We start from the raw sequence: 55,965 nt of genomic DNA, 5'->3' as shown, positions 1-55,965 counted from the left end.
CGGTCGAGCAGGTCCCGCGCCGCCGCGAGCCGTACCGGGTACGGCACGTCTGGCGACTCCATGAAGTTGATGAGTTGCGCCGCCGCCCGATCGGCCGCTGCGAGGATGCGAGCCTTGGCCGCCGCCCGCGTCTGCGGAGCCGCGCCGCCGTGGATGCGACAGACCGTCCCGCCGAGGATCGGCGCGTTCCGACAAGGCCCTCCCGAACGCTTACTCCGTGCCCTGCACTTGCGAGAGGTATCCACCTCCGAGAGGTCACTCATGTGCCCCCTCCAATCCTTTTAGATCTTGAAAGCTTTTTCCTGGTCGGGGAGTCCCCCCGAGTGCCCCCTTCAACTAGGGGGCGGGGCACTCGCGGGACCGGACCCCGGAGTGCCCCCGGGGGCACTGAGGGGGCACTGGGGGCAACTGGGGGTACTCACCCGTTCCATCGGTACCGCTTCCCGTTCCTGGGTGCGCTCTCGACCGTCACGGATCGATCGTCGATAAGCGCTTCCAAGACCGGCTTGAGCGCTCCGGACTTCTGGCGCGGGACCTTGACGACGTCCGCCAGTTCGCCCGTCAATAGCCCATCCGGCGCGCCCTTCAGCGCCATCGAGACGCCCAGCCGCAGCGTCTCATTGACCGCCGTGCGGCGGTTTCCCTCGCCCAGCGTCAGCCGGTACGTCGCGGGGTTGAACTCCAGCTTGGTTTCCTCCAGGCCAACCCCTCGCCCGGTCACGGCCAGAAACCGGTCGCCGTCCCGGTTCTTGGTGAGGACCCAGCGGGCGTCCACCCAGTCGTCCAGCGCTGCCGCGCCGCGTGCCCGTTCCTCGCCTTCCTCCATCGCAGCTCGCGGGGTGTGGGCGATCGCAGCGAATACGTCGCAGCCGCTGCGTTCCTTGATCTCGTCTACGCGGGTGGTGAGGCGTTCGACCGCTTCGTTGTCGTTCTCGTTGACCCCGTTCCAGGCGCAGAACCGCCGCCAGGAGTCCACGCCCCAGAAGCCGATTTCGTTGTCGCGCAGGTGCTTCACGACCATCTCGGCCGAGTGTGGGTCGAGGATCGACACCGGTCGACCGCGCAGGTGCAGCAGCTGGACGCGCTTGGGATTCTTGACCTTCAGCGGCCGTACGTAGTCGTGGAAGTCCTGGTCGTCCATCTCGCCGTTCCACCAGGCCACCCGCCCCTCCCAGGACATCACCTTGTGCCCCAGGAACGGCGCGCCGTCCGCGAGGGACTTGATGAGGTTCACGCCCATGGTGGTCTTGCCGGTCTTGTACTGCGCGGCGAGGACCATGTTGTGGCGGGCACCCAGCAGCCGCTCGATGAGGTACCGCTCGCCCACGACCGGCCGCGCCAACATCTCGTCCAGTGACCCGCCCAGCGTCGAGAACACCGCCGGGTCGAACCGCTCAGCCGCAAGCCGCTCAGCCGCCATCTGGCGCGCCTTGGTCTGGAGGATCTGGCGCTGCACCTCCAGCTCAAGCGTGTCCAGCACCTGCCCAACCTCAGCCGACGGCGGGACGTCAAACGCGCTCACTTCAGCCACCCGGTCAGGTCCGACGCGCACAGATCCTCGCTGCGGAACTTGTGACGGGGCAGCTTCTCGATCGCACCCTTAACCGCATTGGCGAACTCGGTTTCTAGGGTCGCGGGTGACCGGCGACTTTCAGTGCGCGCGTTCATCGCCTCCCGGTACGCCGTCCACAGCCGAGATGCGGCCAGGAACCCACCCCGGTGGCCCTCTGCCGCGTTGCCGACGATGGCTAGGGTTCCGTCCCGCATCGCCGGGTGGCAGCCGCTAGAACGCCCCGCCGCGATGACCTGGGCCGTGTATGAGTCGAGCGTTTCCCGCATGGCCAAGCACGGCTCGCCGTCCGACCGCGCATTCAGCCACTCCATGGGCGGACCTTGCAACTCGGTGTGGTCGCCCGCGTCCGCCCAAGACCCAACGCGGGTCGCCAAGCCCTTGACCCATGCCACTGGCAAGTACGGCAAGTCATCCGGGATTGGCAGTTCCTCGGTGCTGAGGGTGCCGTCCGGGTAGTACCACTGGTATCTGGCGCCCACCCCGCCGTGCCAGGTCGGCCAGACGGTGAGGTACCGGTGGCACCAACGCAGCACGTCCACCGCGGCAATCACGCCGCCGCCCGCGACGGAGAACTTTGGGTTGACCATCCTTTCCGCGAACTCGGCATGCTCCGGGCTCAGCCGGTAGAGCCGACCACCGGACGGCGCGGGACGTGCTGTGGAGATCCACGTTCGGTCGAGCGCACCCCACTTGTTCTGGAGCGCCGCGAGGGTTCGCGCACCTTGCTTATCGCCGTACTGGTCCACGTCGAGAACGATGACGTCCTTGGGTAGTCGCAGAGCCACCCCGGCATCCCGGAACCGAATGCCGGCCCCAGGGTGCACCCACTCGGAACTGATCCACTCCTCGACCTCAGCGCTACCGGCCCAGTACGGCGCGGGGAGTGATCTCTGGTAGCCGGAAACGCCCTTGACCAACAGCACCTTCTCGCCGTTGATCGTCGAAATAGGCACCGGCGACCACTCGGGCAGGTATCGGCGGGCCGCAGCTTCGTATGGCCCTGTCATCGGCTGACCGCCAGACCGAGCGGGCTGCGTTCGTGGGCGCCACCGTTGTGGCCCTTGGGTTTGCGGCACTTCTTGACCGGGCAGCACTCCTCGACCCGCGCGCCGGGCGGGGCAGGCGGAGTCGGCGGGTGCAGCCGAGACTTGCCGCGGTTGGTGTGTTGGACGGCGTTGGGGCGGCTCATCGATCGCTCCACGGGATCCAGCAGTCGTCGCAGACCACCTCATCGGAGTCGTTGAATCCCGCAGCGTCGCCCTTGCGGATGAAGTCCCCGCAGTCGGCGCACCTCCCACCCCAACGCGCCTCGAACTGGCCCGGCTGAAGGTATACGTATGGACCAGCCATTCCTATGGAGCTAGAGGCAACCGGTGTGCCTCGGTACTCTTGACTCAACGGAGGGACCTCTCAAAGGTCTAGGGCAGGGCCAGCGCGCCAACGCTGGCCCTGCGTCGTTTATTCGGCTTGCTGTTCGTGCGCCGCACGCGCCAGGCACACCGGGAGCGGTGGCACGACCCGTTCTGCGAGCGCCGGAATGCTTTCCAGGAACGCTTCGTGAGCCTCTACCGGATCGGTGGCAGTGATCTCGGCGACCGAGGCTCCGGCGGTCTCGACCGTTTCCCAGCCCGCCTGGTAGGACCGGCGCAGTGTGTCGAGTTCGGCGCGAGCCTCCTGGGGGCTGAGGTCGCCAGACACCACCCGGTACTCAAGCCGCTCAGCCAGAGTCCGGACGTTGGCGAGGTCTGCCATGCCAAGTTGGTAATTGTTGTTGGCCTGCTTGAGCCGCCCCTCGCGGTACTTGTCCGCCTTTTTGGCGCGCTGCGATAGGTAGGCGCTGACCTCGCGGGAATCACGCGGCGAGAGGTGGACCGCGTCAAGCATTTGCTGAACCTGCTTGGTCTTGATCATCGCGGCACTCGCGTTCCAAAGGCCGGCACTCGCTCGGCCAGATCGGCGACTGCCTCAGTGCGGATCTGGCCGTCCAGCCCGGCCAGCCGCCGCTCCCTATCGCTCGCGTCCAGGACGGCGTCTTCCAGCTTTCGTAGGGCGTAGCGGGCAGCGCTACTGATTACCCGGGCGTCTTCCATCGGGTCACTCAACTTGCCTTCACTCCTTCGTTTACGTGGTACTTGGTGAGCAGGTCAGACACGCTTTCGCGAATCAGTGAGTCCCGGCTGCGGTCGAGCGAGGTAGCGAGCGCCGTGAGCGCTGCCAAGTCCTCTTCGCGCAGCCCCGGCCGGTTCGGCATCTTCACCAGCTCCCGGACTGGTCCGCGCCTCCGCCCGGTCACCGGCGCACGCTTCGCCCGGTCGCGGGCATGACCACGGCCGTCCGGCCGTCGGCGGTGGTTCTCGTGGACACGGTGAGGCTGCCCGTCGTCGCGGGACGGTCCGGCGGCACTACGGCGGAGGCACCGCCCAGAGGCGCGCCGGTCTTGGTGGACCACGCAGGGGTCACGTCGCGAAGTCCACGCAGTTCTTCTTCATCGAGGCCATTTCGCCGAGCCATAAGCCGCAGCTCTTGACGGTGGTCTTCCAGCCGCTCTGCGCCCACCTCATAAGAACTGGGCCGAGCCTCCATCTTTTCGAATTGGGGCGCCATAATGAGTTACCTCCGCCGCATTAACCTAGGGGTCGCAGTTAGAATAGGCGATTTGCCGGATAGGCGTTTTCGCAGCCATTTGGCACGGCGCATTGCACTAGCTGCCGAATCGCACGAATGCCACAACAGCAATTCCTGCCAGAGTGAACGCAGCGAGACATAGCAGGAAAAGCAACCACGCTCGGGCAGAATCGTGCCGATGAGCCTTGCGTCGAGTGCGAGCGGCATCGGCGTACTTCGCGAGCTGCCGGTCCACGTCAGGCCGTCAAGCTTGCGCCGCCGGAGCACCCGCACCCGCCGGTGGAATGGAGATGCCAATCGCGCATGACGCAGCGGCAGGCTGGGCAGTTATCGCAGGACTCATGCCATCCGTGCGGAACCAGGATCTTGACGGTCAGAATCCGTCGCGGGTCGTCATGGTTGAGGGAGAAACGACGGCTTCTGATGGTGAGCAAGTCCAGGTCAATGCGCCCGGCCATTGCATCGCTAAGGGTCTGCGACAGGTCGTCATTATCCTGCTGGAAATCCCATGCGCCCGTGCGCTTCCGATGACTCATCGAACCGGACTCCCCTCAAGGAGGGCGTTGAGGTCGGAACGCCGAACACGCACATGACCTTGCTGAGAGGGATTCAATTTCGATGCCGGCAGACGCTCGGCGGAGATCAGACGGCGCAGTTCTCGCACCGAGACGCCGCTGTACTGGTGGGCTTCTGGGAGCGTGAACCACTCACGCTGGATTTCGTTCGCCACGTGGGCACTCCTACGTTCGGAGCGCGTTCGACGGAGGGCAGCGCCAAGAAACCAAAAGGCCAGGCGTCATGACACCTCAGCCGACCCGCGCAAGGTCGGTTGACGTGCCACTGCCTGGCCTGCAAGGCACTGGGTTCGCGACTGCTCGCGGTGACCCGCCCCAACCGGCTGCTGTTCGTCCGACGGTGCCCGTCGGAACAGCGACTCCGGGGACGGTACAACACCGGTGCTCGCTGCCGCTAGCGCGAAGTGGGACGGCATGAGTCGACGTGTGAGGCGCAGGCCGAGAAGGTCCGTTTCAGGTCCGGAGACTGCACCGGACCGGTTCGGACGGCATGGGTCGAGACGACGCGAGCGTCGACTGTAAAAATCGGCTCTGACCTGCACTAATTACAAGGTCCGACCAATCGACCAGCGCCGACGCAGGTCCGCCCGACCGCCCGGTTTCAGCCGCCTCGGAGGTTTCCTAAACCGTGTGTCGTAGGTTCGATTCCTACCGGGGGCACCACAAATCCGCAGCGCTCAGCTCGGCAACCCACTCGACCGGGTGGCCGGTGGTCCTGGCGTCACTGGCCAAGCGAATCGACCTCGACATCGAGGCACCACCGACCTAGGCCTCCGGCGGCTAGGAGATGCTGCTCCCGAAGGCGGCGAGGGTATCGTCGCCGTCCTCGCGTAAGAGTCGGCGAACCGCATGCGCCAAGGGGCCATCGCCGCCATCGGTAGAGAGTGGTTCGCCGAACGACTGAGTTGTCAGATCGGGCAGCTCGCTGTTCGGCTCGTTGCCGTCGGGCTGGTCGTCGGCAAGGTCCTTCATCAGGTGCCTCCCTGTCGCGGATGGGCGATCTCGATCTGGTCGCGGCATCTACGAACCACCATGTCACGTGGCTGGCCTTCGAGGTATCGCGTTACAGGGTGTCTCGGCGGCGGGCCAGCTCTGTTCGGTTTCGGACGTCCAGCTTTCGGAAGATGTTTCCCAAGTGGAACTCGACCGTCTTCACCGTTACGAAGAGGCGCTCGGCTGCCTCTTTGTTGCTCAAACCATCCGCCACGGCCACGGCCACCCGGATCTCGGCGCCGGTCAACGCCGCCTCGCCCGCCTTTGCGGCGAGCGGCGGTGGTGGCGTGTATGACGGGCGGCCGCCCGTCACCGCTCGCAGGTCGGACTCGGCCAAGGTCAGCATGCCGCCGGCGCCGATCGTTGCGTAACCCGCGCATGCCGCTTCCAGCAACCGGACCGCGGGGGCCCGCCGGCCCTGCCGGCCGTGGTGGGCGCCCAGCAACCACGACATCCGGGCCCGGGGCAACCGCTCGGCCGGTTGGGTCAGCTCGGGCAGGACTGCCTCGAACTCGTGCATTCGCTGCTCGTCGTCGGGGGCCTCGATCCATGAGCGCCACGCCGCCATCGCCGGGCCGCCCGGAAGGAACACCGGCGCGGGTGGGACACCGGCCAAGAGGTGGGTAGCGGCCGAAAAAGAACCGTGCAGGGCGTGGTGGGTGGCCAGCTCCCAGCGGTATTCGAAGACCAAGCCGGAGTCGACGCCCATGCCGTTCGCGACCATAAGCTCCAGCATCGCCACCCATGCCTCCGTGTCGCCCTGGGCGAAGTGCAGCGCGGCCGAACCCTCGACGGTGTGGCCGGCCACCCACTCCGAGCCGTTGCGGGCGGCCAGGGCTCGGGCCTCGGCCAGGTGAGCGGCCGACGCTGCCAGGTCGCCGCGCAGGGCCTCGCACTTGATCAGCCAGGACGTCACCTCGGCCTGCACATCCGGGCGGCCGGCCTGGATGGCCAGGTCTCTTGCCTCCAGCATCTCGGCCTGGCCGCGGACCAGGTTGCCGGCCCAGGCGTCGGCCAAGCCGATCATGGCGAGCAGGCGGGCCCGAGCGGCCGGGTCGAAGGCCAGGCGGTCCACGTGGGCGGCGTATTTCAGGCGGGCCTCGTGCGGGCGAATCAGGGTGAGGGTCACGAAGATCGCGCTCTCCAGGTAGAGCGGATCGCCGTGCAGGCCCAGCTCATCGAAGAGGACCAGGGCTCGTTCGAGATGCGGGACGGCCGAAGGGGAGCCGAGACGGGACAGCGCTACGCCGGTCACGACCGAGGCCAGGAACGGCTCCTCGTCGGCGAAGGCGGACATCGAAGCGACCAGTGGTTGCAGGTCGGCGGCGCCGGCATTTCGGGTCAGGACCAGGAACGCCTGGAACAGCAGGCGCGGGTCGTTGGCTTGGAGCGCGGATCTCACCAGCGCCTCGGCTTCAAGATCGCTGGACACGAGTGAATGTTAGGGACTAGGGATTTCCCGGGTGTATCGGTCGGACGGTGATCAACAAACTTTGAGCTGTCAAACATCTCGGCCGAACAGACCGAAAGCCGGAGCAATGACTGTCGACAGTGCACTCTCCCTGCCCTACGCCATCACCGGACTCGCCACCCTCATCGGGCGGGTTCTGAGCATCGAGGAGTGGGCGGCCGCCGCCAAGATCCCGGCCCGGACAGGTGGGCTGATGAGCGGTGAGCTCGTCGAGCGGGTGCTCGGCATCCAGGGCAAGAGCTGGGATCCGTGGACCTTTGCCGACCTCGGGCGGATCGCCGAGGTGGGGCGGGAGGCGCTGCTCTCCGCCGACCTCGAGCCGCGCGACGTCGACACGATGATCGTGGTGACCTGCTCGCCGTACGAAATCATGCTTGATCAGGATGCCTTCCGGATGGCGCGGGAATTGCAGCTGCCGGATGACGTGGTGCCGATCCAGATCGGCGCGGGCTGCGCGGGGCTTGCCCGCGCAGCCGCGCTCGCTGCCCGGATGAACTCGCGGCACGCGCTGATCGTCACCTACAACGCGCCGAGCCGGATCACCGGTGACCTCAACGGTGGCGTCAACCCGATCTACCTGCACAACGACGTGCATCCGCTGGGCCGGAGCCTGTGGGCGTCGGCCGGGATCTTCTCGGACGGTGCGGCGGCGTTCGTGCTGAGCCGGCGGGACGACACCGAGGGGCTGGTTCTCTACTCGCGGGACTCGCAGGCGTTCGGCACCGAGCCGGGCTTCACCGATCCGCTGATCCACCACTTCGGCGGTGGATCCCGGCACCCGTACGGCACGCCGGAAGCGGCCGAGCTGGCCTGTTACGGCATGAACGGTCCGGCCGTGAAGCGCTATTACACGCAGGGCATGATGCTCAACCACGCGGCGCTCAACTCGGCGCTGCCGGGCTATGTGGACCGGGTGCGGCGGATCTACACGCATCAGGCGAGCCCGGCGCTGGTCGAGTCGTTCGCCCGGCTCGCCGAGCTGCCGGCCGACAAGGCGCCGACCAACGCCCGCCGCTTCGGCAATCTGGTCAGCGCCAGCACCGCGAAGATGTTGCACGACGATCTGTACGCGGGCGACGTCGCGAACGACGACCTGATCTGCGTCTCGGTCGTCGGCTCGGGGCCGGAGCGCGGTGCCTACGTGCTCCCGTTGCAGGTGGTCAAGGTCGTGCAGCCGGCGGCAGGCTGACCCAGGCGCCCGTTCCAGCCGAGCGGCCGATCGCGTCGAGGGCCTCGGCGCTCCGGAGCGCGTCGTCGAGGCCGGCACCGTGCGAGGTGCCGTCGGCGATCGAGCGCAGGAACCCGTACGCCTCGATGACCTTGAGGTCGTCGTAGCTCATCGGGATGCCCGCGCCCGGCTGGAACGGTCCGAACTCGCCGTCGAGGGGGCCGGCGAAAATGGTGCGCACCGGCACGTCCTGGGGGGACGCGCCGGTGCCCACACCAAGCTCGCCCATCCGGCGGAAGTCCCAGAAGAGGGCGCCGCGGGTGCCGTGGATCTCGAAGCCGTAGCTGTTCTGCTCGGCGACGGCGACCCGGCTGGCTTCCAGCACCACCCGCGCGCCGGAGTCCATCCGCAGCAGCGCCCCGAAGTAGTCCTCGTTCTCCACCGGCCCCGGTTCGCCGCTCCCCAATGTGTGTCCCGAGGTGGCGCCGGAGGGCAGCGGCCGCGTGGGGATGAAGGTGGCGGTATCGGCAACAACTGCCGAGATGTCGCCCAGCAGGTAGCGAATCAGATCGATGCCATGCGACCCGAGATCACCGAGAACCCCGTTGCCACCACGCTCCCGGGTGAAGCGCCAGCTGAGAGCACCATCCGGATGAGCCGCGTAGTCACTGAACAACCGAAACCGCGCATGAGTGACATTTCCGATCTGCCCGGAAGCGACAAGCTCCCGCGCCCGCGCCACGGCCGGCGCATGCCGATAGTTGAAACCGACCGTGACCTGCACCTCCGCCGCCGAACGAGCATCGGAGAGCGCCTGCGCATCCGAAGCCGCCAACCCCACCGGCTTCTCGATCCAGACATGCTTCCCCGCCGCCAGAAACGCCCCACCGACCGCCCGGTGCAAAAAGTTCGGCACGGTGATGCTCACGGCCTGCACCGCCGGATCAGCAACGAGCGCCCGCCAATCAAGCGACCACGACCCGAACCCGAACTGCCCGGCCGCCGCCTCCGCCCGCCCCGGCACATCATCGGCAACCGCCACCAGCCGAGTAGCCGGCGCCGCCGGAAAATGATGCGGCACGCGAGCGTAAGCCTGCGTATGCACCCGCCCCATCCAGCCAAAACCCACGACCGCAACGCCCAGCACCTGATCGGTCACGATCACCATCCTCCACCCCAAAACCCCGGGCAGGAAACCTCTATGAGTACGCGGCAGCAGGTCCCCGCCAACTAGGGCAGCCCCCGCCTCCCAGCGCGAGCACGCAGCGGCGAGAGGCCGCAGCGCGCCTCTCGCGTGCGGAGCGGGTCAAGGAAGGGGCCGCGCACGGATAGGTAAGCAGAGCAGGGCTACGCCTCAGCCAGGTGAGCAGAGCAGGCTATGCCTCAGCTGACGGCGGCCTGCGGCATCCGGCTCGATGTCCAGCGGCCGACTCCCCAGACGGCGAATCCGACCAGGGCGAACCCGGCGGCGAGCACGCAGGCGCCGGTCCAGCCGAAGCGGTGGTGCAGCAGGCCGGTGATCGCCGACGACAGCGCGCCGAGCGAGAAGACCGTGGTCATGAAGACCGTGTTGATCCGGGCCCGGGCGTCGGCCCGCAGCGCGTAGATCTCGTGCTGGCTCATCACCTGGTGCGCCTGCACCGCGAAGTCGAGCAGGAAACCGGCCACCGCCAGCACCACGACCGACGAGTGCCCGACCGCGGCCAGCACCGCCATCAGCCCGGCCAGCAGCAGGGCTCCCCCGCTGCCGATGCCGCCGTACCCCCGGTCGGCAAGCTTGCCCGCCAACGGCGCGGCGGTCGCGCCGCCCGCCCCGACCAGCGCAAAGATCGCGATCTGGGCCTGGCCGAGGCCGTGCTCCCCGATCAACTCGTAGGCGATGGCCGTCCAGAACGCACTGAACGCCCCGAACACCAGCCCCTGGCAGAGGGCGCGGCGGCGCAGCACCGGCTCCGTGCGGACCAGGCCCCACACGGTGCGCAGCAGCGAGCCATAGCCGGCGGCGTGCTCCGGCTGCCGTGATGGGAGCATCCGGCGCAGCACGACCGCGAGCCCGACCATCAGCGCCGCCGACACGAAGTAGATCGCCCGCCAGCCGAACAGGTCGGCCACGAAGCTCGACACCGTCCGGGCCAGCAGGATGCCGAGCAGCAGCCCGCCCATCACCTTGCCGACCAGGGCACCGCGCTGCTCCTCGGGGGCGAGGTGCGCCGCGAACGGCACCAGGATCTGCGCGACGACCGAGGTCACTCCGATCAACACCGAGACGAGCAGGAAGACGGTGTACGCCGGGGAGACCGCGGCCAGGAGCAGGGCGGCCGCGGTCCCGATCAGGAGCCGGGTGGTCAGCTTCCGGTTCTCGATCAGGTCGCCGAGCGGGAGCAGGAAGAGCAGGCCGACCGCGTACCCGATCTGGGTGACCGTGACCACGACGGTGGCCGCGCCCTGGCTGACGTCGAACGCATCCGCGATCAGGTCGAGCAGGGGCTGCGAGTAGTACAGGTTCGCCACCGTGAGGCCGCAGGCCACGGCGAGCACGAAGATCAGGGAACGGCGCATGTCCGCACGATGCCCCGCCGACCAGGTGAAACGCACGGCTCAGTGAGCGAGCTCTCCGGGCGTGTGCGTCGCCACGAACGAGGCCACGTAATCGTCGAGGCGGACCGACGGGCTCCAGCCGAGCTCGGCGGCCCGGGTGATGTCGGCCTGGCCGCGGACCCGCTCGCCGCGCAGCTCAGGGATCATCTCGTAGGCGGTCGTGAAGAGCTTGGCGACCTCGAGGACGGGCCACTCGTGGCCGGCGCCGAGAAGGTAGCCGTCGCCGCTGCCCTTCTGGGCGACCAGGACGATGCCGCGGACGATGTCGTCGACGTGAGTGAAGTCACGGGTCTGGGTGCCGGGCGAGACCACCGGCAGCGGCAGGCCGCGCCGGTAGTGGTCCTCGAAGATGCCGATCACGGTGGCGTAGCGGCCGGCGGTGATCTGGCCGGGCCCGTACACGTTGTAGAAGTAGGTGATCGCGTAGTCCAGGCCGTACCAGTTCGCGTAGTTCTTGATGTATTCGATGTTCTTCGCCTTGGTCCAGGCATACGGGTTCAGGTTCTCGTCCTGGCCGTCGTTGCCGAACTTCGACGAGGAGCCCGCGTAGATCAGCTTGGACCCGTTGGCCGAGGCGAACTTGACCACCTCTTTGGTGCCGTGGAGGTTGAACTCCCAGGTCAGATCGTGGTCGTCGAACGACTGCACGATCCGCGAGTACTCGCCGAGGTGGAAGACGATCTCGGGGCTGGGCAGGCCACGCTCGGCCCAGGTCTTGGCGAGGTCGACGGTCGAGCCCTCGAGGTACGTCACCCCGGGGTCGTTGACGTGATTTTCCGGGACGCCGGTGAAGTAATTGTCGAGCGAGACGATCGCGGCGGTGGGGTAATCGATGAGCAGCGCCTTGATGAGGTTGGCTCCGACAAATCCGGCGCCACCGGTCACCAGCAGTGTTTGGCTCACGCACATCCTCCGAGTCCCGAACTTTCAGCGGCCCAGGCTACCAACAGACAGCGGCCCCGCTCGAATTCAACGAGCGGGGCCGCAGCCGATGACTACCAGGCGGCCGGGGCCGGCGGGGCGACCACCGGCGGACGGTCGTCGCAGGTCAGAGTGTTCGGCAGCTGCCACGGCGCGAGCCAGCCGCCGTAGTTGCCGCCCAGGTCGGTGACGGTGAACTCGGAGCCGGCCGGGGTGAAGTGGAAGGTGCCGCAGTTGTTGACGCCGACCGCGCCGACGTTGCGGGCATCCACGTTCTCGAAGGTGGTGGCCCCGGCGACGCGGGCGCTGAGCACGCTCGTACCCGTACCGTCAATCTTGATGTTCTTGAAGTGGGTGTTGGTGATCGAGTAAAGGTCCTTCACCGGCCAGTCGGCCACCATCATGATCGCGTTGTATGTGTTGTCCAGGAAGTTGTCGCCGACGACCTGGATGTCCGCGTCGATGTTCTTCTCCAGCGCGTAGAGCCAGATCGCCCCGAGCCCGATGTTCCAGTTCAGCTCGTAGGTGCCGGAGCGGACCGTGGTGTTGTCGGTGAACTTGAGGAACCCGGTGAACGGCTCGGCGCCGAAGCGGGAGCCGGCATGCAGCGCGCTGCCCTCGCGGATCGGGTCGGCGATCAGGTTGCCGGAGACCGTGTTGTTCGACCCGCCGTAGATCGCGATGCCGTTGGCCAGCACCGGCGTCTGCACCGTGTTGTGGTCGAACGTGTTGTTCGCGTTGGTGGTGCCCTCGGCCCACATGGCCAGCGCGTCGTCCCCGGTGTTGCGCAGGAAGTTGTTCTTGACGAGCGAGTCGGTGACGCCGGTGTGGAAGTTGAGGCCGTCGGCGATCTGGTCGACGATCACGTTGTCGGTGACCTTGACGTTCGACATCGGACCGTCGAACCACAGCCCGACCTTGGTGTGGTGCAGGTAGAGGCCGTCGATCGTCGAGTCGCTCATCGCGCCGCCGATGCCGTTGACCTGGTCGATGTCGATCCGCTCGCGGACGTCACCCTCGATCGCGAAGCCGGAGAGATGGACGTTCCGGGAGTTCGCGCCGTAGAAACCGACACCCAGATGAGTCGATTTGTCCGGCGCCGGGGTGGAGAGGGCGATCTCGTGGCCCTTGATGATCGTGTACCAGTTGCCGGCGCCCTCGATCGTCACGTCGTCGACGACGATGTGCCGGTTGACCTGGAAGACGCCCGGCGGCACGTAGACCTTGAGCTTGGCCTTGCGGGCGAACGCGATCGCCTTGTCGAAGGCCGGCCCGGAGTCCCGGCGGCCGGTCGGGTCGGCCCCGAAGAGCAGCACGTTCGCCGCCAGCAGGGTGACCTTCGGCGGGCCGACCAGCTCGGAGTCGAGCAGGTCGACGACCGTCCAGGCGGCGCCGGCCGAGGCGGTCAGCCGGACCTTCTCCCCCGCCTGGTAGGTCGCGCCGAGCAGCAGCCGCTGCTCGTCGTAGAAGTGGCTGGGCCGGAACGGGGTGGTGATCGCCGGCGCCGGGGTGGTCGCGGCCGGCACGCAGGCGCACTCGGTGATCCACCAGTCCGGGTGCAGCAGGCCCGCGTTCGGGTCGTTGCTGAACGGATATTGGTTGTAGAGCCAGGAGTACTGCGAGGTCAGCATCAAGGTGCGGGTGGTGTTGCGGACCTTGACGGCCAGCGGCGCGGTGCTCCCGCCGCCGGTCGGCGCGTCCGGGATGCTGTACCGCACGGTGATCGCGTTGGCCGCCTTGGGCAGGGTGAACTCGACCCACTGGCCGGGGGCGAGCTTGACCGCGGTGCGGCCGGAGGCCTCGGCGGGCAGCGTGTAGGCGGTGCGGTCGGGGCCGATGACGGTGCCGTTGGTCGCGGCGTTCTCGGCCTCCTGCTCCTGGAAGGCGACGCTCGCGCCGCGGCCGGCGACCAGCGCCGGGTCGAGGGCGGCGCGGGTCACCTTCACCGGCACCTGCGGCTTACCGGTGGCGTGCGCGGTGCCGGCCGCGCCGACCGCCAGGCTCAGGCCGGCCACCAGCGCGGCGGTCAGCCGGGATCTCTCCAAGAACATGGGACGGCTCTTTCTCGAGGGGAGCGTGTATCCACACGGGACGGGCGTGTGGAGGTGAGGTGACCATAGGGTCGCTGTGACGCAATGCACAAGATGTTGTCGCTGTCTTTCGCGGAATTGACCTGACTTTCCATGGCAACCTCGTTTTCTTGCGACAGTGCACGTTCTGGTCAGATCCCCGGCCCGGCGACCGATAGCAAGCGGTGTGAAACCCTCGGCAGTTTCGGACGGCACCCAGCTGGTGCACGTGGGACGCCAGCCGATCTTCGACGTGCAGGGCGACGTGGTCGCCTACGAGCTGCTGTTCCGCGGCAGCATGGATGCCGTCGCGGCCGGCCGGCAGGACACATACGCGACCAGCACGGTGATGGTGAACGCGTTCACCGAGTTCGGTATCCGCGAAGTGGCCGGGGATCGGCTCTGCTTCATCAACCTGACCCGCGAGTTCCTGGTCGGCGACATCGCCCTGCCGTTCGGGCCGGAGCAGGTCGTCCTCGAGGTCCTCGAGACCGTGCAGATGGACGACCAGGTGGTCGCCGGGATCACCGCGCTGGCCGGCAACGGCTATCGGATCGCGCTCGACGACTTCGTCTGGGGATCCGGGCACGAGGTGCTGTTCGGCCTCGCCTCGTTCGTCAAGCTCGACCTGCTCGACGGCGATCTGTCCCGCCTCGACGAGGTCGTCGCCGCCTGCCGCGAGTACCCGAACATCCAGATCGTGGCCGAGCGCCTCGAAGGCCCGGACCAGGTCGCCATCGCCGAGCGCTACGGCATGGAGCTGCGCCAGGGGTACGCGCTCAGCCACCCCCAGGTGCTCACCGTCGCCAGCCTGTCCCCCTCCCGGCTGCGCCGCCTCGAACTCGTCGGTGCGCTCAGCTCGGAGGAACCCGACCTGCAGAAGATCGTCAGCATCATCGCCAGCGACCCGCCGCTGTCCCTGCGCGTACTGCGGGCCAGCAACTCGGTCGCGGCCGGGCACGCCAACCGGGTCTCCTCGGTGCGCCAGGCCGTGGTGATGGTCGGCCTGCCGAACATCCGGCAGTGGGCGCTGCTGATGGCGCTCGACGACGGCGGCGGCGCCACCGAGGAGCACATGCTGGGCGTGCTCACCCGGGCCCGGCTCTGCGAGAACATCGCCACCTGGTTCGGCGCCTCCGCGGACGGCGCGTTCATGGCCGGGGTGATCAGCGGCGTCGGGCACCTGCTCGACGTCAACCCGGAAGGGATGGCCGAGCAGTTCCCGCTCGCGCCGGCGATAGTGGCCGCGCTGACCGAGGGCACCGGCCGGCTCGGCCGGGTGCTGCGTGCGGTCGACGCCTACGAGAACGGCGAGTTCGGCTCGTTCGACCTGGCCGGGCAGTACATGGACGCGGTCCGCTGGTCGACCCGGGCGATCGCGCACTCCAAGCTGGCCACCGCCTCGGCCTAGACCTCGGCCGCCCGGGCCAGCAGGGCCCGGCGCTCCACCTCCGACGGCGCGGCCGCGGCCGCCGCGCGGAACAGGCCTGCTGCCCGCGGGCGGTCGCCGGCCTTCGCGGTCAGGTCGGCCTCCACGGCGATCGCCGCCGGGTAACCGGCCAACCCCGGGCGGGCGGCGGCCAGCAACGACAGGCCGGCCGCCGGACCGTACGCGTAACCGTGCGCCACCGCCCGGTTCAGCTCGACGATCGGCGACGGCTGGATGCGGGCCAGCTCGTCGTACCAGCCGGCGATCGACGGCCAGTCGGTGCCGTTGGCGTGGCTCGCGGCGATCTGCGCCTGCACGGCGTACGGGCCCTCGACCGGGGTGCGCGCCAGAACCGTCAGGCCCTCGGCGATCTCGGCGTGGTCCCAGCGGGACCGGTCCTGGCGGTCCAGGGTCACCAGGTCGCCGTGCTCGTCGCGGCGTGCGTGCCGCCGGGAGTCCTGCAGCAGGAACAGCGCGAGCAGCGCGGACACCTCCGGCTCGGCCGGCATCAGGGTGGCCAGCAGGCGGGCGAGCCGGATCGCCTCGGCCGCGAACGCGGGTTCGCCGTCCGCGTCGTACCCCCGGGTGAAGAGCAGGTAGAGGACGGCCAGCACGCCCGGCAGGCGCTCGCCGAGCGCCGTACCCCCGGGCACCCGGTACGGGATGCGGGCGTCGGCGATCTTCGACTTGGCCCGGGTGATCCGCCGGGTCATGGTCGGCTCGGCGACCAGGAACGCACGGGCGATGTCGGCGGTCGGCACGCCCGCGACGGTCCGCAGGGTCAGCGCGACCCGGGCCTCGAGCGCGAGCGCCGGATGGCAGCAGGTGAAGATCAGCCGGAGCCGGTCGTCGTCGATCTCGGCCGGCTCCCGCGAGTCGTGCTCCCACAGCATGGCGACCTCCTTCAGCTTGGTCTGCTCGACGGCGGCCCGGCGCAGGACGTCGACCGCCCGGTTCCGGGCGACCGTCATCAGCCAGCCGCCCGGATTGGCGGGCACCCCGTCGCGCGGCCATCGCTCCAGGGCGGCCGCGAGGGCCTCCTGGGCGCAGTCCTCGGCCAGGTTCCAGTCGCCGGTCACCCTGATCAGGGTGGCGACGATCCGGCCGTAGGAATCCCAGCCGTCGGCGACGGCCGCAGCGACAGTGGTCAAGGCTCTACTGCCCCACGTACGGGCGGAGTTCGAGCCGGCCGTTATGGGCCATCGGATGCGCGACCGCCACCGCGATCGCCTCGTCGAGGTCGGCGCACTCGATGATGTCGAAGCCCACGATGACCTCCTTCGTCTCGGCGAACGGGCCGTCGGTGAGCAGCACCTCGCCGCCGCGGACCCGGACCGTGGTGGCGGCGGACGGTTCGGCCAGCTGGTTGCCGAGCACCCGGCGGCCGGAGGCGTCGTTCTCGGCCACCCACGCGTGGATGTCCGGGATGATCGACTCGTCGGTCTCGGGCTCGGTGTCGGTGCAGACGAACATCATGTACTTCATCGCTGTTCACTCCCCTGAGGTTTGACTTCACCAGGGTGACGAACGGCCGGACCGGATCCGGACAGCCCCTGAAGAAAATCTTCCAGAGATTGAACGGCGTGACGATCCGGCCCGCCGAAGTGGGGCCGGTATGGAAGGTCTTTGATGTTTGTTGCCCCGCAAGCGTGACGGCTCAGCGATGGGCCTTGGGCTGCAGGTCGTCCACCAGGGTGACGATCCGGCGGTACTCGGTCTGGATCGCGGCCAGCACGAGATGGCGCTGGGTGGACGACATGTCCGGGTTGTCGAGCAGCTGGTCGAGACCGCCGCCGAGGTCGGCGAGCGGCATCCGCAGCGTGTCGGCCGCCTGCTTGGCGAAGTGCTCGGCCGCCTCCTGGGCGAACTGGTGCCGATCGGGCACGTTCATCCGGTCCAGCGCCTCGTTGAGGGCCACCCCGATATCGGCGACCTCGGGCGGACCGGAGATCTCGGGCAGCCGGACCTCGGGCTCGTCCGGCGTGATTGTCTGGGCGTCCTGGGCGAGCTTGATCAGTGGCCGCATCACGAGACCACCGACGAACCAGGCACCCACTCCCGCGACAATGGCCGCGATAACTACGATGAGATCAATCATTCTGACATTTCCGGCATGCTTGGCCTCCACGTCCTGGAGGTTGAACAGAACCTGCATCTGCGCGCCGGTTTTCAGCGTTTCGACCCAGGACCGCCAATGTGATCCGTCCGCGGCGGTAACGGTGGAAAAACCGTCTTTGACCGGGATGGTGAACTTCGTGGTGGTGCCGACCGTGGCCCGCACGTCGGTGCCGTCCAGGATCCGGACCGCGACGGAGCCGTCGGTGGGTAGTGAGCCGGACTTCGTCGCGACCGCCCGCACCTGTTCCGCTCGCGTCTTGAGCGCCGCGTCCACGGCGTCCCGATCGCGATGATCCGCGTACAGAATTATCGCCAGACCGGCCAGCGCCACCACGAGGGCGACGACCGCCGTGATGGCGAGCGTGAGTTGCACGCGAATGGTCCTGGGCCGAAAAACCCGAGGTAGCGGCTTTGGCACGTCCCTACCTGCCGTCGAATCTCATGGGGGGCGGCTAAGAATCGCAGGCTCGGGTTACCCTGTAAAGGCCCGGCCGAGAGGCGCTGCAACGGATCCCCGCCGTGATGTGGGATCCGCCACGCTCGGCCGCCGGCTTGCTGATGCAAGGGCGCCTCCTGAGAGGGAGGAGCCCTCTTCGTGTCCGAAAAACTGCAGGTTGTCGGCGGTCTTGAGTTCGCCGTGGCCGACCTCACGCTGGCCGAGGCCGGCCGCCATCAGCTCCGCCTCGCCGAGTACGAAATGCCCGGCCTGATGTCGATCCGCGAGGAATTCCGCGAGTCGCAGCCGCTGAAGGGCGCCCGCATCGCCGGCTCGCTGCACATGACCGTGCAGACCGCCGTGCTGATCGAGACGCTTGTCGCGCTCGGCGCCCAGGTGCGCTGGGTCTCCTGCAACATCTTCTCGACCCAGGACGAGGCGGCCGCCGCGGTCGTCGTCGGCTCCGGCACGGTCGAGGCCCCGGCCGGCGTCCCGGTCTTCGCCTGGAAGGGCGAGACGCTGGACGAGTACTGGTGGGCCACCATGCGCCTGTTCGACTTCGACGGCGTCGGCCCCAACATGATCCTGGACGACGGCGGCGACGCCACCCTGCTCGTGCACAAGGGCGTCGAGTTCGAGGGGGCCGGCGCGGTCCCGCAGACCACCGAGGCCGACTCGCACGAGTACTCGATCATCCTCGAGACCCTGCGCGCCTCGCTCGCCGACGACCCGCAGCGGTTCACCCGGATCGCCGCCGAGATCCGCGGCGTCACCGAGGAGACCACCACCGGTGTGGCCCGGCTCTACAAGCTGGCCAAGGAGGGTGGCCTGCTCTTCCCGGCCATCAACGTGAACGACTCGGTCACCAAGAGCAAGTTCGACAACAAGTACGGCATCCGGCACTCGCTGGTCGACGGCCTCAACCGGGCCACCGACGTGATGCTGGGCGGCAAGCTCGCGCTCGTCTGCGGTTACGGCGACGTCGGCAAGGGCGCGGCCGAGACGCTGCGCGGCCAGGGCGCCCGCGTCGTGGTCACCGAGATCGACCCGATCTGCGCGCTGCAGGCCGCGATGGACGGCATGCAGGTCGCCCGGATCGAGGACGTTCTCGGTGAGGTCGACATCTTCGTCACCACCACCGGCGGCACCGACATCATCACCGCCGAGCACCTGGCCGGGATGAAGCACAACGCGATCGTCGGCAACGTCGGGCACTTCGACGACGAGATCGACATGGCCGGCCTGGCCAAGGTGCCCGGGGTCAAGAAGATCGAGATCAAGCCGCAGGTGCACGAGTGGGCCTTCCCGGACGGGCACTCGGTCATCGTGCTCTCCGAGGGTCGCCTGATGAACCTCGGCAACGCGACCGGCCACCCGTCGTTCGTCATGTCGAACTCGTTCTCCAACCAGGTCATCGCTCAGATCGAGCTGTGGACCAAGCCGGGCGAGTACGAGAAGCAGGTCTACGTGCTGCCGAAGCACCTCGACGAGAAGGTGGCCCGGCTGCACCTCGACGCCCTCGGCGTCAAGCTGACCACCCTCTCCAAGAAGCAGGCGGAATACCTCGGCGTCGACGTCGAGGGGCCGTACAAGCCGGAGCACTACCGCTACTGATCCGCTTTTTGTGACGGGCTGCGCTGCTTGGCGCGGCCCGTCATAGAAAGATGGAGCAGGTGCACCATCTCGAGGAAATCCTGCTCTATGTCCTGATAACCGTGGCCGTCATCGTGGCGACCCGGTGGGTTTCCCGCCGGACCGGGCTTCCCTCGGCCGCCCTGCTCACCATCGTCGGCATCGTCTATGCCTTCCTGCCCGGGGAGAACATTCCGCTCAACCCGGAGTTGATCCTCACCCTGGTGATCCCGCCGCTGCTCTACAACGCGGCGCTGGACTCCTCACTGCTCGACATCCGCCACAACCTGCGCATCGTCATCAGCCTCTCGGTGCTACTGGTGCTGGCCACCGCGATGCTCGTCGGCGTCGGTTTCCACCTCTGGGTGGCCGGGGCAACGCTGGCCGCCGGCGTGGCGCTGGGCGCCGCGATCGCCCCACCCGACCCGGTGGCCGCACTCGCCGTCGGGCGCCGGGCCGGCCTGCCCGGCAACATGATCACCCTGATCCAGGGCGAGGGCCTGCTCAACGACGCGACCGCGCTGACCATCCTGGCCGTCGCCATCGATTCGGTGGACGGTGTCGGGTTCTCCTTCCCGGTCGCGGTCGGCCGGTTCCTGATGTCGGCGACCGGCGGTGTGGTGGCCGGTGTGGTCGTCGCCTACGCGGTGCGACTGCTCCGAACGCTGCGCGAGGACCCGATCAGTGCCAACGCGATCTCGTTGGCCACCCCGTTCGCGGCCTACCTGCTCGCCGAGAGCGTGCACGTCTCCGGCGTGCTGGCCGTGGTGGTGGCCGGCCTGATCATCGGGCACAACGCGCCCCGGCACTCCACCGGTGCGAGCCGCCTGCAGACCAGCGCGGTCTGGCGGCTGGTCGACTTCGTCCTGGAAGGCTTCGTCTTCCTGCTCATCGGTCAGCAGCTGCCGGAAGTCGTGGATCACCTGCACGAGTACGAGACCAGCACCATCGTCATCGCGGTGACCGTCTCGGTCGGTGCCGTCCTGCTCCTGCGCCCGCTCTGGCTGGTGCTCACCCAGCTGCTGCCCAGCCGGATGCATGCCCGGCTCGGCGGCTCACCCGACGGGCGGGAGGAGAAGGCGCTCGACAAGCGCGAGGTGGTGGCGCTCAGCTGGGCCGGCACCCGTGGCGTCATCTCCCTCGCGGCGATCTTCACGCTGCACGAGACGGTGCCGGACCGCGACCTGTTGCAGTTCTGCGCCTTCGTGGTCGTGCTGGTCACCCTGCTCGGCCAGGGGCTCACCTTCGCACCGCTGGTCCGCTGGCTCGGTCTGCGGGCCAACAAGGCCGACCTGGCCCGGGAGCGCAACGAGGCCCGGTCGGCGGCGGTGCAGGCCGCGATCGACCGGCTCGACGAGATCAAGCAGGAGGAGCACGACCACATCGAGGACAAGGCCATCGAGAGCATGCGCAAGCAGCTGACGATCCGGCTCGAGCGGTACCGCCGGCGGCTCGACCTGATCGAGGCGTCCGAGTCGGACGAGGTGCCGGTGTCCCCCTCGTACGAAGCGGCGCTCGTGGTGCGGCGCGAGGTGATCGACGCGCAGCGCGAGGAACTGCTCCGGTGGCGGGACGCCGGCAACCTCACCGACGAGGGCTTGCGGGTGCTGGAGCGCGAGCTCGACCACGAGGAACGGCTGGCCGAGCGGTCCTAGCCCGGGATGGTGCGCCGCCGTGGGCCGAGCGGGCCCGCGCGGTCGGATCACCCTGACTACCCACGCGTGCAGCGTCAATCCTGGGCGGCGCCGTTGATCGATGCGGCCTTGACCGCGCCACTGCTCAAGCCCCAGCGTTGCAGCAGGTCGGCGTACGCCCCGGCGCTGATCACCCGGTCCAGCGCGCCCTTCACCGCGTCGCGAAGCTGACTGTTGTTCTTCGCGAACGGGATGCCGATCAGACCCGTCTCGTACTGCGTGGCCGACGCCAGCTGGTAGTAGTTGCTGGTCCGGCTGTCGGTGGCCAGATAGCTGGCCGGCGGGAAGTCGTTCAGCACCGCGACCGCCCGCCCGGTCCGCAGCTGCAGCAACGCGTCCGCGTTCGTCGAGTATTCGTTGATCTTCATCGGACGACCGGCGCAGTTGCTCTGCGACCGGTGCAGCAACTCGGCCTGGATCGTGCCCTTCTCGATCGCCACCACGTTGCCGCACAGGTCGGACAGGTCGGCGACGGTGCGCGGATTACCCCGCTGCACGATGATCGACGTGCCGGCCGAGAAGTAGTCGACGAAGTCGGCCTTCTTCTCCCGGTCCACCGTGTCGGTCATCGCCGACAACACCCCGTCGTAGGTGCCGTCGGCGACCTTGTCCAGGGCGGCCTCCAGGTTGCGGGCCGACACGTTCACCGACACCGTCCAGTCCCGGCCCACCGACGTCCAGGCCGCCTGGTCGGCCAGCGCCCGGCGCAGCACCCACGCGGTCAGCGGCTCGATCAGGCCGGACTGCTCGGCGGCCGGCAGGAACTCCGACGGCGGGAGCAGGCCGCGCTCCGGGTGCTGCCAGCGCACCAGCGCCTCCACCCCGCAGATCGAGCCGTCGGCCAGGCGCACCTTCGGCTGGTAGAACAGCACCAGCTCGTCGCGCTCCAGGGCGTGCCGCAACTCGGCCTGCACCACCAGCCACTGGGTCGGGTGGGTGGTCCGCTCACCGGTGTAGACGACGATGTCGGCGGTGCCGCGCTTGCCCTGGTACATGGCCGCGTCGGCGTGCCGGAGCAACTCCTCGACGTCGTCGCCGTGCTCCGGGTAGAGCGCGATGCCGAAGCTCGCCTCGATCGTCAGCGGCACGCCGTCCAGGACCATCTCGCCGGTCAGCACGGACCGCAGGGACTCGAGCAGAAGGCGTACCTCATCGGCATCCAGCCCCGGCAGGATCAGCGCGAATTCGTCCCCGCCCAGCCGGGCCGCGGTGTCCTGCGGCCGTGGCCCGCTGCCGGAACGCTTCCCGGTTCGGCAGCCCGGTCAACGCGTCGTGCAGGGCCTCGTGCTCCTGGCGCGCCGCGTATCGCCGCAGCGACCGGGTGGTCGACCAGGAGATCAGGCCGAGCGCCAGATACAGCACACCCAGACCACCACCGAGCCGCCAATAGGTGACCGCCATCTGCTCGTGCAGCCGCTGGTCGATCTTGTCGTACGGCAGGTAGAGCTCGAGCACCCCGATCGCCTCGCCGGATGCCCGCGCGAACACCGGCTGCAACACCCGGATGATCTGCCCGCCGTCGGCCGAGGCGTCCGCCACCAGGGTGGCCGCCGCCGACCCGACGGTGGCCGACCGGAACGCCGGATCGGAGATCGGCACCCCACCCGAGGTGGACCCGTCGTCGGAGTAGACAACTTGGCCGGCGAAGTTACGCAGCCGCATCCGCAGCACCGAGCCGTGGTAGAGCGCCAGGTCGGTCGCCTTGGCCAGCGATTCCCGCTGCCCTTCGGTCAGCCCGCGGGCCAGGTCGGCCTCGTCCAGCGCCGGCGCGACCGCCATCTCGGCGATCACCGCCGCCTGCGCGACCCCTTGATCCTGCCCCTGCTTGGCGGCGTCCTCATGCACCCCGCTGAGCAGCACCGTGGCGAGAGCCCCGAGCGGCAGCAGACTGGCCACGAGATACGTCGCAAACAGCCGAGACCCCGACTGCGCCGCCCGCCGCCCACCTCCGCGTCCCCACACGGCCGCTCTATCGTCTCGGTTGCCATTCGGTTGAGAAAAAGTTCCCGATCAGCTGCGTTTCAGCGCGGTGAGCAGGTCCCGAGTCAGCAGCGCCGTCGACAGCGCGACCGTCTCCGGATCGCCGAGCCCCGCTTCGGCCCGCCCGGCCATCACCGGAATCGTGGCCTGCGGGCCGGACGCCATCAGGACTTCCATCTCGTCGAGAGCGTGGGCCGTCGTCGCCGCGCTGACCCCATCGGCGAGGAGCCGACGAAACCCGTCAGCCAGCGGTTCGGTCTCCTTGGCGATGAGGATGCGGTACATGTCGTGCGCATCCTTGTCCACGAGACGCCGGGGGGTGTCGATCCGGTCGGCGATCTTGAAGGTCTTCGCCACCAGAAGAGCGGCTGGCCCGGCAACTCGGGCCTCGTAGACGCGCGGGTCGGCCGGATTCAGGGCGTTGACAGTCTCCACCGTGCTGTCCACCAGGGTCGCTTCCAGGCCACGGGCCCGGCGCATGGCGCGACGGTCGTGCGGTGGCAGGCGCGCGCCTCGTGTCGTAGGACCGCCGACCCCGGCAAGCGTTTCGGGAACCATCAGATCCACCGGAATACCGTCGGCGTTGACCCACGATCCGGGTTGCCCGTGTCGCGGGTCCGGGAGGAAGCCGGCGGCCCTCATGGCCGCCTCGACCCGCGGATCGTCCCTCAGTGTTCGGGGGTCGATCGCCAGGTCGCTGTCCTTGGTTGCTTCGGCGAGAGCCACCGGAGCACTACCGGTCCGCAGGTACACCGCTTGCGCGCCGATGACGACGACCGCGCGACGGTGGTCCGCCAGGGCCTCCAGCGCGTCCAGCATCGCCGACCGCGATCTGACCAGCAGGTCTGCGGAAGAATTACCCAGTCCGCCAGGACCGTTCATTGGTTTTCATCCATTCCATGAGTTCTTCCGCCTCCTGCGGGTTGCGGCCAGGGCCGGTCATCAGATCCACGACGACTTGCGAGGGGGCCGCAAGCCGAAGGCCGGCGGAGTTGGTAATAGTTCGGACGAACGGAACGTCGGTGTCGGGTTCGACCAGCAGCACATTGGCCCCGGCGTCAGCAGGCCGGAGCGCCCAGTCGGCCGCGGCCCGCTCGGCGTTCGCGGTATAGATCGCCGCCGACCTGGCCGGCGCGTACTCGGCCCATTCGGCGGCGGCGATGGTGCCGGTGATCGCATAGTTCACCGACTCGGTCCGAGCGACGCGCTTCATCAGGTCATCGAGACCGCGCGGAGCGATCCACCTGGTGACGCGGCCGTCACCGGTGAAGCTGTAGTCCTCGCTCCATCTGCGCAGGACCTTTTCCCAGCTCGGAACGGCTATCTTCCCCCGCTCCTCGCGGGTGGCGAGCCCCTCCAGCTCCAGGAAGTCGATGACGCGATAGCCGGTCCCCGCTGAAACTTGCGCGACTTGGACCAGTTCGCGAATGGTCCAGTCGCGCGAGATGTCGGCGACTGCCCGCACGATGTTCGCGGCCGGTGCGCCCTTGAGCGTCCCGCGCGGCCTCCCCGGCCCGCGCCAAGGGTCTGCATCCGCCCCCCGGTCGGCGAGGTAGAACCCGGGCGTCGACATCTTGACGCGGATGTTGCCGGTGGTGTCGACGAATGACACGCCAACATCGGCAAGCCCGGCTCGCACCTGCGGTGAGAGGTAACGGGCAACGAGTACGCCGTGTCCGTTGTCCACCTGGCTGCTGTAGGTGGCCAGTTTCTGGCGGATGCCCGGCACGTCCCGGCCATGCACCACACTCTTTGCCTCGAACAGAAGTACGGCCGACTGGCCATCCGGAGCGGTGAGGGTAAAGACGGCGTCCACTGCTCGGTCGCCCCCCGCGCCGTTCGGAGCCGGTCGTAGCGACCAGCTTGCGGGGAGTCGAGCCAGGAGGGCGTCCACGGCTCGACGGAGCAGCTCGGCTCCGTTGCGCGGCATGCTTGCTTCCATGGTCATCGGCGATCCTGTTCGGGAAATTGGCGTTTTCCGCTGACAACGGAATTCCAGAATAACCCGAACAGCCGGACCTACGTGGCGACCTAGTCATGCGGCAACTTTACATGCGACGGACCAATGAGCAAAAAGAGAGCCTGCTCACGCGACGCAGCAGTTTGCCTGGAAACGCAGTTTTACCGCGACGGTAAAACCCCGGGATCTAGAAAAACTTGCTGGTGGGGAGGCTGCGGTAGTGGCGGTCGCGGAGCCGTAGGACGATGGTGGCCAACACGGCGGCGAGCAGGGAGCCCAGCAGGACGCCCAGCTTGGCGTGCTGGTCTCCGGGGGTGCCGGGGCCGTAGGCCAGCTCGCCGATCAGCATCGACACCGTGAAGCCGATGCCGCCGAGCAAAGCAAGGCCCAGGAGGTCCCAGCCGGCCGGGCCGGCTCGGGTGAAGCGCTGGGCCAACCATGTGGTGCCGGCTATGCCGATGGTCTTGCCGGCCACCAGGCCGGCGATCACGCCGATCGTGACGGTGTCGCCCAGGGAAGAACCGAGGCCGCCGGCGACTGTGACACCGGCCGCGAAGAAGGCGAACACCGGCACCGCCACGCCCGACGACAGGGGGCGCCATCGGTGCTCGAAACGCTCGGCCAGGTCGGCCGGCACCGTGAACGCGAGCAGCACCCCGGCGACCGTCGCGTGCACCCCGGAGGCGTGCATCAGGGCCCAGGTCAGCGCGGCCAGCGGCAGCAGGATCCACCACGCGCGGACCCGGCGCTGCACGGCCAGGCCGAAGCCGGCCAGCGGGAACAGGGTGAGCAGCAGCGGCAGGATGGTCAGCGCCGAGGCGTAGAAGACCGCGATGATCAGGATCGCCAGCAGGTCGTCGACCACGGCCAGGGTGAGCAGGAAGGTGCGCAGGGCCGGTGGCAGGTTCTTGCCGATGACGGCCAGGACGGCCAGGGCGAAGGCGATGTCGGTGGCGGTCGGGATGGCCCAACCGCGGAGGGCGCCGCCGGCGTTGATCGCCGAGAAGATCAGCGCGGGGACGATCATGCCGCCGATCGCGGCCGCCACCGGCAGCGCGGCCCGCCGTGGGTCGCGCAGGTCGCCGAGCACCAGCTCGCGCTTGAGTTCGAGGCCGGCCACGAAGAAGAAGATCGCCAGCAGGCCGTCGGCGGACCACTCGGCGAGGGTGAGGCCGGCGGCGTGCGTCCCGGAGAGGTGCCGGTAGCTTGCCGACCAGGGCGAGTTGGCCCAGATCAGGGCGAGCACCGTGGCGCCGAGCATGAGCAGGCCGCCGGTCGTCTCGGAGCGCAGGATGCGGGTGAACCGGGGCAAAACACAACCTCCAGCGGTCGGCGAATGGACGCCGACCAGGCTTCCCGGCACACCTCCATGAAGCCTAGCCCGGGGGCGGCGCGACAAGGCGGAAAGAGCTAGGGTCGGCGCCGTGACCACACCCGTACCGCTGCCGCCGTCCGACAATGAGCGTGAGCGCGCGGCCGAGCTGCTGCAACGCGCCTGTGGCGACGGGCGGCTGACGCTCGAGGAGTTCAGCGTGCGGGTCGGGGCGGTGTGGGCCGCCGAGACGGGGCAGGAGCTGGAGAAGGCGACGGCCGGCATGGCGGTCACGCCGATCGTCGGGTCGGCGCAGTCGATCGACAGCGTCACCACGATCTTCAGCGAGAGCAAGCGGCGCGGGCGGTGGCGGCTACGGTCGTCGCGGCTGTGGCTGCGCACGTTCTTCGGGGCCACCGAGCTCGATCTGCGTGAGGTGCTGACCAGCGAACGCACCATCGAGATCGGTGGGCTGTGCCTGTTCGGTCAGATCACGATCATCGTCCCGGAGGGGGTCGAGGTCGACCTGACCGGCGCGGTCGTCTTCTCCAGCCATGACCTGCGGCTGGCGCCGCTGCCCCGGGTGCCGGGCACACCCGAGGTCCGGGTCGACATCGCCACCTGGTTCGGCCAGGTGCAGGTGATCAGCAAGCGGTCATTGCCGCACTGAAAAGCGGTTCACTGAATCTGCACCCAAACCTCGTCCAACACCCCCTGGAACTGGTCGTTGTCGGTGAACGAGCCCTTGCCGCCGACGCTCAGCGGGATGCGATTGCTGATCGACAGGCCGGCCGGGATCGGCGTGCGGCTCTCGGGCTGCCCGTCGACCAGGATGGTCAGCGTCGGGCCGACCCGCCGGCACTCCAGGGTGTGCCATTGGCCGTCCGCCACGCTGACCGGGCTCATCGCGAAGTTGATCTCCGGTCGGCGGTCGTCGACCAGCACACAGCTGGGATGACCGGCGACTCCGTCGATCTGCAGCTTGTACTGGCTGCCCCGGGCCGAATAGCCCTTCTGCAGCACGTTCTCGCCCTTGGTGGTCTCGTCCGGGGCCAGCAGCACCGACGCTCCATATCGGAGGTTGCGCCGGCCGGGGTTCAGGTCGGTCGAGGTCACGGTGCGCAGCGCGATCCGCGGGCACGGCTCGTCGTGGCAGGGCTCGGGGAAGGCCAGGGCGTTGCCGCCGGCATGCGCGACCGTGGTGAGCGAGCCGCCGTACCGGGCCACCGGGCTCAGGTCGTGCCCATGCCCGGTGACGTCGGCCAGCGGAGCGGTGCCGTCGAAGTTGTAGCGGACGACGTCAGGGACAGGTGTGACCGAGGGCGGGGGGACGGTAATGGCGCCGGCCGACGGGCCGGTGATCCCGACGACCGCCAGCGCCACCCCGAACAAGAAGACGCGGCGCATCAGCCGAACGACACGAACCGCTTCTGGGAGCGGCCGCCGATCGTGGTGAAGTCACCGCCGGCCGCGACCGTTCCGTGTTCCCGGTCGACCGCGAGGGTGCGTACGCCGCTGATGCCGTTGGCCTGTGGCGCCCAGTCGGCAAGCGTGCCGTCGCTGCGCACCGCGGCCAGCTTGACCCGGGACACCGAACCCTGCCTGCAGGTGCCGTGCGCGCCGGTGGCGTCGCTGGTGCAGGCCCGGTCGAAGTGCCCGCCGACATAGGCGGTGCCGTCCAGGACCGTGATCGCCTGGGCGTCGCCGTCGAAGACCCGGGTCCAGCGGGTGCTGCCGGAGTTGCTGAACGCGGCGGCCCGGCCACCCGGTCCGCCCATCGCCGCGTACACCCCGTTGTCGTCGACCGCGATCGAGTAGACGACCGATGGCGGCGACGGCCGGAAGTCCTCGTCGAGGTCGCCGGAGGTGGCGTCGACGGCGGCCAGGCGCAGCGTCGAACGGGCGTCGTCGGCCCGGTGGAAGCTGCCACCCAGGTAGACCTTGGAGTCCCGGTAGGCGAGCGAGTAGACGGTGTTGTCCGCGCTGGGCGTCCAGTCGTCGTCGAGTTCACCGGTGTCCAGCGAGAACGCGGCCAGCCGCCGCCGATCCTGCTGGTCCACCCGGCTGATCGCGCCGGCCAGGTAGAGCCGGCCGTTGCCGACCGCGAGAGCCCGCGGGCTGCCCTCGATGCCGTGCTGAAAGGAGTTGACCGCGCCGCTGGCGGCGTCGAGCCGGGCCAGCGAGTCGCGGGACTGGCCGGAGACCTCGGTGAACTCGCCGGCCGCGTAGACGGAGGAGCCGGACACGGCGAGCGCCCGGACGTCGCCGTCGGCGCGGGGGGCCCAGTCACGCAGGCTGCCGGTGGTCGCGTCGAAGGCGGCGAGCCGGTTCCGCGTGACGGTCCGGCCGCCGAGGGTGGTGCTGGTGAAGGATCCGCCCACGTAGACCGTGTTGCCACGGTAGGCGATCGCGTACACCGAGCCGTTGAAGGAGGGCGTCATCCGGGCGGTCTGGCCGACGGCGGCCGCGGCGGGCTGCGCGACGGCGCAGGCCGCGAGGGCCACCGCGCCGCCGAGGGCGGCCCGGCGCACATGCTTTGAGATACGCACGCCGGGCTAACGCACATCCCCGGTCCGAGGATGCGTGCCGCGATGTCAGCTTCCGGTCGGGTAGGGGCGCGCCGCCGCGGTCGCCAGGCTCATGAACGCGGGCAGGTTGAGGTTCCAGAACGACGTCATGCAGGTGTACTTCGGGAAGAAGCCGCTGCAGCTGGAGGAGCTGGGGCCGACCTCGATCGTGTAGCCGGGAACGCCCAGCGTGCCGTAGATCCAGTCGTCGGTCGCGCCGGGCGCGAAGTAGTTCAGGCCGCCGTCGCCGTGCACGACGTCGTACCCGTTGGACTTACCCATCGCGGTGGCGATCGTCTTGAGGTCGGTGTTGTTCGGCGCGATCGTGTTTGTCCACCCGTACGGATAAATGTTGAGCTCGGCGTAGCTGTGCAGGGTGAGGAACGTCCCGGTGGTGGCGGTAGTGGCCGCCGAGAAATCGGCGGCGGGCTTGGTGTCGCGGTAGATCTGCGAGAGGAAGCCCTGGATGCCCTGGGTCTCCGGCTCGCTGGCCGCGCCGGCGCCGGGGTAGGTCTCGCTGCACTTGGTGCCCTGGTTGACGTCCCAGTGGTAGCTCGAGTTGCGGTTGAGGTCGACGCCCTTGCCGGTGCCGGAACAGCCGTTGGTGTGCGCGTTCTTGCGCTGGGAGACCGGGCTGGTGGAGTTCGACGAGACGATGTCGACACCGTCCGGGTTGGCGATCGGGATGATCCACAGCTCGGTGGTGTTCATCAGGTTGGTCACGGCGGCGGTGGTGCCGTAGTTGCTGACCAGGTAATCGATCCACTTGTAGGCGAGCTCGCCGGTGGCGAGCTCCCGCGCGTGCATCTGGGCCATCAGGGTGAACTTCGGCTTCGAGCCGCTGGTGTTCAGCGCACAGTCACCGGACGCGATCTTGGTGATGCAGAGCGCCTGGATGCTGTGGCCGCCACTGCCCTGGGTCTTCAGCCACGACGAGCCGATGGTCCGCAGCACGGCCAGGTCGGGGTGGGCGGCGACGACCGCGGCGTTGTGGGTCTCGTGCCCGGCCGCGGTGTGATAGCCGCCGTAGTAGGTGTCGGCGGCCGCCACGAACGACGCCGGCACCGGCTGATACAACGGCCCGGCATAGCGAACCGTCAGGCCACCGCGCCGCAGCCGCTGGGCGTCGGATGCGGAGGCCAGGATGGGTACGCCGTTGGTCATCGACCCTTCCAGCACGTCGTAGCCGCGCCGGTTGAGGTCGGCGGCCAGCCCACCGGTGGTGGTGGCCGCCGAGGTGACGTCGTAGTAGGCCAACTCGGTCGTGCTCGGGACGGCCGCGGTGGCGCTGCCGGGCATCGTGAGCCCGAGCAGTACGGCCGCACCGGCGACGATCAGCCGCCGGAGACGCGAGATCCTGGTCATCGGTACCTCGATCGTGGGGGCCGGCGTCACTACGCGCCGAGCCGTTAACCATCCACGATCATCGATTTAATCGAGGAAGTCACCATCCCAAAAGGGACCTAACGTCGCCACGGCAGGAAGGCGATGCCGCTCAGCAGCACGGCGGCGACCACGATCAGGGCGGTCCTCGCGCTGGTCACGGCGGCGAGCGCACCGGCCGCGGCGATGCAGGCCGGCTGGACCACCTTGTTGGTGATCGACCAGGCCAGCACCACCCGGGACATGTGGGCGTCGTCGGTGGCGTTCATCCGGTAGGTCGCGAACGTCGGGCTGAACATGCCCGCGAACAGCACCAGCAGGAACTCCGAGACGGTCAGCATGACCAGCCCGACCGCGTTGGCCGGGGCGAGCGGGACGAGAATTACCCAGAGGTTGCGGCCGACCCCGCCGAACAGCAGGGTCCGGTGTTCGCCGATCCGCCGGCGAAGCGGCTTGACCAGCATCGAACCGGCGATGCCGGCCACACTGGACACTCCGGTGATCAGGCCGTACTGCCACGCCGAGAAGCCCAGGTCACGCAGCACGAAGACGGTCAACAAAGGGACCATGGCCATCAGGCAGCCGCCGAAGATCATCGAGTTCCAGAACAGCGCGGTCAGGCCGCGATGCCGGAAGATGAACCGCCAGCCCTCGGTGAGATCGCGCAACCAGTGGTGTTCGGCGTTGCGGACCGGCGGCGCGGGCTCCGGGTTCTTCAAACCGCGGAGAGTCAGCGCGGAGACCAGGAAGCTGACCGCGTCGAGCACCATCGTGACGGTGGCGCCCAGCCAGGAGATCAGTACGCCGCCGACCGGCGGGCCGACCGCGTTCGCCGTCCACAGCGTGGTCTCGAAGCGGCCGTTCGCCTCGGCCCGGTGCTCGGCCGGCACCATCGTGCGCAGCTGCGCCACCCCGGCCGAACTGAAGGCCAGCCCGGCCGCCATCTCCACCACCGCCACCAGGCACAACTGCCAGTAGGCGAGGACACCGAACCAGGCCGCCACCGGCACCGAGAGCACCACGGCGAAGCGCAGCAGGTCGGTCGCCACCATCGTCGGCAGCTTCCGGTGGTGCTCGATCCACGGCCCGAGCGGCAGCGCCACCACCGCGCTGACCACGCCGGCCAGGACGGTCAGCAGCGACACCCGGAAGTCCGACACGTCCAGTACGAGCACCGCGACGATCGGCAGCGCCGAGTAACCGAGCGCGGTGCCGAACTCGCTCGCGGCGTACGCCGCCCACCGCCGCCGGAAGTCCGAGCGCCACGCCATATCCACGACCACGGCGCCCGAGCCTAGTGGTTCTCCCCGTCGGTCAGGATCACATGCAGGTTGCGCGGGCCGTGCACGCCTTCGACCCGGTTGAGCTCGATGTCGCTGGTCGCGGACGGCCCGCTGATCCAGGTCAGCGGCCGGGTCGGGTCGAGGCGGGCGACCGCTTCCGGCACCGAGGCGACCACCTGGTCCGCCCGCAGCACGCAGATGTGCAGGTCGGGCAGAAGCGAGATGATCCGGCGACCCTGATCGGGGGACGCGTCGAGCACGATGGTCCCGGTCTCGGCCACCGCCACCGCCGCCGCGGTCACCACTCCATCGGCCGCCGCGATCCGCTCCGGCGAAAGCCCGTCGTCGACCAGCACCTCCAGCCCGACCGGGAGCCACTCCCGCGGCAGTCCGGGCGGCACCACAACGGAGCCGGAGACGATCGTCGCGATCGCATCCGGAATGGTCCCGGCCCGGTGCACGACCGCCTTGTAGTCGACCAGCCGGTCGACCAAGAGGTCCAGATCAGCCTCCGCCGGGCCGCGCCGATAATCCCGCGGGATCTCCGGCACGGAGGGACCGTCCGCGAGCGCCGCGCGAATCCGGTCGAGGATCACGTCTTTCGAGCTCATCGCCCTCGCCACCAATCGCGGAAGGTCTCATCCGGCGGCGACGGCAGGTCACGGCTGGCCGACCAGCCGTTCAGCGGCGGCGGCAACCCCCGGCCACGCCGCCCGGCGATCCGCGCCAGCTTCGCGGCCCGCTGCGCGGACGCGTAGAGACGAGGGTGATCCATGGTGTACGCCGCGGCCGCCATCACCGCCGCCTCGGTCCGCGCGTGCGGCGCCTGATTGCGCAGGTGCACCAGGATCGACGGAATGTCGATCTTCACCGGGCAGGCGTCGAAGCAGGCCCCGCAGAGCGACGACGCGTACGGCAGGCTCGCGTTGTCCTCGACCCCGGTGAGCTGCGGCGACAGCACCGCGCCGATCGGCCCGGGATAGACCGAGCCGTACGCATGCCCGCCGGTCCGTTCGTAGACCGGGCAGACGTTGAGGCAGGCCGAGCACCGGATGCAGTGCAGCGCCTGCCGGCCGACCTCATCGGCGAGAACCGCGGTACGCCCGTTGTCGAGCAGCACCAGATGAAAATTCTGCGGCCCATCACCGGGGGTAACCCCGGTCCACATCGACGTGTACGGGTTCATCCGCTCCCCGGTCGACGCCCGCGGCAGCAGCTGCAGGAAGACCTCGAGATCGGCCCAGGCCGGCACCACCTTCTCGATGCCCATCACGGTGATCAGCGTGTCCGGCAGGGTCAGACACATCCGCCCGTTCCCCTCCGATTCGACCACGGCCAGCGTCCCGGTCTCGGCGATCCCGAAGTTGGCCCCGGAGACCGCCACCTTCGTCCGCATGAAGATCTCCCGGAGATAGCGCCGCGCCGCCCCGGCCAGCACCGGCGGATCATCGGTCAGCTTCGGGTCGACCCCCGGCATCGCCCGCAGGAAGATCTCCCGGATCTCCGCGCGGTTGCGGTGAATGGCCGGCACCAGGATGTGGCTGGGTTTGTCCTCCCCCAGCTGCACGATCAACTCGGCGAGGTCGGTCTCGACCGGCGCGATCCCGGCCGCTTCGAGGGCCTCGTTGAGCCCGATCTCCTGGGTCGCCATCGACTTGACCTTGATGACCCGCTTCTCGCCGGTCCTGGCGACGAGGTCGGTGACGATCTGGTTGGCCTCGTTCGCATCGGCCGCCCAGTGCACCACCCCACCGGCCGCGGTCACCTTTTCTTCCAACTGCGTCAAGAGCAAGGGCAAATTCGCCATGGTGTACGCCTTCAGCGCCGACCCGGCCGACCGCAACTCCTGCCAGTCCGGCAATTCGGCGATGACCCGCCCGGATTTCCCGCGAATGGTGGTGGTCGCGTGCTGCAGGTTCCGGCGCAGCTGGGAGTTGCCCAGCGCTTCCTTCGCGGCGGCCGGGAACGACTGATCGCCGCGCAGGTGGCCGACCCCGCGCGGGGCCCGGACCGGCATTCCCAGGAATGTGCTCATCAGGCCTCCGTCGATGCCAGGATCTCGGCGAGGTGCACGGTCCGCACGCCGGTGCGCAGCCGGGACAGGCCGCCGCCGATGTGCATGAGGCAGGACGCGTCGCCGGCCGTGCACACGTCGGCGCCGGTGTCGAGCACGTGCCGCATCTTGTCGGCGAGCATCGCGGTCGACGTGTCGGCGTTCTTCACCGAGAACGTGCCGCCGAACCCGCAGCACTGCTCGGCCGCCGGGAGCTCGACCAGGTCGAGGCCGCGCACATGCTGGAGCAGCCGCAGCGGTTTGTCGCCGACCCGCAGCACCCGCAGCGAATGGCAGGTGGGGTGATAGGTGACGCGATGCGGGTAGTACGCCCCGACGTCCTCGACGCCGAGCACGTCGACGAGGAGCTCGGACAACTCGTACGTCCGGGCGGCGACCTCGGTCGCCCGCGCCGCGAGCCCGGGGTCGCCGGCCGCCACCATCGCGTGCTGGTGACGCACCGCGCCGACGCAACTGCCGGACGGGGCGACCACCACGTCGTACGGCTCGAAGGTTCGCACATGTCGCCGGACCAGCGGCAACGCGTCCTTCTGGTAGCCGGTGTTGATGTGCATCTGGCCGCAGCACGTCTGCTCCTGCGGGAACACGACCTCGTGGCCGAGCCGCTCCAGCAGCAGCACGGTCGCTTTGGCGGCGGCCGGGAACATGGTGTCCGCCAGGCAGGTCACGAACAACGCGATCCGCATCGCTCCGCCTCCTACTAGATCCTCTTGGCGGCAGCTTGCCATGCGGCCGGGTCGCCGCCGGGCTCGTAGCGCACGATCTGCTGAGTCTGCCGTAGAACCGCGCGCAGCGCCGCCAGGTCGCCGTCGATCACACCGGCCGCGCGCGCCTGCACGAGGACGTTGCCGAGCGCGGTCGCCTCGACCGGGCCGGCCAGCACCGGCAGGCCGCAGGCGTCCGCGGTGAGCTGGCAGAGCAGCGCGTTGCGGGCGCCGCCACCGACGATGTGCACCGCGTCGACCGCCCGCCCGGCCAGCTCCTGGGCCTGCTCGACGGCCTTTCGCTGGGCGAGCGCGAGGCTGTCCAGAATGCACCGGGTGACGACGGCCGGCGCGGTATCGGCCGGGAGCCGGGCCGCGCCGGTCAGCCGGCCGACCATGTCGCCGGGCGGGATGAAGACCGGATCGTCGAGATCCACCAGGTGCTTCAGCGCCGGCTCCCCCACGGCCGCGCGCAGCAGAGCCGAAATATCGGATATTCCCCACTCGCGCATTGCTTCCTGGAGCGGCCAAAGACCCATCACATTGCGCAGGTACCGGATCGTTCCGTCGACGCCACCCTCGTTCGTGAAATTGGCAGCCTTCGATGCTGGGGTCAACACCGGCTCGGTCAGTTCCAGCCCCACCAACGACCATGTCCCGCACGAGATGTAGGCGAATCGCTCCCCCGCGGCCGGCACCCCGACGACGGCCGAGGCGGTGTCGTGCGAACCGACCGCGACCACCGGCGTACCCCCGAAAGCGCCGATCGTCGCACCTGGCTGCCGGATCTCCGGGAAAAGCGAAGGCCGCAGGCCGAGCTCTTCGATCAACGGCAAAGCCCATTGACGGGTACGCACGTCAACCAGCTGAGTGGTCGACGCGTTGGTGTACTCCGCGCCCAACTCCCCGGTCAGCCAATAGGCGAGCAGGTCGGGGATGAGCAGCAGCTGCTCGGCGGCCGCATATTGCGGCGTCGACCGGGCCGCCACCAGCTGATAGATCGTGTTGAACGGCAGCTTCTGCAGGCCGGTGATCTGGTAGAGACGATCGTCGGGCACCGCCACCGAAATGCCGTCGGTCCGGCCGTCCCGGTAATGCACCGGATTGCCGAGCAGCGCTCCCGACCCGTCGACGAATCCATAGTCGACGGCCCAGGAATCGATCCCGATGCTGTCCACCGGACCGGCCTGCCTCAGACCTTCGAGCACGCCGCGATGGAGCCGCAGAATGTCCCAGTAAAGGGTGCCGCCGGCCCGCACCGGCTCATTGCCGAACCGGTGCGCCTCGGTCAATTCCAGAACGGAAGGCCCGACGCGGCCGACCATCACGCGCCCGCTGGACGCGCCGAGGTCGACCGCGGCGAACGCTTTCATCGCAGGAAGGCCGCTGCCACCCCGGCGTCGACCGGGATGTGCAGGCCGGTGGTGTGGGTGAGATCGCCGCCGGTCAGCGCGAAGACCGCGTTCGCCACGTGCTCGGGCAGGACCTCGCGCTTGAGCAGCGTGCGCTGCGCGTAGTACTCGCCGAGCTTCTCCTCGGGCACGCCGTAGACGGCGGCGCGCTTCGCGCCCCAGCCGCCGGCGAAGATCCCGGAGCCGCGGACGACGCCGTCGGGGTTGATGCCATTGACGCGTACGCCGTAGGCGCCGAGCTCCGCGGCCAGCAGCCGCACCTGGTGCGCCTGGTCGGCCTTGGTCGCGCCGTAGGCCACGTTGTTCGGCCCGGCGAAGATCGAGTTCTTGCTGGAGATGTAGATGACGTCGCCGCCCATCGCCTGCGGGATCATCACCCGCGCGGCCTCCCGGGAGACCAGGAACGAGCCCTTGGCCATCACGTCGTGCTGCAGGTCCCAGTCGGCCTCGGTCGTCTCCAGCAGCGGCTTCGAGATGGAGAGCCCGGCGTTGTTGACCACGAGGTCGACCCCGCCGAAGGCAAGCACCGCCTTTCGGAGCGACTCGGTGATCGCCTCCGCGCTGGTCACGTCGGCCTCGACGGCAAGGGTCACGTCGCTGCCGCCGATCTCGGCCGCAACACCCTTGGCCGCCTCGACGTCGCGGTCGGCCACGATCACGCAGGCGCCCTCGGCGGCGAGCCGCAGCGCGATCGCCCGCCCGATGCCCGAGCCGCCGCCGGTCACATAGGCGATCCGGGTGGCGAGGGGCTTCGGCTTCGGCATCCGCTGCAGCTTCGCCTCCTCCAGCGCCCAATACTCGATCCGGAACTTCTCGGCCTCGTCGATCGGCGCGTAGGTCGACACCGATTCGGCGCCGCGCATCACGTTGATTGCGTTGACGTAGAACTCGCCGGCCACCCGGGCGGTCTGCTTGTTGGCCCCGAACGAGAACATGCCCACCCCCGGCACCAGCACGATCGCCGGGTCGGCGCCGCGCATGGCCGGCGAGTCCGCCGTCGCGTTCCGCTCGTAGTAGCCGCGGTAGTCGTCCCGGTAGGCCGCGTGCAGCTCCTTGAGCCGGGCGGCCACCTCCTCCAGCGGGGCGTCCGGCGCGGTGTCGACGACGAGCGGCTTCACCTTCGTACGCAAGAAATGATCCGGGCAGGAGGTGCCGAGCGCCGCGAGCTCGGGCAGCCGCGCGCTGTTGACGAAGTCGAGCACGACCTCGGCGTCGGTGTAGTGGCCGACCTGCGCACGGTCGGTGGAGGCGAGCCCGCGCAGGATCGGGAACAGCTCGGCCGCCCGGGTCTTCCGCTCCTCCGGCGGCAGCGCGTCGTGCACGGCCGCGCCGAACGGATCCGTGCGGCCGTGCGCGGCCAGATAGTCGGCGGCCAGCTGGATGATCTCTCGCGAGTTGGCCTCGGCCTCGGCGCTGGTGGCGCCCCAGGCGGTGATCCCGTGGCCGCCGAGAATCACGCCGATGGCCTGCGGGTTGGCCTTCTGCACCGCGGCGATGTCGAGCCCGAGCTGGAAGCCCGGCCGCCGCCACGGCACCCACAGCACCCGCTCGCCGAAGATCTCCTTGGTGAGCGCCGGCCCGTCGGCGGCGGTGGCGATCGCGATGCCCGAGTCGGGGTGCAGGTGGTCGACGTGCGCGACATCGACGAGCCCGTGCATGGCGGTGTCGATGCTCGGCGCCGCGCCACCCTTGCCGTGCAGGCAGTAGTCGAACGCGGCGACCATCTCGTCCTCGCGCTCGATGCCCGGGTAGACGCCGGTCAGCGCGCGCAGCCGGTCGAGCCGCAGCACGGCCAGACCCTTCTCGGTCAGCGTGCCGAGGTCACCGCCGGACCCCTTGACCCAGAGCAACTCGGTCGGCTCGCCGGTGACCGGATCGGTCTCGGTGCCCTTGGCCGAGGTGTTCCCCCCGGCGTAGTTGGTGTTGCGCGGATCGGCGCCGAGCCGATTGCTGCGCTCCAGAAGCTCACGCACTGCGGGGTTAGTCATTTCCTCACCCGTCATGAAACGTTTCAGAGATTGCACGCAGATTACGGGGGCCGACTGCCCGCGGTCAAGATGCCCTCCGGCGGTACCCGTGCGGTTACCGACGGGTAAGTCCATCCCACAAGCCGATGATCAGGCTGACCGGTCGCCCGACCCCCTCCGGGGTCAATCGCCCAGATGATGTCGATCTTCGTCCTGACCTGCACCGATTCCGTATTACTTTCGGCTGCAACCAACTCCGGCGGTGGCATCGTTGGCGAGGGCCGGTCCGGCCGGGTCACGCGAGAGCGAGGCGAGGTCCAGGTGGTGACTGACGTCGGCCGCGAAGCGGTCGCACACCGGGGCGTATTCGGCCGCTTCGCGGACGCCGTCAGGCGCCGCCTGGGCCACGCCGCACCGGCCGGACTGGCCCTCGACCAAGGAGGACATGTGGCGAACATCGAGACTTCCCTCAAGGAAGCCATGACGATCGACGGCGCCATCGGCGTCGCGCTCGTCGACCACACCAGCGGGCTGACTCTCGGCACGCTCGGCGGCGGGGCCGTCATGGACATGAACATCGCGGCGGCCGGCAACACCGACGTGGTCCGCGCCAAGCTGCGCACCCTCGACATGCTCGGCTTCAGCGACGGCATCGAGGACATCCTGATCACCCTCGACTCGCAGTACCACCTGATCCGGCTGCTCGCCGGCAGCCAGGGGCTGTTCCTCTACCTGTCGCTCAACAAGAGCCGGGCCAACCTGGGGCTCGCCCGCCACCAGCTTCGCAAGATCGAGGCCGAGCTCGAAATATGATCTCGGCTGACGGGAGCTACACCGTGCAATCCGCCGACCCAGACCCCTATCAGGCAGTACGCGACGAGATGGCCGGACTCCGGCACCAGGTGATCGGGGTGCGGGGCTGCGTCATCGCCGGTGTCGACGGCCTGCTGATCCTGAACGAACCGACGATCGGCGTCGAGCCGCACGACGTCGCGGCCCTGGCCGCCGGCGCCTACGGCCTCAGCCGCACCACCGGCGGCGTTCTCGGGCAGGGCTCGTTCAGCGAGGTGACGATCCGAAGCCAGAACGGTTACCTCGCCGTCTACGCGGTCGGCGAGCTCGCCCTTCTGGCCGTGATCGGCGACAGCGGATCAAACATCGCCCGCCTGCACCTGGAGGCCCGCCCGGTCACCCAGCGCCTGGCCGACATGCTGACGATCGACGCCTCACACCCGTTCGGCTAGCCGCACCACGGGCGCCCTGCGAAGCAGACCCCAGGCTCCGGGACGCCCGGCCGCGGATGGCCGTCCACCAGATGTTTCTCGGCGCTTTGCGCTGCGCACAAAGACGCGCTGCTCTGCTCACCCCCGAAAGAAGGTGAGCAGAGCAGCAGCGCGTATTGGTACGCAAAGCGCGCGAAAGGCCTGGTGGGGCTGGGTCTGACGCGCGGATCATGAGCGGCGATCATCGAGGTCGGTCTCCGCGGGCAGGCGGAGCCGCACTCCGGCATGTGTGATCAGCAGAATCGGCGCGGCACGTGCTATCTGGCCCGTGAGGACGCCCGCGCTACCAGCTCGGGCGTGAAGAACAGCTGCTGGTGTTCGTGGTCGGGGTTGGTGGCCTCGTCCAGCACCAGCTGGGCGGCGGCCCGGCCCAACTCCTGGCGGGGCTGGCGGACCGACGTCAGCGGGACGGCCGCGGCGGCGGCGAACTCGATGTCGTCGAAGCCGACGATCGCCAGGTCGTCGGGGACCCGTAGGCCGGCGCCGATGCCCTGCTGGAGCAGGCCGAGCGCGAGCAGGTCGTTGGCGCAGAAGGCGGCGGTCGGGCGGCGGCGAGCGGGCAGGCCGGCCAGGCGTTCGCCGGCCGAGCGGCCCTCGCCCACGGTCATCGCCTCGGTCGGCAGGTAGACCAGGTCGTCCGCGGGCAGGCCCAGCTCGGCCCACACCTCGCGGGCACCCTGCAGGCGCTCGCGGACCTGGCCGATCGAATCCGGGCCGCCGATGAACGCGACCTTCGTGTGCCCCTGCTCGACCAGATGCTCGATCGCCACCCGGCCCCCGTGCACGTCGTCGACCGCGACCGAACAGCAGCTCTCGTCGTCGCGGCGGCGGTCGACGATCACGAGTGGGACGCCGCGCCTGGTCAGGTCGTACAGATAGGGGGCCTCGGAATTCACCGGGGTGATCAGGATGCCCTGGACGCGCTGCTGGAGCAGGCGGTCGAGGTGGGCCTCCTCGCGCTCGGCGCGGCTGTTGCTGTTGCAGATGAACAGCGACAGGTCGGCATCCTCGGCGGCCAGCTCGATGCCCTGCGCCACGTCGTGGAAGAACGGGTTGGTGCCGTCCAGCATCACGTAGGCCAGGGTGCGGCTGGTGCCGGCGCGCAGCTGCCGGGCCGACTCGTTGCGGACGAAACCGAGGTCGGCCATCGCCCGCTCGACCCGCTCGCGGGTGCGGGCGCTGACCACCTCGGGACGGTTCATCACATTCGACACCGTGCCGAGCGAGACGCCTGCGGCCGCGGCCACGTCCTTGACGGAGGGCGTCCTTCCGTTCAGCACCGCAACGACCTCCCGTTGAAACGTTGAAGCAGCATCTTACGGTACCCGCCACCTGCGCAACGGCAGTGTTTCGGCCGCGTTTCCATCCAATGCTTGACATGTGTGATCGGCGCCACCTACGTTTATGAAACATTTCAACCCACGACCGGGAGGTGGCTCGTGGCGGAGGCATCTGCTCTGCTCGAGGTCCAGGACGTGACGAAATCCTTCGGTGCGGTCGCGGCGGTGCAGGGGGTCAGCTTCCCGCTGTTCGGCGGCGAGGCCCACGCGCTCGTCGGCGAAAACGGCGCGGGCAAGTCCACGATCGTGAAGATGCTCGCCGGCGTGCACCAGCCCGACACCGGCACGCTCCGGCTGGCCGGCAACGATGTCACCTTCGCCGGCCCGGCCGACGCCAAGGCGGCCGGCATCGCGGTGATCTACCAGGAACCCACGCTCTTCCCCGACCTGTCCGTCGCGGAAAACATCGCGATGGGCAACCAGCCGCTGACCCGGCTGCGCCAGATCGACCGCAAGGCCATGCACGCCACCGCCGAGCGCCTGTTCCGCCGGTTGGGCGTGCACCTTGACCCGACCCGACCGGCCCGCGGCCTGTCGATCGCCGACCAGCAGCTCGTCGAGATCGCCAAGGCGCTGTCCAGCGAGGCCCGCGTCCTGATCATGGATGAGCCGACCGCCGCGCTGTCCGCAGTGGAGGTGGCCCGGTTGTTCGCGGTGGTCCGGTCGCTGCGCGACGAGGGCGCGGCGATCCTGTTCATCTCGCACCGCTTCGAGGAGATCACCGAGCTCTGCCAGCGGGTGACGATCATGCGGGACGGCAAGCACGTCGCCACCGAGCTGGTCGCCGACCTCACCGTCGACGACATGATCCGCCGGATGGTCGGCCGCGATCTCAGCGCGCTCTTCCCCAAGCAGACCGTCGAGCCGGGCGAGGTGATGCTCGAGGTCGACGGGCTCACCCGGGAGGGCGTCTTCCGCGATGTCTCGTTCTCGGTCCGGGCCGGCGAGATCGTCGCGCTGGCCGGCCTGGTCGGGGCCGGCCGCTCCGAGGTGATGCAGGCGGTCTTCGGCGTCGACCCCTACGACTCGGGGACCGTCCGTTTCCAGGGCAAACGGTTGAAGCCCGGCTCGCCGCGCGCCGCGATGGCGGCCGGCATCGCCCTGGTCCCGGAGGATCGCCGCCAGCAGGGCCTGATCATGGAGCTGTCGATCGAGCGCAACGTGACCCTCCCCCGGGCCCGCAAGCTGGCCCGGCTCGGCCTGCTCTTCGGCGGCGCCGAGCGGGAGGCCGCACTCACCTGGACGCAGAAACTGCAGACCAAGCTGGGCAGCCTCAGCGACGCGGTCGGCACCCTCTCCGGCGGCAACCAGCAGAAGGTGGTGCTGGCCAAATGGCTGGCGACCGGCCCGCAGCTGCTGATCGTCGACGAGCCGACCCGCGGCATCGACGTCGGCACCAAGGCCGAGGTGCACCGGCTGATGTCGTCGCTGGCCGCGGACGGTCTCGCGGTCGTCATGGTCTCGTCCGAGCTGCCCGAGGTGCTGGGCATGGCCGACCGGATCGTGGTGCTGCGCGAGGGCCGCGTCGCCGCCGAGCTGACCCGAGCCGAAGCCACCGAGGAGTCCGTGATGTACGCGGCGATGGGCCAGGAGGTCGCGGCATGACCGAGCGAAGCGAGTGTCGTGATCGCGTGAAGGTCTCTTGGGCTTTCGGAGGAACGGCATGACGCCTACCGCCATGAAGGTCCCACCGAGGTTCAACATCATGAAGACCCGTGAGCTGGGCATCGTTCTTGCGCTTGCGGCTCTCGTTCTCTACACGACGATCAACAATCCGCGCTTCCTGTCCGGGCAGAGCATCCGCGACAACCTGCTGAACACCGCGATCCTCGCGGTCATGGCCACCGGCCAGGCGGTCGTCGTGATCACCCGGAACATCGACCTGAGCGTCGGCTCGGTCCTCGGCATCTCGGCCTTCGCGGTCGCCACGATGATGAGCGACCACCCGGGCCTCCCGATGATCGTCGCCATCCTCGTCGGCCTCGCCGTCGGCGCCGCGGCGGGCCTGCTCAACGGCGTGCTGGTCCGCTACGGCAAGGTCCCGGCGCTGGTCGTGACCCTGGGCACGCTCTACATGTACCGCGGCATCACCTACTCCTGGGCCGGCGGCTCGCAGGTGAACGCGGACGAGTTGCCCCCGCACTTCCTCAACTTCGCCAACGCCAACCTCCTCGGCGTCCCGTGGCTGGTGCTGATCGCCCTGGTCGTGGTCGGCGCCACCAGCCTGGTGATGCGCAACTACCGGGTCGGTCGCGAGCTCTACGCGATGGGGTCCAGCCCGCAGGCCGCCGAGCTGGCCGGCATCAAGGTCGCCCGCAACCTGCTCGGCGCGTTCATCCTCAGCGGCGCCCTCGCCGGCCTGGCCGGGGTGCTGTTCGCGGCCCGGTTCGGCACGGTCGACGCCTCGGCCGGCAACGGCTACGAGCTGAACGTGGTGGCCGCGGTCGTGGTCGGCGGGGTCGCGGTCTTCGGCGGCAGCGGCACGGTCTGGGGCGCGGGCCTGGGCGCCCTGCTGCTCACGGTGATCAGCAGCGCCCTCGCGGTGCTCGACATCAACCAGTTCTGGCAGCAGGCCATCGTCGGCGCCCTGATCATCCTGGCCATCTGCGCGGACCGCCTGGTCGCGGTGCGCATCGCCCGCTCGCTGCGGAAGAAGGACTCGCATGGCTAAGCGATTGGCGAGCTGGGACAGCATCATCATCCTGCTGACCCTGGCCGTGCTGGTGATCGCGTCGCTGGCCGTGGACAACTTCGGCACCAGCCGGAACTTCACCTTCATGGTGCTCGACCTGCTGCCGATCATCCTGGTCGCGCTGCCGATGACGTTCATCATCGTGACCGGCGAGATCGACCTGTCGGTGGCCAGCACCCTCGGCCTGACCAGCTCGCTGATGGGCTGGTTCTGGAACCAAGGACTCTCGATCGAGACGATCATCCCGCTGTGTGTGCTGATCGGCGCGATCGCCGGCGTACTCAATGGCTTCTTGATCACGGGGTTGGGTCTGCCGTCGCTCGCCGTCACGATCGGCACGTTGGCCCTCTATCGCGGTCTCGCGCTGGTGGTGCTCGGCGACGGCGCGGTGGCCGACTTCCCGTTCAGCTATACCGGCTGGGTCACCGGCACGATCGCTGACGGAGCCGTACCCAACGTCTTGATCTTGATTGTGGTTCTGGCCTTGATCTTCGGGGTGCTGCTGCACGCCACCCCGATCGGCCGCAGCCTCTACGCCATCGGGGCGAACGCGCAGGCCGCGCACTTCGCCGGCATCCGGGTGGCACGCACCAAATTCTGGCTCTACGTGGTGAGTGGCGCGGTCGCCGGCCTGGTCGGTGTGCTGTGGACGCTGCGCTACTCCAGTGCCCGCGCCGACAACGGTGCCGGCCTCGAACTCGCCGTCGTCGCGGCCGTCCTGCTGGGCGGGGTCTCGATCTTCGGCGGCAAGGGCAGCCTGCCCGGCGTCCTGGCCGGTGTGGTGCTGCTGACCGCACTGCAGAACGCGCTGCGCCTGGAGGACGTCTCCGGGCAGGCGCTGAACATCGTCACGGGCGCGCTGCTCGTGCTGTCCGTCCTGCTCCCCAACGTCATCAGCTCGATCCGCGGCAACTGGCAGCGCCGAAAACTCCGCCAGTCCGCCGCGTAACTCCCCGGGATCAACGAAGGAGCCAGCATGTTGCGACACCGCTTGGCCGCCGTCTTCGCGGCGACGCTCCTGGTCACCGCCGGTTGCGGCGGCACCACCAAGGACAGTTCGTCCAGCTCCGGAAACCAGCAGGCCTCGGCGACCGCGGACCCCAACGCGAAGCTCAAAGAGGGCCTGAAGATCGCCTATCTGCCCAAACAGCTCAACAACCCCTACTCCGACGTCGAGACCTCCGGCGGCGAAGAGGCGGTCAAGGAGCTCAAGGGCGAGTACAAGAAGGTCGGCCCGAACGACGCGGCCGCCTCGTCCCAGGTCTCCTACATCAACACCCTGATCCAGCAGCAGCAGGACGTGATCGTGGTCGCGGCGAACGACCCGAACGCGGTCTGCCCGTCGCTGAACCAGGCCCGGGCCGCCAAGATCAAGGTGGTCACGTTCGACTCGGACGCCTCCAAGACCTGCCGGGACGCGTTCATCAACCAGGCCACCACCGAGGGCATCGGCCAGTCGCTGGCCAAGATGGCGCTCGAGCAGGCCGGCGGCGAGGGCGAGATCGCGGTGCTGTCGGCGACCCCGAACGCCACGAACCAGAACGCCTGGATCGAGGTCATGAAGACCGAGCTGGCCAAGCCGGACTACGCGAAGCTGAAGCTCGTCAAGATCGCCTACGGCAACGACGACGACCAGAAGTCGTTCCAGGAGGCCCAGGGCCTGCTCCAGTCGTACCCGAACCTGAAGGTCATCGTCGCCCCGACCACCGTCGGCATCGCGGCCGCCGCCCGCTACATCTCCTCCTCGTCCTACAAGGGCAAGGTGCAGGTCACCGGGCTCGGCCTGCCGAACCAGATGCGGCAGTACGTCAAGGACAACACGGTCAAGAAGTTCGCCCTGTGGAACCCGGCCGACATCGGCTACCTCGCCGCCTACGCGGGTGCCGCGCTGGCCAGCGGCCAGATCACCGGTGCCGAGGGCGACAAGTTCACCGCCGGAAAGCTCGGCGAATACACGATCGGCAAGGACGGTGAGATCGTGCTCGGCCCGCCGACCGAGTTCACCGCCGAAAACATCGACAAATTTAACTTCTAGGAACGAACGAGAACGACATGCCTCGCTACTGCTTCCAGCTTCAGATCCGCCCTGATCGGATCCCGGAGTACGTGGAGCGGCACCGGTCCGTGTGGCCCGAGATGCAGGACGCACTTCGGGCCACCGGCTGGCGCAACTACTCCCTGTTCCTCCGCCCCGACGGCCTCCTGATCGGTTACGTCGAGGCGGACGATCTCGCGGCGTCCCAGGCGGCAATGTCGGCGCTGGACGTCAACACCCGATGGCAGGCGGAGATGGCGGAGTTCTTCGCCGGCACCACGCCGACCGAAGGGTTCCCGCTACTCACCGAGGTGTTCCACCTCGACGACGAAAAGATGTGACCAACCATGGCTGACCTCGCCGCAGTCAAGCGCACGCTCACCGAGCAGCGCATCGAGACGCCGTCCTGGGCGTACGGAAACTCGGGCACCCGCTTCAAGGTGTTCACCCAGCCCGGGGTGCCGCGCAACCCGGAGGAGAAGATCGCCGACGCGGCGGCCGTGCACCGGTTCACCGGTGTCGCGCCGACGGTCGCGCTGCACATCCCGTGGGACAAGGTCGACGACTACGCCGCGCTGACGCGGTACGCCGCCGACCTCGGGGTGGGCATCGGTGCGATCAACACCAACGTCTTCCAGGACGACGACTACAAGCTCGGTTCGGTCACCAACCCCGACCCGGGCGTGCGGCGGAAGGCCACCGATCACCTCCTCGAGGCGATCGAGATCATGGACCAGACCGGCTCGCAGGACCTCAAGCTGTGGTTCTCCGACGGCATCAACTACCCAGGACAGGACGATTTGCGTACGCGGCAGGACCGGCTCGCCACCGCCCTGCGGGAGACGTACGACCGGCTCGGCCCGGACCAGCGCATCCTGCTGGAGTACAAGCTGTTCGAGCCGGCCTTCTACGCGACCGACATCCCCGACTGGGGTACGTCGTACGCCCATTGCATCGAATTGGGTGAGCGGGCGACGGTCTGCATCGACACCGGGCACCACGCCCCGGGCACCAACATCGAGTTCATCGTGGCGTTCCTGCTCCGCCAGGGACGGCTCGGCGCGTTCGACTTCAACAGCCGGTTCTACGCCGACGACGACCTGATGGTGGGCGCCGCCGACCCGTTCCAGCTGTTCCGGATCATGTACGAGATCGTCCGCGCCGACGCTCTCTCCCCTTCGCAAAACATCGCCTTCATGTTGGATCAGTGCCACAACATCGAGCGCAAGATCCCGGCGATCATCCGCTCGGTGATGAACGTGCAGGAAGCCACGGCCAAGGCGCTGCTCGTCGACCGGGACGCCCTGTTCGCGGCGCAGCGGTCCGGCGACGTGCTGGAGGCGAACGCGGTCTTCATGGACGCCTACAACACCGACGTGCGCCCGCTGCTGGCCGAGGTCCGCGCCGACGCCGGCCTCGACCCCGACCCGGTCGCCGCGTACAAGCGCAGCGGCTACGACGAGAAGATCATCGCCGACCGGGTCGGCGGCAACCAGGCCGGTTGGGGTGCGTAAACGCCGGTTGGGGTGCGTAAACGCTAAGCCGCCCCGCCCGGCAACCGATTCTTGCGGCCGTCCCTGACCGACCCGAGGAGCGACCGTGGACCAGATACTGGACAAGGCCTATACCGTGACCAGCAACCTGTTCGGTCCGGAGTCGGGCATCCCGTGGTGGGCGTGGATGGCAGTGCTGATCGCCGTCTTCTGGAAGGTGCTCATCCCCGAGCAGAAGACCGCCCAGCAGCGAGCCGCCGAACGGGACGAACAGATGCTTGCCGAGCTTTTCGCCGGGGAAGGCGGAAAGAAGGGCAAAAAGAAGAAGAAGTAGCCGCGTACGGCCCCGGATTCGGTCCGGGGCCGTACCACTTTCTCTTGCGAACCTTCCGTGACACTTGCGACGCTCTCCGTAAGATGGCGATCTTGGAGGGTGTCGCGTGGCCGTAAATGACTGGGTACCGGTCGAACATCGCTGGTTCGGCCTCGACCGCCGCACCTTCCGACCCGCGCTGATCAGCCTGGCCGTCGCCCTGGTGCTCATCTACGGATGGCCGGCGCTGAACAAGGCGATCCCCTGGCACAACGAGATCACCGCCGGGCAGGTGCTGGATCTCGGGGGCGGCGCCACCGCGGTGCCGCCGGTCGGCTGACCGACAAGGATGCCCAGCTCACCGCGATCGAGCAGTCCGGCTGGGGCCAGCCGTTCCGGTTCTTCCAGCCCCGCAACCTCTCCTTCTGGGTGTACGTCCTCGGGGTCGGCCTGGGCGCGGTCACCCTGGTGCGCTACTTCGGGCAGGCCGGCGGTTACTACACACCCGCGCTGACCGGCGGCATCGTGCTGTTCGGGCTGTACCTCGTGCCGTGGCTGCTGCTCCTGCACCGGCAGAACCGCTACACCAGCCAGCCGGCCGGCCTGCTGGCCACCGGCTTCGTGTGGGGTGGCGTCGCCGCGGCGTTCTGGATCGCGCTGCCGGCCAACACCGCGCTGCTGGAGATCTGGGCCAAGGTCGGCGGCACCTCGTTCGCCTCCGACTGGGCCGCCGGGCTCACCGCCCCGATCAACGAGGAGTGGAGCAAGGCGATCGGCCTGGCGCTGCTCATCGGCCTGGCCCCGCGCCTGGTCCGCAGCGCCTACGACGGTTTCATCATCGGCGCGTTCATCGGCCTCGGCTTCGAGGTCTTCGAGGACGTCCTGTACGCGTTCAACGGCGCCGCCCAGGCGTTCGGCGTCAACCAGCTCGGCGCGTCGTTCCAGATCTTCGTGGTCCGCGGCGCCAGCGGCATCGTGTCGCACGCGCTGTTCAGCGCGATCTTCGGCGCCGGCCTGATGTGGGTCCTGGGCCGCGTCCCCGGCGAGCGCAACGTGCTCCGCGGCGTGCTCACCATGCTGACGGCGATGGTGTTCCACTTCGCCTGGGACGACATGGCCGGCCTGAGCGGCGGCAACGCCCTCGTCATGGTGACCCTGCCGTTCCTCATCGCGATCGTCGAGCTCATCGCCCTCCGCTACGTGATGCGGAACGCCGCCCGGCAGGAACGCGACTGGATCCGGCAGCTGCTCGGCCCCGAGGGGCTCGACCCGGAACTCCTCAACGCGGTCAGCGGCCTGCGAAAGGACCGCAAGGCCCTCCGCAAGCACCTGCACAGCCGCCGCCAGGCCCGCCACCTGATCGAGGCCGCCGGCGACCTCGCCCAGGAGATCGCCCGATCCGGCGGCGCGGAAACCGCCCGCGTCACCCACGCCCGCACGGAACTGCTGCGCCTGCAATCGCCTCCGGGGTAGAGCGTCAGCCCGGGGAGAGTCAAACGGAGGCGACAACCGTTGTGGTTGTCGCCTCCGTCAACATCTTTCGAAGCCGCGGTGTCAGGCGGCAGCCTCTGGTGGGGGTTCGGCGGCGCCGGTCATGATGGCTACCGCCTCGGACATCGAGTGGGACTTCGGGGTGATCACCGTGGCCCGGCGGCCCAGGCGCTGGATGTGGATGCGGTCGGCGACCTCGAAGACGTGCGGCATGTTGTGGCTGATCAGGATGACCGGGAGGCCCCGGTCGCGGACGTCGCGGATCAGCTGCAGCACCCGGTTGCCCTCCTTCACGCCCAGGGCCGCGGTCGGCTCGTCGAGGATCACCACCTTGCTGCCGAACGCGGCCGATCTGGCCACCGCCACCGCCTGGCGCTGGCCGCCGGACAGTGACTCGACGGCCTGGCCGATGTTCTGCAACGTGGCCACGCCCAGCTCGCTCATGTGCCGTTTCGCCTCGGCGCGCATGTGGCCGCGGTCGAGCATCCGGAACACCGAGCCGAGTACGCCGGGCTTGCGTTCTTCCCGACCCAGGAACAGGTTGTCGGCGATGTCGAGGCCCGGGGCGACCGCGAGGGTCTGGTAGACGGTTTCGATGCCGGCCGAGCGCGCATCCATCGGCGTACGAAAATGGACCTGTTTTCCGTCCAGGAAGATCTCGCCGCTGTCCGGGATGAGCGCGCCCGACAGCGCCTTGATCAGGCTGGATTTGCCGGCGCCGTTGTCGCCGATCACCGCGAGGATCTCGCCGGGGTAGAGCTCGAGGTCGCTGCCGTCGATGGCGACGACCCGGCCGTAGCGCTTGGTGAGTCCTTTCGCCTGCAATACCGGAGTCGTCACGTCTTCACCTTCCTGATCCACTGGTCCAGCGAGACCGCGACCAGCACGAGCAGGCCGATCGCGAAGCCCTGCCAGACCACCTCGACGCCGCCCAGCTGCAGACCGTTGCGGAAGACGCCGACGATGAGCGCGCCGATCAGCGTGCCGATCACGCTGCCCCGGCCGCCGAAGAGGCTGGTGCCGCCGAGCACGACGGCGGTGATCGAGTCGAGGTTGTACTCGACGCCCACGTTCGGGCTGGCCGAGGCGAGCCGGCCGATCAGGATCCAGCCGCCGACCGCGTAGAGCAGGCCGGCCACGGTGTAGACGCTGAACAGCACCCGGCTGGTCTGGATGCCGGCGAGCCGGGCCGACTCGATGTCGTCACCGGTCGCGTAGACGTGCTTGCCCCAGGCGGTGCGGCCGAGCGCGTAGTAGAAGTACCCGAACAGCAGCAGCATGATGATCGAGCCGTAGGTGAGCCGGAAGCTCCCGATCGGGATCGAGTTACCGGTCCAGGTCATCAGGCTGGACATGTCGGTGCCGCGGACCGTCTCGCTGTTGCTGACCACCGAGTTGAGCGAGAAGAAGATGGTCAGCGTGCCGAGCGTGACGATGAACGGGGGGAGCTTGATCCTCGTGACGAGGACGCCGTTGAGCGCGCCCATCGCGGTGCCGCAGGCCAGGCCGAGCACCAGCGCGATGAAGCCGGGCATCCCGGCCTTGACGCAGAAGTTCGCCATCAGGATCGACGAGAAGACCGCGATCGCGCCGGCCGACAGGTCGATGCCGGCGGTCAGGATGATCAGCGTCTGCCCGAGGGCGAGGACGGCGATGACCGTGACCTGCTGAAGGACGAGGGAGAGGTTCGTCGCGGTCAGGAAGCGGCCGTTGACGATGGAGAACGCGATGATCGCGACGATCAGCACGGCCAGCGGCCCGAGCACCGGGTTGCCGTGCAGGAGGTGTTGGAGGCGCAGCCCGAGCGAGTCGTTGCGGCGCACCTCGAAGTCGGTTGCGGTGGCAGTGGCCATATCAACCCCAGCAGTTCTGCTTGCCCCACGCGGAGTCTTTCGCCTCCACGCCGGCCTGCGGGTCGTCGGTGATCAGTTGGGTTCCGGTGTCGAAGAAGTCCTTGCCCGGCGTCACCTGCGGCCGGGTGCCGTTCTTCGCGTACGCGGCGATCGCATCGATGCCCATCTGCGCCATCTTCAGCGGGAACTGCATCGAGGTCGCACCGATGATGCCCGTGGACACGTTGTCGACGCCGGGGCAGCCACCGTCGATCGAGACGATCACGGTGTCCTTCTCCCGGCCGGCCGACTTCAGGGCCTGGTAGGCGCCGGCCGCCGCCGGTTCGTTGATGGTGTAGACCAGGTTGATCGACGGATCCTTCTGCAGCAGGTTTTCCATCGCGGTCCGGCCGCCGTCCTCGGCGCCGTCGGTGACGTCGTGCCCGGCGATCTGCGGGTCGTTCTCGTCACCGATCTTGTTGGGGTCGCCGACCTGGATGCCGAAACCGTCGAGGAAGCCCTGGTCCCGCTTGACGTCGACGGAGACCTGGTTGGCGTTCAGGTCCAGCATGGCGATCTTCGCCTGCTTGCCGTCCTTGGCGAACTTCGCCTTGGCCCACTGCCCGATGAGCTTGCCGGCCTGGTAGTTGTCGGTGGCGAAGGTGGCGTCCGCGGCGTTCGGCGGATCGACCGGGGTGTCCAGGGCGATCACGAGCATTTTCTGCTCGTGCGCCTTGTCGATGGAGGGGACGATCGCCTTCGAGTCGTTCGGGGTGATCAGGAAGCCCTTGGCGCCGAAGGACATCAGGTTCTCGATCGCCTGGACCTGGGCTTCGTTGTCACCGTCCTGTTTGCCGGCGAAGCTCTGCAACTCGACGCCCTCGGCTTTCGCCTCGCTCTGGGCGCCCTTGCGCATCTGCACGAAGAACGGGTTGGTGTCGGTCTTGGTGATCAGACCGACGACGTCCTCGCCGGAGCCCCGGTTGCAGGCCGCGCCCGCGCCGAGCATCAGGGCCAGCACACAGCAGGTCGCGATGGTCTTGGATTTGGTGGGATCCCGCATGCCTCCTCCAAATCGATTCAGCACAGATCGAGGGACATTGTTGTGTTGCAGTAGACGACCGGGTGCACTCCATGTCAACAATGTGTTTCGGACGCGTTGCGCGCGGTGATTGGCATCGACGGGAGTTCGGGACATGGTGCATCGGCTGCGGACCCGCACGATCGGCGTGCTGCTCGACGAGGCGACCGACCCGTTCTCCGCCGCGCTCCGCCGGGCCATCGAGGACGAGTGCCGGGCGCGCGGCTTCGAGGTGCGCATCGGCGGTGCGGCCGACGGGGTGATCACCGACCGGCCGGATGCCGGCGGTGCCGCGGCGGTGTTCGTGGGGCGGCCCGGCGACGGTGACACGGTGGTGTCGACGAACGTGGCCGGTGCGGGCGGCGCGATCCGGCACCTCGTGTCGTACGGGCATCATCGGATCGCGTACCTCGGAAGTCAGCCGACGCTGACCACCGAGCGGGACCGGCATCGGGGTTACCTGCGGGCGATCGGCCGCCGGGCCGGACCGGTGGTGCAGGATCTGCACGACGAGGCGGGCGCCGAACGCGCGACGATCGGGGTGCTGCGCGGGGCCGATCCGCCGACGGCGATCTTCGCGGCGACCAGCGTGATCGCGATCGGGGCGGTGCGCGCGCTGCAGAAGCTCCGGAAGCAGTCGAGCGTGGCGCTGGTCGGGTTCGACGACTTTCCGGTGGCCGACCTGCTCGAACCGGCGGTCACCGTGGTGGCGCAGGACCCGGCGCGGATGGGCCGGACCGCCGTCGGCGCGCTGTTCGAGCGGCTCGACGGCTATGACGGACCGCCGCGCGAGATCAGGATCCCGACGACCCTGATCCCGCGCGGCAGCGGTGAGATTTCCTAGGGGAAATTCGTCACGGTGCGGGGTACGACCGCATCCGCCGTGGCCGCGTCGCCGATCCCGTTGACGACGTGGTCGATCGTGCCGGAGGCCAGCGAGATGGTGAAGATGTTGTGCAGCTTCACCCCGCCGTTGACCGGCGCCTGGAACCCGTTCGCCGAGTGCACGGCCGGGTTGTTCTGGAAGAACGCGTAGCTGCCCATGCCCCACGCCTCGTGGCTGGTGACGCTGTCGGCCACCTTGTAGGCCGGGTAGCCGGTGCCGTCACTGCGCCACACGGCGTTGGACGGCGGGTCGTACGGCTGCTCGTTCTGCAGGAAGTAGGTGCGGCCGCCGTTGCCGTTCCAGAGCACCTCGGTCTTCTGGTAGTGCTCGACGAACAGGCCGTACGCGGTGACGTTCTGCCCATTCACGATCAGGCCGCTGTCCGCGGTGTTGACCGTCCAGCCGTAGGTGCCGGCGTTGCCGTGGTCGGCCCGCCACGCCCAGATGTGGTCGATGATCGTGTTGTTGCTGTTCACCAGCAGGCTGTTGGTGGCCTTGCCGGCGATCGAGCCACCGATCCGGAAGAAGACGTCCTGCACGGTGGTCGGGTTGGCGGCGTGGTTCGCCGTGCTCCCATTAGGACCGATCACGAGGAGATTTGCGGAGTTTGTCGTGCCGGCATCGAACAGCAGGCCGGCGATCTTCACGCCGTCCACATCCGCCACCTGCATCGGCGTGACGCCGCCGTCCGGGATGATCGTCGCGTAGCCGAGGCCGAGAACCACGGTGTTTGCGCGGGTAACGTTGATTGTCTGATTTACGTGGTAAATCCCAGGCTGGAAGATCAGGTTGAGGCCCTGCGCAAGGGCCTGGTTGATCGTCGCTGCCGAGTCACCCGGCTTGGCCACGTAGAACTGGGTCAGCGGGATCGAGGTGCCCGGCGTGTTGCCGTTCACCCACGTAGCCCCTGTCGCATTTGTCTGCAAATTGGGGACGAAGACCGCGTAGGCCCCACCGGCCTGGTACAGGTACGGCTTCTCCCGGATCACCGGCGCCGACGCGATCGTCGTGTACGGCGGGTTCGGGAAGCTGGTCGCCGGAGCGCCCTGCACACCCACGAACACCTGGTTCCAGACGGCGTTCGAGTTCGAGCCGATCTGGCTGTTCCGGGTGAACCACTGCTGCTGCGAGTACTGACCCTCGACCCCGCTGATCCGCGAGTCGGCGATGTAGCCGCCGGACGCCCAGCCGTAGCCGTTCGGCGCCAGGTTCAGGCCACCGTGGATGTCCATCCGCCGGAACGGCGCGGCCTGCGACACGGCCCACCGGTCGTCCCCGGACACCGGGTAGAGCGACAGGTTCTCCACCGACCGCCAGAAGTTCTGGGTCGCGTTCCCGTTGAACCAGCCGGCGTCCACGGTGATGTCACCGTTGATCCGGGTGTCCTGTGGGTTCTGCCCGAGACCGACCACCGAGGTGTAGAAGCCGACCTGGATGTTGAGTCCGTTGTAGGTGCCCGGCTTGAACGCCAGAACGTACCGCTGCAGGCCGAACTGGTTCGACTCCTGCTGCTTGAAGATCGTGTCGGCCTGCGCCTGGATCGTGGCCGTCGACTGCGACGGGTCGAAAACGATCACGTTGGCGCCCAGCGAGCCGCCCGCGGGGACGGTCGGCCCGGTGGTGGGCGGCGTGGTCGTCGGTTCGGTGCTCGGGGTGCCGCCGTAAACCTTGAACTCCCAGAGCGAGTAGCCGTAGCCGGTGGTCCGCTGCGTGCCGTACATCCGGACATAGCGCCCGGTGCCGCTCACGGTCAGCGACTGGTTGCCACCGGTCGAGGTCGTGGTCGAGTAGATCGAGGTCCAGGTCGACGCGTTGTCGGACACCTGGATCTGGAACGCCTTGGCCGCCGCGGTCTCCCAGTTCAACTCGACCCGGGTGATCGACTGCGAGCTGCCGAGGTCGACCTGCAGCCACTGCGGGTCGGCGAACGCCGATCCCCAGCGGGTGCCGGTGTTCCCGTCGACGGCCTCGGACGCGAGATAGGCGCCGGCCACTTCGGTCGACGACGCGGTCGCGGGCTTGCCCTGCGAGAGCAGGGTTTCCGCGGCGCTGGCGCCGACCATGGTGATTGCGGCATACCCGGCGACGACGGCGGCCACGAGGCCACCGATCGCACCGAGGCGCCAGGGGGAGCGTCTCCGCGGAGGTGCGGAGCTACTGGGGATGGTCATTGCTTCTCCTAGGGCGGGGACTTGCAAGGGGGACTGCTTGCACCCTCGGGGAGGCCGATCTCTCCACATGTTCGGGGAGAGCGCTCCCCCGCCACTGAAGCTAGGTAGCCATCAATACGCCTGTCCAGACTTCGTCACGGTTCCGGAACCGACCGGCAACGCAGGCGTACTTGCGGATGTCACAACCCTGCGGGATGCAGCATTGCCCGAAAAGGCATAACCCCAGCTCAGAGCCGTGTCACAAGTTCCCCTTCCGGACCACCGACGGCCGCCCGCCACCCCGATAACCAAGACCCCGGAACCGGTTCCGCCGCTGATCAGCAAAAGCACCATCGCCCACCGATCCCGGCATTCCGCGCGTTCCACCGCCGGGAAGCGCTTCCCGAAAACCTTCAAGATCAATTCCATAATGTACGGGATTTACGACAAGTCCCGCTTTCAGCGGCCACGCCAGGCGTCCCCGCACGGCCGTCCCCGGCCACCGGCGGCCCCGGCCCGTCCGGCTTACGGGCGCCTTTATCGTGGGGGCGTGCGGCTTGTGCTGACCAGCGACACCCATCTCCCGAAGCGAGCGCGTGACCTACCGGCACCGCTGTGGGCGGCGATCGACGCGGCGGACGTGGTGATCCACGCCGGCGACTGGGTGGACATGGCCGCATTGACCGCGCTCTCCGAACGCGCGACCCGCCTGATCGCGTGTTACGGCAACAACGACGGCGCGGAATTGCGCTCCCGGCTGCCCGAGATCGCCCGTGCCGACCTCGACGGCTTGCGCCTGGCGGTGATCCACGAGACCGGCCAGTCGACCGGCCGCACCGAACGCTGCGCCGCCCGGTTCCCCGACACCGACCTGCTGGTCTTCGGCCACTCGCACATCCCCTGGGACACCACAGCGCCCGGCGGTCTGCGCCTGCTCAACCCCGGTTCGCCCACCGACCGCCGCCGCCAGCCGTTCGCCACATTCATGACCGCCCAGATAGCCGACGCCCGCCTGACCGAGGTGACGTTGCACAACCTGCCGCCGCGCTGAGGGTGCCGCGGGGTGGCGCGCCGGTCGCACACTCGGGTCATGGCGACCCTGCTCTTCATCGGCGTGCTGGTCGCGGCGGGTGTGACCGCCGGCGTGACAGCCCGCCGCACGAAAAAGATCCCGCCCCCACCACCGACAGACAGCCCCGGCTCCGACTTCAGAAACATGGGCGGCGGCCCGACCGCCGGCATGTCCTGACCGCTCGCCGCGGCCGGCCCGACGCCTCGCGGTGCGGGCGTTGGTCAGTCGCGCTTGAGGCGGGCGGCTTCGGCGTGGGCCTCGGCCAGGATCTGGGCCGCGGTGGCCTTTGCCTCGGCGATGCGGTCAGCGGCTTGCTCCTCGGCCAGCGACAGGATGTTCTCGACCTGGGGGCC

At 68.7% G+C, this 55,965-nt stretch carries 56 protein-coding genes and 1 riboswitch (2 of these 57 running past the window's edge); of the genes, 19 read left to right on the top strand and 37 right to left on the bottom strand.

Translation table 11 applies throughout. From position 1 onward, the window contains the following. The 9 genes from Adu01nite_RS42930 to Adu01nite_RS42890 form a co-directional block, all read right to left on the bottom strand. A protein-coding gene (locus Adu01nite_RS42930) for an HGGxSTG domain-containing protein (RefSeq protein WP_203735135.1) crosses the window boundary here: on the bottom strand, positions 1-263 show its 5' portion. Its footprint begins 136 nt before the window's first position; only the first 263 of its 399 coding nucleotides appear in the window; the start codon lies at positions 261-263; its stop codon lies off the left edge, out of view. 155 nt (positions 264-418) lie between these two features. Beyond that, entirely contained in the window at positions 419-1,480 is a 1,062-nt protein-coding gene (locus tag Adu01nite_RS42925) for an AAA family ATPase (RefSeq protein ID WP_203735134.1), read from the bottom strand. 38 nt (positions 1,481-1,518) lie between these two features. Beyond that, positions 1,519-2,580, bottom strand: coding sequence for a bifunctional DNA primase/polymerase (locus Adu01nite_RS42920; RefSeq protein WP_203735133.1), 1,062 nt, complete (start codon positions 2,578-2,580; stop codon positions 1,519-1,521). Beyond that, a complete protein-coding gene (locus tag Adu01nite_RS42915; RefSeq protein WP_203735132.1) occupies positions 2,577-2,762 on the bottom strand; it encodes a hypothetical protein in 186 nt (61 codons plus the stop codon). Before Adu01nite_RS42915 ends, Adu01nite_RS42920 begins: the two co-directional genes overlap by 4 nt. Positions 2,763-3,031: 269 nt before the next feature. Further along, positions 3,032-3,484: a hypothetical protein gene (locus tag Adu01nite_RS42910; RefSeq protein WP_203735131.1), complete on the bottom strand. Its 453-nt coding sequence runs from the start codon at positions 3,482-3,484 to the stop codon at positions 3,032-3,034. A gap of 187 nt (positions 3,485-3,671) precedes the next feature. Beyond that, a complete protein-coding gene (locus Adu01nite_RS42905) occupies positions 3,672-3,830 on the bottom strand; it encodes a hypothetical protein (protein ID WP_203735130.1) in 159 nt (52 codons plus the stop codon). Positions 3,831-4,730: 900 nt separating this feature from the next. Then, positions 4,731-4,928, bottom strand: a complete 198-nt coding sequence (locus Adu01nite_RS42900; RefSeq protein WP_203735129.1) for a helix-turn-helix domain-containing protein — start codon at positions 4,926-4,928, stop codon at positions 4,731-4,733. 625 nt (positions 4,929-5,553) lie between these two features. After that, on the bottom strand, positions 5,554-5,745 hold the full coding sequence (locus tag Adu01nite_RS42895) for a hypothetical protein (protein ID WP_203735128.1): 192 nt from the start codon (positions 5,743-5,745) through the stop codon (positions 5,554-5,556). A gap of 91 nt (positions 5,746-5,836) precedes the next feature. After that, positions 5,837-7,198, bottom strand: a complete 1,362-nt coding sequence (locus Adu01nite_RS42890; protein WP_203735127.1) for a helix-turn-helix transcriptional regulator — start codon at positions 7,196-7,198, stop codon at positions 5,837-5,839. Positions 7,199-7,304: 106 nt separating this feature from the next. Between Adu01nite_RS42890 and Adu01nite_RS42885 the strand changes: the two genes are divergently transcribed. After that, positions 7,305-8,426 (top strand): 3-oxoacyl-[acyl-carrier-protein] synthase III C-terminal domain-containing protein, encoded by a 1,122-nt coding sequence (locus tag Adu01nite_RS42885; RefSeq protein ID WP_203735126.1) that lies wholly within the window; start codon positions 7,305-7,307, stop codon positions 8,424-8,426. Here Adu01nite_RS42885 and Adu01nite_RS42880 read toward each other — a convergent pair. The 4 genes from Adu01nite_RS42880 to Adu01nite_RS42865 form a co-directional block, all read right to left on the bottom strand. After that, the gene (locus Adu01nite_RS42880; RefSeq protein ID WP_203735125.1) at positions 8,398-9,573 is read right to left on the bottom strand and encodes a Gfo/Idh/MocA family protein; all 1,176 of its coding nucleotides are present in this window, start codon (positions 9,571-9,573) and stop codon (positions 8,398-8,400) included. The two genes, Adu01nite_RS42885 and Adu01nite_RS42880, sit on opposite strands and share 29 nt — an antisense overlap. Positions 9,574-9,788: 215 nt before the next feature. Continuing rightward, complete coding sequence (locus Adu01nite_RS42875) at positions 9,789-10,964, bottom strand: MFS transporter (protein ID WP_239133149.1); 1,176 nt, start codon at positions 10,962-10,964, stop codon at positions 9,789-9,791. A 39-nt stretch (positions 10,965-11,003) separates the two neighbouring features. Then, positions 11,004-11,906 carry an NAD-dependent epimerase/dehydratase family protein gene (locus Adu01nite_RS42870; RefSeq protein ID WP_239133148.1) on the bottom strand — a complete coding sequence of 301 codons (903 nt, stop codon included), beginning with the start codon at positions 11,904-11,906 and terminating at the stop codon, positions 11,004-11,006. A 92-nt stretch (positions 11,907-11,998) separates the two neighbouring features. Beyond that, the gene (locus Adu01nite_RS42865) at positions 11,999-13,975 is read right to left on the bottom strand and encodes a glycosyl hydrolase family 28-related protein (RefSeq protein ID WP_203735123.1); all 1,977 of its coding nucleotides are present in this window, start codon (positions 13,973-13,975) and stop codon (positions 11,999-12,001) included. 205 nt (positions 13,976-14,180) lie between these two features. Here Adu01nite_RS42865 and Adu01nite_RS42860 point away from each other — a divergent pair, with 205 nt between their 5' ends. Then, a complete protein-coding gene (locus tag Adu01nite_RS42860; RefSeq protein ID WP_239133147.1) occupies positions 14,181-15,404 on the top strand; it encodes an EAL and HDOD domain-containing protein in 1,224 nt (407 codons plus the stop codon). Here the strand turns inward: Adu01nite_RS42860 and Adu01nite_RS42855 are convergent. The 3 genes from Adu01nite_RS42855 to Adu01nite_RS42845 all read right to left on the bottom strand — a co-directional run bounded on the left by Adu01nite_RS42855 (position 15,401) and on the right by Adu01nite_RS42845 (position 17,913). Further along, a complete protein-coding gene (locus Adu01nite_RS42855) occupies positions 15,401-16,573 on the bottom strand; it encodes an RNA polymerase sigma factor (protein ID WP_203735122.1) in 1,173 nt (390 codons plus the stop codon). The two genes, Adu01nite_RS42860 and Adu01nite_RS42855, sit on opposite strands and share 4 nt — an antisense overlap. Before the next feature lie 4 nt (positions 16,574-16,577). After that, entirely contained in the window at positions 16,578-16,907 is a 330-nt protein-coding gene (locus Adu01nite_RS42850; protein WP_203735121.1) for a YciI family protein, read from the bottom strand. 172 nt (positions 16,908-17,079) lie between these two features. Beyond that, positions 17,080-17,913 (bottom strand): sensor histidine kinase family protein, encoded by an 834-nt coding sequence (locus tag Adu01nite_RS42845; protein WP_203735120.1) that lies wholly within the window; start codon positions 17,911-17,913, stop codon positions 17,080-17,082. 114 nt (positions 17,914-18,027) lie between these two features. Beyond that, positions 18,028-18,119: riboswitch (S-adenosyl-L-homocysteine riboswitch) on the top strand. Positions 18,120-18,135: 16 nt separating this feature from the next. On the opposite strand from Adu01nite_RS42845, the gene ahcY reads away from it, so the two are divergent. Beyond that, on the top strand, positions 18,136-19,590 hold the full coding sequence (gene ahcY / locus Adu01nite_RS42840) for an adenosylhomocysteinase (RefSeq protein ID WP_203735119.1): 1,455 nt from the start codon (positions 18,136-18,138) through the stop codon (positions 19,588-19,590). Positions 19,591-19,640: 50 nt separating this feature from the next. Next, a complete protein-coding gene (locus Adu01nite_RS42835) occupies positions 19,641-21,263 on the top strand; it encodes a Na+/H+ antiporter (protein ID WP_203735118.1) in 1,623 nt (540 codons plus the stop codon). Between the two features lie 74 nt (positions 21,264-21,337). On the opposite strand, the gene Adu01nite_RS42830 is transcribed toward Adu01nite_RS42835, so the two are convergent. From Adu01nite_RS42830 to nhaA, 5 genes are all read right to left on the bottom strand, one after another. After that, entirely contained in the window at positions 21,338-22,465 is a 1,128-nt protein-coding gene (locus tag Adu01nite_RS42830) for an EAL domain-containing protein (RefSeq protein WP_239133152.1), read from the bottom strand. Further along, positions 22,452-23,198, bottom strand: a complete 747-nt coding sequence (locus Adu01nite_RS42825; RefSeq protein ID WP_203735116.1) for a GGDEF domain-containing protein — start codon at positions 23,196-23,198, stop codon at positions 22,452-22,454. Before Adu01nite_RS42825 ends, Adu01nite_RS42830 begins: the two co-directional genes overlap by 14 nt. Positions 23,199-23,312: 114 nt before the next feature. Continuing rightward, positions 23,313-24,101, bottom strand: a complete 789-nt coding sequence (locus tag Adu01nite_RS42820) for a hypothetical protein (RefSeq protein WP_203735115.1) — start codon at positions 24,099-24,101, stop codon at positions 23,313-23,315. A gap of 37 nt (positions 24,102-24,138) precedes the next feature. Continuing rightward, positions 24,139-25,230, bottom strand: coding sequence for a hypothetical protein (locus Adu01nite_RS42815; protein WP_203735114.1), 1,092 nt, complete (start codon positions 25,228-25,230; stop codon positions 24,139-24,141). Positions 25,231-25,429: 199 nt separating this feature from the next. Beyond that, positions 25,430-26,554, bottom strand: a complete 1,125-nt coding sequence (gene nhaA, locus Adu01nite_RS42810; RefSeq protein WP_275414772.1) for a Na+/H+ antiporter NhaA — start codon at positions 26,552-26,554, stop codon at positions 25,430-25,432. A gap of 112 nt (positions 26,555-26,666) precedes the next feature. On the opposite strand from nhaA, the gene Adu01nite_RS42805 reads away from it, so the two are divergent. Next, complete coding sequence (locus Adu01nite_RS42805) at positions 26,667-27,224, top strand: DUF1707 SHOCT-like domain-containing protein (RefSeq protein WP_203735113.1); 558 nt, start codon at positions 26,667-26,669, stop codon at positions 27,222-27,224. 8 nt (positions 27,225-27,232) lie between these two features. On the opposite strand, the gene Adu01nite_RS42800 is transcribed toward Adu01nite_RS42805, so the two are convergent. The 10 genes from Adu01nite_RS42800 to Adu01nite_RS42755 all read right to left on the bottom strand — a co-directional run bounded on the left by Adu01nite_RS42800 (position 27,233) and on the right by Adu01nite_RS42755 (position 38,391). Then, positions 27,233-27,961, bottom strand: coding sequence for a LamG domain-containing protein (locus tag Adu01nite_RS42800; RefSeq protein WP_203735112.1), 729 nt, complete (start codon positions 27,959-27,961; stop codon positions 27,233-27,235). After that, a complete protein-coding gene (locus Adu01nite_RS42795) occupies positions 27,961-29,103 on the bottom strand; it encodes an NHL repeat-containing protein (protein ID WP_203735111.1) in 1,143 nt (380 codons plus the stop codon). Before Adu01nite_RS42795 ends, Adu01nite_RS42800 begins: the two co-directional genes overlap by 1 nt. Positions 29,104-29,148: 45 nt before the next feature. After that, the gene (locus tag Adu01nite_RS42790; RefSeq protein ID WP_203735110.1) at positions 29,149-30,486 is read right to left on the bottom strand and encodes a M14 family zinc carboxypeptidase; all 1,338 of its coding nucleotides are present in this window, start codon (positions 30,484-30,486) and stop codon (positions 29,149-29,151) included. A 98-nt stretch (positions 30,487-30,584) separates the two neighbouring features. Beyond that, entirely contained in the window at positions 30,585-31,787 is a 1,203-nt protein-coding gene (locus Adu01nite_RS42785) for an MFS transporter (protein ID WP_239133146.1), read from the bottom strand. Positions 31,788-31,798: 11 nt separating this feature from the next. Then, the gene (locus Adu01nite_RS42780; RefSeq protein ID WP_203735109.1) at positions 31,799-32,398 is read right to left on the bottom strand and encodes a LutC/YkgG family protein; all 600 of its coding nucleotides are present in this window, start codon (positions 32,396-32,398) and stop codon (positions 31,799-31,801) included. Then, a complete protein-coding gene (locus Adu01nite_RS42775; RefSeq protein ID WP_203735108.1) occupies positions 32,395-33,822 on the bottom strand; it encodes a lactate utilization protein B in 1,428 nt (475 codons plus the stop codon). The genes Adu01nite_RS42780 and Adu01nite_RS42775 overlap by 4 nt, the downstream gene beginning before the upstream one ends. Beyond that, complete coding sequence (locus tag Adu01nite_RS42770) at positions 33,822-34,547, bottom strand: (Fe-S)-binding protein (protein ID WP_203735107.1); 726 nt, start codon at positions 34,545-34,547, stop codon at positions 33,822-33,824. The genes Adu01nite_RS42775 and Adu01nite_RS42770 overlap by 1 nt, the downstream gene beginning before the upstream one ends. A 14-nt stretch (positions 34,548-34,561) precedes the next feature. Continuing rightward, positions 34,562-35,938, bottom strand: coding sequence for a rhamnulokinase (locus Adu01nite_RS42765; RefSeq protein ID WP_203735106.1), 1,377 nt, complete (start codon positions 35,936-35,938; stop codon positions 34,562-34,564). After that, positions 35,935-37,965 carry a bifunctional aldolase/short-chain dehydrogenase gene (locus Adu01nite_RS42760; protein WP_203735105.1) on the bottom strand — a complete coding sequence of 677 codons (2,031 nt, stop codon included), beginning with the start codon at positions 37,963-37,965 and terminating at the stop codon, positions 35,935-35,937. The genes Adu01nite_RS42765 and Adu01nite_RS42760 overlap by 4 nt, the downstream gene beginning before the upstream one ends. Before the next feature lie 213 nt (positions 37,966-38,178). After that, the gene (locus Adu01nite_RS42755; RefSeq protein WP_203735104.1) at positions 38,179-38,391 is read right to left on the bottom strand and encodes a hypothetical protein; all 213 of its coding nucleotides are present in this window, start codon (positions 38,389-38,391) and stop codon (positions 38,179-38,181) included. Between Adu01nite_RS42755 and Adu01nite_RS42750 the strand changes: the two genes are divergently transcribed. Both Adu01nite_RS42750 and Adu01nite_RS42745 read left to right on the top strand, forming a co-directional pair. Then, on the top strand, positions 38,392-38,757 hold the full coding sequence (locus tag Adu01nite_RS42750) for a hypothetical protein (protein WP_203735103.1): 366 nt from the start codon (positions 38,392-38,394) through the stop codon (positions 38,755-38,757). 23 nt (positions 38,758-38,780) lie between these two features. Then, positions 38,781-39,188, top strand: a complete 408-nt coding sequence (locus Adu01nite_RS42745; RefSeq protein WP_239133145.1) for a roadblock/LC7 domain-containing protein — start codon at positions 38,781-38,783, stop codon at positions 39,186-39,188. Positions 39,189-39,484: 296 nt separating this feature from the next. Here Adu01nite_RS42745 and Adu01nite_RS42740 read toward each other — a convergent pair whose 3' ends face one another. Continuing rightward, entirely contained in the window at positions 39,485-40,507 is a 1,023-nt protein-coding gene (locus tag Adu01nite_RS42740) for a LacI family DNA-binding transcriptional regulator (protein WP_203735101.1), read from the bottom strand. A gap of 159 nt (positions 40,508-40,666) precedes the next feature. Between Adu01nite_RS42740 and Adu01nite_RS42735 the strand changes: the two genes are divergently transcribed. From Adu01nite_RS42735 to Adu01nite_RS42695, 9 genes are all read left to right on the top strand, one after another. Further along, a complete protein-coding gene (locus tag Adu01nite_RS42735) occupies positions 40,667-42,172 on the top strand; it encodes a sugar ABC transporter ATP-binding protein (RefSeq protein ID WP_203735100.1) in 1,506 nt (501 codons plus the stop codon). A 100-nt stretch (positions 42,173-42,272) separates the two neighbouring features. After that, on the top strand, positions 42,273-43,238 hold the full coding sequence (locus Adu01nite_RS42730; protein ID WP_203735099.1) for an ABC transporter permease: 966 nt from the start codon (positions 42,273-42,275) through the stop codon (positions 43,236-43,238). Continuing rightward, on the top strand, positions 43,231-44,208 hold the full coding sequence (locus Adu01nite_RS42725; protein ID WP_203735098.1) for an ABC transporter permease: 978 nt from the start codon (positions 43,231-43,233) through the stop codon (positions 44,206-44,208). The genes Adu01nite_RS42730 and Adu01nite_RS42725 overlap by 8 nt, the downstream gene beginning before the upstream one ends. A gap of 27 nt (positions 44,209-44,235) precedes the next feature. Beyond that, positions 44,236-45,294 (top strand): rhamnose ABC transporter substrate-binding protein, encoded by a 1,059-nt coding sequence (gene rhaS / locus Adu01nite_RS42720; RefSeq protein ID WP_203735097.1) that lies wholly within the window; start codon positions 44,236-44,238, stop codon positions 45,292-45,294. A 17-nt stretch (positions 45,295-45,311) separates the two neighbouring features. Continuing rightward, entirely contained in the window at positions 45,312-45,635 is a 324-nt protein-coding gene (locus Adu01nite_RS42715) for an L-rhamnose mutarotase (protein WP_203735096.1), read from the top strand. 6 nt (positions 45,636-45,641) lie between these two features. Continuing rightward, a complete protein-coding gene (rhaI, locus tag Adu01nite_RS42710) occupies positions 45,642-46,808 on the top strand; it encodes an L-rhamnose isomerase (RefSeq protein ID WP_203735095.1) in 1,167 nt (388 codons plus the stop codon). Positions 46,809-46,893: 85 nt separating this feature from the next. Then, a complete protein-coding gene (locus Adu01nite_RS42705; RefSeq protein ID WP_203735094.1) occupies positions 46,894-47,121 on the top strand; it encodes a hypothetical protein in 228 nt (75 codons plus the stop codon). 106 nt (positions 47,122-47,227) lie between these two features. Next, positions 47,228-47,440 carry a hypothetical protein gene (locus tag Adu01nite_RS42700; RefSeq protein ID WP_203735093.1) on the top strand — a complete coding sequence of 71 codons (213 nt, stop codon included), beginning with the start codon at positions 47,228-47,230 and terminating at the stop codon, positions 47,438-47,440. A gap of 89 nt (positions 47,441-47,529) precedes the next feature. Continuing rightward, entirely contained in the window at positions 47,530-48,573 is a 1,044-nt protein-coding gene (locus Adu01nite_RS42695) for a PrsW family intramembrane metalloprotease (protein WP_203735092.1), read from the top strand. 81 nt (positions 48,574-48,654) lie between these two features. On the opposite strand, the gene Adu01nite_RS42690 is transcribed toward Adu01nite_RS42695, so the two are convergent. The 3 genes from Adu01nite_RS42690 to Adu01nite_RS42680 are packed head-to-tail and all read right to left on the bottom strand — an operon-like array spanning position 48,655 to position 51,486. Beyond that, positions 48,655-49,431 (bottom strand): ATP-binding cassette domain-containing protein, encoded by a 777-nt coding sequence (locus tag Adu01nite_RS42690; RefSeq protein WP_203735091.1) that lies wholly within the window; start codon positions 49,429-49,431, stop codon positions 48,655-48,657. Continuing rightward, positions 49,428-50,444: an ABC transporter permease gene (locus Adu01nite_RS42685; RefSeq protein ID WP_203735090.1), complete on the bottom strand. Its 1,017-nt coding sequence runs from the start codon at positions 50,442-50,444 to the stop codon at positions 49,428-49,430. The genes Adu01nite_RS42690 and Adu01nite_RS42685 overlap by 4 nt, the downstream gene beginning before the upstream one ends. Before the next feature lies 1 nt (position 50,445). Further along, a complete protein-coding gene (locus Adu01nite_RS42680; RefSeq protein ID WP_203735089.1) occupies positions 50,446-51,486 on the bottom strand; it encodes a sugar ABC transporter substrate-binding protein in 1,041 nt (346 codons plus the stop codon). A gap of 133 nt (positions 51,487-51,619) precedes the next feature. Here Adu01nite_RS42680 and Adu01nite_RS42675 point away from each other — a divergent pair, with 133 nt between their 5' ends. Beyond that, positions 51,620-52,348, top strand: a complete 729-nt coding sequence (locus Adu01nite_RS42675; protein ID WP_203735088.1) for a substrate-binding domain-containing protein — start codon at positions 51,620-51,622, stop codon at positions 52,346-52,348. Here Adu01nite_RS42675 and Adu01nite_RS42670 read toward each other — a convergent pair. Continuing rightward, entirely contained in the window at positions 52,345-54,561 is a 2,217-nt protein-coding gene (locus Adu01nite_RS42670; protein ID WP_203735087.1) for a discoidin domain-containing protein, read from the bottom strand. The two genes, Adu01nite_RS42675 and Adu01nite_RS42670, sit on opposite strands and share 4 nt — an antisense overlap. Before the next feature lie 529 nt (positions 54,562-55,090). Between Adu01nite_RS42670 and Adu01nite_RS42665 the strand changes: the two genes are divergently transcribed. Both Adu01nite_RS42665 and Adu01nite_RS42660 read left to right on the top strand, forming a co-directional pair. Next, on the top strand, positions 55,091-55,591 hold the full coding sequence (locus Adu01nite_RS42665) for a metallophosphoesterase family protein (RefSeq protein ID WP_203735086.1): 501 nt from the start codon (positions 55,091-55,093) through the stop codon (positions 55,589-55,591). A gap of 39 nt (positions 55,592-55,630) precedes the next feature. Further along, positions 55,631-55,789 carry a hypothetical protein gene (locus Adu01nite_RS42660; RefSeq protein WP_203735085.1) on the top strand — a complete coding sequence of 53 codons (159 nt, stop codon included), beginning with the start codon at positions 55,631-55,633 and terminating at the stop codon, positions 55,787-55,789. Positions 55,790-55,833: 44 nt separating this feature from the next. On the opposite strand, the gene Adu01nite_RS42655 is transcribed toward Adu01nite_RS42660, so the two are convergent. After that, positions 55,834-55,965: the 3' portion of a V-type ATP synthase subunit E family protein gene (locus Adu01nite_RS42655; RefSeq protein WP_203735084.1), read on the bottom strand. It continues 228 nt past the right edge of the window; the window shows 132 of its 360 coding nt (coding positions 229-360); the start codon falls outside the window, past its right edge; its stop codon occupies positions 55,834-55,836.

The organism is Paractinoplanes durhamensis (assembly GCF_016862175.1).
Taxonomy (GTDB): Bacteria; Actinomycetota; Actinomycetes; order Mycobacteriales; family Micromonosporaceae; genus Actinoplanes; species Actinoplanes durhamensis.
This window is presented reverse-complemented; position numbering and strand designations above follow the sequence as displayed.

What these genes read in the sequence shown, in the direction of transcription:
- rhaI (WP_203735095.1), top strand. Translation starts at nt 45,642, where the DNA reads ATGGCTGACCTCGCCGCAGTCAAGCGCACGCTCACCGAGCAGCGCATC.
- Adu01nite_RS42800 (WP_203735112.1), bottom strand. Translation starts at nt 27,961, where the DNA reads ATGCGCCGCGTCTTCTTGTTCGGGGTGGCGCTGGCGGTCGTCGGGATC.
- Adu01nite_RS42725 (WP_203735098.1), top strand. Translation starts at nt 43,231, where the DNA reads ATGGCTAAGCGATTGGCGAGCTGGGACAGCATCATCATCCTGCTGACC.
- Adu01nite_RS42885 (WP_203735126.1), top strand. Translation starts at nt 7,305, where the DNA reads ATGACTGTCGACAGTGCACTCTCCCTGCCCTACGCCATCACCGGACTC.
- Adu01nite_RS42675 (WP_203735088.1), top strand. Translation starts at nt 51,620, where the DNA reads ATGGTGCATCGGCTGCGGACCCGCACGATCGGCGTGCTGCTCGACGAG.
- Adu01nite_RS42775 (WP_203735108.1), bottom strand. Translation starts at nt 33,822, where the DNA reads ATGAGCACATTCCTGGGAATGCCGGTCCGGGCCCCGCGCGGGGTCGGC.
- Adu01nite_RS42820 (WP_203735115.1), bottom strand. Translation starts at nt 24,101, where the DNA reads ATGCTGGACGCGCTGGAGGCCCTGGCGGACCACCGTCGCGCGGTCGTC.
- Adu01nite_RS42730 (WP_203735099.1), top strand. Translation starts at nt 42,273, where the DNA reads ATGAAGACCCGTGAGCTGGGCATCGTTCTTGCGCTTGCGGCTCTCGTT.
- Adu01nite_RS42660 (WP_203735085.1), top strand. Translation starts at nt 55,631, where the DNA reads ATGGCGACCCTGCTCTTCATCGGCGTGCTGGTCGCGGCGGGTGTGACC.
- Adu01nite_RS42895 (WP_203735128.1), bottom strand. Translation starts at nt 5,745, where the DNA reads ATGAAGGACCTTGCCGACGACCAGCCCGACGGCAACGAGCCGAACAGC.
- Adu01nite_RS42760 (WP_203735105.1), bottom strand. Translation starts at nt 37,965, where the DNA reads ATGACTAACCCCGCAGTGCGTGAGCTTCTGGAGCGCAGCAATCGGCTC.
- Adu01nite_RS42910 (WP_203735131.1), bottom strand. Translation starts at nt 3,484, where the DNA reads ATGATCAAGACCAAGCAGGTTCAGCAAATGCTTGACGCGGTCCACCTC.
- Adu01nite_RS42920 (WP_203735133.1), bottom strand. Translation starts at nt 2,580, where the DNA reads ATGACAGGGCCATACGAAGCTGCGGCCCGCCGATACCTGCCCGAGTGG.
- Adu01nite_RS42780 (WP_203735109.1), bottom strand. Translation starts at nt 32,398, where the DNA reads ATGAGCTCGAAAGACGTGATCCTCGACCGGATTCGCGCGGCGCTCGCG.
- Adu01nite_RS42875 (WP_239133149.1), bottom strand. Translation starts at nt 10,964, where the DNA reads ATGCGCCGTTCCCTGATCTTCGTGCTCGCCGTGGCCTGCGGCCTCACG.
- Adu01nite_RS42670 (WP_203735087.1), bottom strand. Translation starts at nt 54,561, where the DNA reads ATGACCATCCCCAGTAGCTCCGCACCTCCGCGGAGACGCTCCCCCTGG.
- Adu01nite_RS42765 (WP_203735106.1), bottom strand. Translation starts at nt 35,938, where the DNA reads ATGAAAGCGTTCGCCGCGGTCGACCTCGGCGCGTCCAGCGGGCGCGTG.
- Adu01nite_RS42835 (WP_203735118.1), top strand. Translation starts at nt 19,641, where the DNA reads ATGGAGCAGGTGCACCATCTCGAGGAAATCCTGCTCTATGTCCTGATA.
- Adu01nite_RS42755 (WP_203735104.1), bottom strand. Translation starts at nt 38,391, where the DNA reads ATGTCCTCCTTGGTCGAGGGCCAGTCCGGCCGGTGCGGCGTGGCCCAG.
- Adu01nite_RS42680 (WP_203735089.1), bottom strand. Translation starts at nt 51,486, where the DNA reads ATGCGGGATCCCACCAAATCCAAGACCATCGCGACCTGCTGTGTGCTG.
- Adu01nite_RS42685 (WP_203735090.1), bottom strand. Translation starts at nt 50,444, where the DNA reads ATGGCCACTGCCACCGCAACCGACTTCGAGGTGCGCCGCAACGACTCG.
- Adu01nite_RS42915 (WP_203735132.1), bottom strand. Translation starts at nt 2,762, where the DNA reads ATGAGCCGCCCCAACGCCGTCCAACACACCAACCGCGGCAAGTCTCGG.
- Adu01nite_RS42815 (WP_203735114.1), bottom strand. Translation starts at nt 25,230, where the DNA reads ATGACCATGGAAGCAAGCATGCCGCGCAACGGAGCCGAGCTGCTCCGT.
- Adu01nite_RS42880 (WP_203735125.1), bottom strand. Translation starts at nt 9,573, where the DNA reads ATGGTGATCGTGACCGATCAGGTGCTGGGCGTTGCGGTCGTGGGTTTT.
- Adu01nite_RS42865 (WP_203735123.1), bottom strand. Translation starts at nt 13,975, where the DNA reads ATGTTCTTGGAGAGATCCCGGCTGACCGCCGCGCTGGTGGCCGGCCTG.
- Adu01nite_RS42850 (WP_203735121.1), bottom strand. Translation starts at nt 16,907, where the DNA reads ATGAAGTACATGATGTTCGTCTGCACCGACACCGAGCCCGAGACCGAC.
- Adu01nite_RS42770 (WP_203735107.1), bottom strand. Translation starts at nt 34,547, where the DNA reads ATGCGGATCGCGTTGTTCGTGACCTGCCTGGCGGACACCATGTTCCCG.
- Adu01nite_RS42790 (WP_203735110.1), bottom strand. Translation starts at nt 30,486, where the DNA reads ATGACCAGGATCTCGCGTCTCCGGCGGCTGATCGTCGCCGGTGCGGCC.
- Adu01nite_RS42715 (WP_203735096.1), top strand. Translation starts at nt 45,312, where the DNA reads ATGCCTCGCTACTGCTTCCAGCTTCAGATCCGCCCTGATCGGATCCCG.
- rhaS (WP_203735097.1), top strand. Translation starts at nt 44,236, where the DNA reads ATGTTGCGACACCGCTTGGCCGCCGTCTTCGCGGCGACGCTCCTGGTC.